The 57,238-nt window shown below is 72.2% G+C and carries 46 protein-coding genes (2 of these 46 only partly in view); 29 read left to right on the top strand and 17 right to left on the bottom strand.

Features of this window, described 5'->3' with window-relative positions:
- Window positions 1–175, top strand: the 3' end of a protein-coding gene (locus WME76_RS05915) for an SgcJ/EcaC family oxidoreductase (RefSeq protein ID WP_437959216.1). 326 nt of this gene lie to the left of the window's left edge; 175 of the gene's 501 nt are visible here — the last part of the coding sequence; the start codon falls outside the window, past its left edge; the stop codon is at window positions 173–175.
- A 7-nt stretch (window positions 176–182) separates the two neighbouring features.
- Here WME76_RS05915 and WME76_RS05910 read toward each other — a convergent pair whose 3' ends face one another.
- Window positions 183–1,265 carry a phosphotransferase gene (locus WME76_RS05910; RefSeq protein ID WP_437959215.1) on the bottom strand — a complete coding sequence of 361 codons (1,083 nt, stop codon included), beginning with the start codon at window positions 1,263–1,265 and terminating at the stop codon, window positions 183–185.
- Window positions 1,266–1,314: 49 nt separating this feature from the next.
- On the opposite strand from WME76_RS05910, the gene WME76_RS05905 reads away from it, so the two are divergent.
- Window positions 1,315–2,514 carry an acyl-CoA dehydrogenase family protein gene (locus WME76_RS05905; RefSeq protein ID WP_437959214.1) on the top strand — a complete coding sequence of 400 codons (1,200 nt, stop codon included), beginning with the start codon at window positions 1,315–1,317 and terminating at the stop codon, window positions 2,512–2,514.
- Window positions 2,515–2,607: 93 nt separating this feature from the next.
- On the opposite strand, the gene WME76_RS05900 is transcribed toward WME76_RS05905, so the two are convergent.
- Window positions 2,608–4,656, bottom strand: a complete 2,049-nt coding sequence (locus WME76_RS05900) for a hypothetical protein (RefSeq protein ID WP_437959213.1) — start codon at window positions 4,654–4,656, stop codon at window positions 2,608–2,610.
- A gap of 357 nt (window positions 4,657–5,013) precedes the next feature.
- Between WME76_RS05900 and WME76_RS05895 the strand changes: the two genes are divergently transcribed.
- Complete coding sequence (locus WME76_RS05895) at window positions 5,014–5,445, top strand: hypothetical protein (protein WP_437959212.1); 432 nt, start codon at window positions 5,014–5,016, stop codon at window positions 5,443–5,445.
- Here the strand turns inward: WME76_RS05895 and WME76_RS05890 are convergent.
- Entirely contained in the window at window positions 5,426–7,210 is a 1,785-nt protein-coding gene (locus tag WME76_RS05890) for an ABC transporter ATP-binding protein (protein ID WP_437959211.1), read from the bottom strand. The genes WME76_RS05895 and WME76_RS05890 overlap by 20 nt on opposite strands.
- Before the next feature lie 49 nt (window positions 7,211–7,259).
- A complete protein-coding gene (locus WME76_RS05885) occupies window positions 7,260–9,362 on the bottom strand; it encodes a hypothetical protein (protein ID WP_437959210.1) in 2,103 nt (700 codons plus the stop codon).
- Window positions 9,363–9,497: 135 nt separating this feature from the next.
- On the opposite strand from WME76_RS05885, the gene WME76_RS05880 reads away from it, so the two are divergent.
- Window positions 9,498–10,394: a sulfite exporter TauE/SafE family protein gene (locus tag WME76_RS05880; RefSeq protein ID WP_437959209.1), complete on the top strand. Its 897-nt coding sequence runs from the start codon at window positions 9,498–9,500 to the stop codon at window positions 10,392–10,394.
- Here WME76_RS05880 and aqpZ read toward each other — a convergent pair.
- The 4 genes from aqpZ to WME76_RS05860 all read right to left on the bottom strand — a co-directional run bounded on the left by aqpZ (window position 10,331) and on the right by WME76_RS05860 (window position 14,859).
- Window positions 10,331–11,062 carry an aquaporin Z gene (gene aqpZ / locus WME76_RS05875; RefSeq protein WP_437959208.1) on the bottom strand — a complete coding sequence of 244 codons (732 nt, stop codon included), beginning with the start codon at window positions 11,060–11,062 and terminating at the stop codon, window positions 10,331–10,333. The genes WME76_RS05880 and aqpZ overlap by 64 nt on opposite strands.
- A gap of 197 nt (window positions 11,063–11,259) precedes the next feature.
- Window positions 11,260–11,655, bottom strand: a complete 396-nt coding sequence (locus WME76_RS05870) for a DUF4156 domain-containing protein (protein ID WP_437959207.1) — start codon at window positions 11,653–11,655, stop codon at window positions 11,260–11,262.
- A gap of 321 nt (window positions 11,656–11,976) precedes the next feature.
- Window positions 11,977–13,917, bottom strand: a complete 1,941-nt coding sequence (locus WME76_RS05865) for a GNAT family N-acetyltransferase (protein ID WP_437959206.1) — start codon at window positions 13,915–13,917, stop codon at window positions 11,977–11,979.
- Window positions 13,918–14,055: 138 nt separating this feature from the next.
- On the bottom strand, window positions 14,056–14,859 hold the full coding sequence (locus tag WME76_RS05860) for a class I SAM-dependent methyltransferase (protein WP_437959205.1): 804 nt from the start codon (window positions 14,857–14,859) through the stop codon (window positions 14,056–14,058).
- A 286-nt stretch (window positions 14,860–15,145) separates the two neighbouring features.
- On the opposite strand from WME76_RS05860, the gene WME76_RS05855 reads away from it, so the two are divergent.
- On the top strand, window positions 15,146–15,691 hold the full coding sequence (locus tag WME76_RS05855; protein ID WP_437959204.1) for a DinB family protein: 546 nt from the start codon (window positions 15,146–15,148) through the stop codon (window positions 15,689–15,691).
- A 49-nt stretch (window positions 15,692–15,740) separates the two neighbouring features.
- On the opposite strand, the gene WME76_RS05850 is transcribed toward WME76_RS05855, so the two are convergent.
- Entirely contained in the window at window positions 15,741–16,595 is an 855-nt protein-coding gene (locus WME76_RS05850) for a hypothetical protein (protein WP_437959203.1), read from the bottom strand.
- Window positions 16,596–16,919: 324 nt separating this feature from the next.
- On the opposite strand from WME76_RS05850, the gene WME76_RS05845 reads away from it, so the two are divergent.
- From WME76_RS05845 to WME76_RS05830, 4 genes are all read left to right on the top strand, one after another.
- Window positions 16,920–17,945: an L-type lectin-domain containing protein gene (locus tag WME76_RS05845; RefSeq protein ID WP_437959202.1), complete on the top strand. Its 1,026-nt coding sequence runs from the start codon at window positions 16,920–16,922 to the stop codon at window positions 17,943–17,945.
- Window positions 17,946–18,000: 55 nt separating this feature from the next.
- Window positions 18,001–18,516, top strand: coding sequence for a hypothetical protein (locus WME76_RS05840; RefSeq protein ID WP_437959201.1), 516 nt, complete (start codon window positions 18,001–18,003; stop codon window positions 18,514–18,516).
- 713 nt (window positions 18,517–19,229) lie between these two features.
- Window positions 19,230–20,645, top strand: a complete 1,416-nt coding sequence (locus tag WME76_RS05835; protein WP_437959200.1) for a serine hydrolase domain-containing protein — start codon at window positions 19,230–19,232, stop codon at window positions 20,643–20,645.
- A 227-nt stretch (window positions 20,646–20,872) separates the two neighbouring features.
- Entirely contained in the window at window positions 20,873–22,279 is a 1,407-nt protein-coding gene (locus tag WME76_RS05830) for a serine hydrolase domain-containing protein (protein ID WP_437959199.1), read from the top strand.
- A gap of 39 nt (window positions 22,280–22,318) precedes the next feature.
- Here WME76_RS05830 and WME76_RS05825 read toward each other — a convergent pair whose 3' ends face one another.
- Complete coding sequence (locus tag WME76_RS05825) at window positions 22,319–22,894, bottom strand: YceI family protein (protein ID WP_437959198.1); 576 nt, start codon at window positions 22,892–22,894, stop codon at window positions 22,319–22,321.
- 151 nt (window positions 22,895–23,045) lie between these two features.
- Here WME76_RS05825 and WME76_RS05820 point away from each other — a divergent pair, with 151 nt between their 5' ends.
- Window positions 23,046–23,945 (top strand): LysR family transcriptional regulator, encoded by a 900-nt coding sequence (locus WME76_RS05820; RefSeq protein ID WP_437959197.1) that lies wholly within the window; start codon window positions 23,046–23,048, stop codon window positions 23,943–23,945.
- A gap of 72 nt (window positions 23,946–24,017) precedes the next feature.
- On the opposite strand, the gene WME76_RS05815 is transcribed toward WME76_RS05820, so the two are convergent.
- Window positions 24,018–25,133, bottom strand: a complete 1,116-nt coding sequence (locus WME76_RS05815; protein ID WP_437959196.1) for a hypothetical protein — start codon at window positions 25,131–25,133, stop codon at window positions 24,018–24,020.
- Between the two features lie 533 nt (window positions 25,134–25,666).
- Complete coding sequence (locus WME76_RS05810; RefSeq protein ID WP_437959195.1) at window positions 25,667–26,662, bottom strand: hypothetical protein; 996 nt, start codon at window positions 26,660–26,662, stop codon at window positions 25,667–25,669.
- A 512-nt stretch (window positions 26,663–27,174) separates the two neighbouring features.
- Here WME76_RS05810 and WME76_RS05805 point away from each other — a divergent pair.
- On the top strand, window positions 27,175–28,014 hold the full coding sequence (locus WME76_RS05805) for a lipocalin/fatty-acid binding family protein (RefSeq protein WP_437959194.1): 840 nt from the start codon (window positions 27,175–27,177) through the stop codon (window positions 28,012–28,014).
- 79 nt (window positions 28,015–28,093) lie between these two features.
- On the opposite strand, the gene WME76_RS05800 is transcribed toward WME76_RS05805, so the two are convergent.
- The gene (locus WME76_RS05800; protein ID WP_437959193.1) at window positions 28,094–29,038 is read right to left on the bottom strand and encodes a LysR family transcriptional regulator; all 945 of its coding nucleotides are present in this window, start codon (window positions 29,036–29,038) and stop codon (window positions 28,094–28,096) included.
- Between the two features lie 150 nt (window positions 29,039–29,188).
- Between WME76_RS05800 and WME76_RS05795 the strand changes: the two genes are divergently transcribed.
- The 5 genes from WME76_RS05795 (at window position 29,189) to WME76_RS05775 (ending at window position 36,956) form a co-directional block, all read left to right on the top strand.
- A complete protein-coding gene (locus WME76_RS05795; RefSeq protein ID WP_437959192.1) occupies window positions 29,189–29,779 on the top strand; it encodes an RNA 2'-phosphotransferase in 591 nt (196 codons plus the stop codon).
- Window positions 29,780–30,013: 234 nt separating this feature from the next.
- The gene (locus WME76_RS05790; protein ID WP_437959191.1) at window positions 30,014–30,883 is read left to right on the top strand and encodes an FHA domain-containing protein; all 870 of its coding nucleotides are present in this window, start codon (window positions 30,014–30,016) and stop codon (window positions 30,881–30,883) included.
- A gap of 402 nt (window positions 30,884–31,285) precedes the next feature.
- Window positions 31,286–34,039, top strand: a complete 2,754-nt coding sequence (locus WME76_RS05785; protein WP_437962079.1) for an nSTAND1 domain-containing NTPase — start codon at window positions 31,286–31,288, stop codon at window positions 34,037–34,039.
- Between the two features lie 297 nt (window positions 34,040–34,336).
- Window positions 34,337–34,900, top strand: coding sequence for a hypothetical protein (locus WME76_RS05780; RefSeq protein ID WP_437959190.1), 564 nt, complete (start codon window positions 34,337–34,339; stop codon window positions 34,898–34,900).
- A 484-nt stretch (window positions 34,901–35,384) separates the two neighbouring features.
- Entirely contained in the window at window positions 35,385–36,956 is a 1,572-nt protein-coding gene (locus WME76_RS05775; protein WP_437959189.1) for a response regulator, read from the top strand.
- A 46-nt stretch (window positions 36,957–37,002) separates the two neighbouring features.
- Here the strand turns inward: WME76_RS05775 and WME76_RS05770 are convergent, their stop codons facing one another.
- A complete protein-coding gene (locus tag WME76_RS05770; RefSeq protein WP_437959188.1) occupies window positions 37,003–38,808 on the bottom strand; it encodes a hypothetical protein in 1,806 nt (601 codons plus the stop codon).
- Between the two features lie 313 nt (window positions 38,809–39,121).
- Between WME76_RS05770 and WME76_RS05765 the strand changes: the two genes are divergently transcribed.
- From WME76_RS05765 to WME76_RS05745, 5 genes are all read left to right on the top strand, one after another.
- Entirely contained in the window at window positions 39,122–39,445 is a 324-nt protein-coding gene (locus tag WME76_RS05765; RefSeq protein ID WP_437959187.1) for a GxxExxY protein, read from the top strand.
- A gap of 654 nt (window positions 39,446–40,099) precedes the next feature.
- Complete coding sequence (locus WME76_RS05760; protein ID WP_437959186.1) at window positions 40,100–42,577, top strand: hypothetical protein; 2,478 nt, start codon at window positions 40,100–40,102, stop codon at window positions 42,575–42,577.
- Window positions 42,574–43,122 (top strand): hypothetical protein, encoded by a 549-nt coding sequence (locus WME76_RS05755; protein WP_437959185.1) that lies wholly within the window; start codon window positions 42,574–42,576, stop codon window positions 43,120–43,122. Before WME76_RS05760 ends, WME76_RS05755 begins: the two co-directional genes overlap by 4 nt.
- On the top strand, window positions 43,119–44,039 hold the full coding sequence (locus WME76_RS05750; protein WP_437959184.1) for an HTTM domain-containing protein: 921 nt from the start codon (window positions 43,119–43,121) through the stop codon (window positions 44,037–44,039). Before WME76_RS05755 ends, WME76_RS05750 begins: the two co-directional genes overlap by 4 nt.
- 191 nt (window positions 44,040–44,230) lie before the next feature.
- Entirely contained in the window at window positions 44,231–45,751 is a 1,521-nt protein-coding gene (locus WME76_RS05745) for a phospholipase D-like domain-containing protein (RefSeq protein WP_437959183.1), read from the top strand.
- A gap of 165 nt (window positions 45,752–45,916) precedes the next feature.
- On the opposite strand, the gene WME76_RS05740 is transcribed toward WME76_RS05745, so the two are convergent.
- Window positions 45,917–46,039 carry a hypothetical protein gene (locus WME76_RS05740; RefSeq protein ID WP_437959182.1) on the bottom strand — a complete coding sequence of 41 codons (123 nt, stop codon included), beginning with the start codon at window positions 46,037–46,039 and terminating at the stop codon, window positions 45,917–45,919.
- A gap of 435 nt (window positions 46,040–46,474) precedes the next feature.
- Between WME76_RS05740 and WME76_RS05735 the strand changes: the two genes are divergently transcribed.
- Together WME76_RS05735 and WME76_RS05730 are read left to right on the top strand one after the other, a co-directional pair.
- The gene (locus WME76_RS05735) at window positions 46,475–46,813 is read left to right on the top strand and encodes a hypothetical protein (protein ID WP_437959181.1); all 339 of its coding nucleotides are present in this window, start codon (window positions 46,475–46,477) and stop codon (window positions 46,811–46,813) included.
- 126 nt (window positions 46,814–46,939) lie between these two features.
- Window positions 46,940–47,353 (top strand): hypothetical protein, encoded by a 414-nt coding sequence (locus WME76_RS05730; protein ID WP_437959180.1) that lies wholly within the window; start codon window positions 46,940–46,942, stop codon window positions 47,351–47,353.
- Between the two features lie 89 nt (window positions 47,354–47,442).
- Here WME76_RS05730 and fbaA read toward each other — a convergent pair whose 3' ends face one another.
- The gene (gene fbaA, locus WME76_RS05725; protein WP_437289851.1) at window positions 47,443–48,516 is read right to left on the bottom strand and encodes a class II fructose-bisphosphate aldolase; all 1,074 of its coding nucleotides are present in this window, start codon (window positions 48,514–48,516) and stop codon (window positions 47,443–47,445) included.
- 435 nt (window positions 48,517–48,951) lie between these two features.
- On the opposite strand from fbaA, the gene WME76_RS05720 reads away from it, so the two are divergent.
- Both WME76_RS05720 and WME76_RS05715 read left to right on the top strand, forming a co-directional pair.
- Complete coding sequence (locus tag WME76_RS05720; RefSeq protein ID WP_437959179.1) at window positions 48,952–52,362, top strand: glycoside hydrolase family 97 catalytic domain-containing protein; 3,411 nt, start codon at window positions 48,952–48,954, stop codon at window positions 52,360–52,362.
- A gap of 96 nt (window positions 52,363–52,458) precedes the next feature.
- Complete coding sequence (locus WME76_RS05715; RefSeq protein ID WP_437959178.1) at window positions 52,459–52,869, top strand: nuclease A inhibitor family protein; 411 nt, start codon at window positions 52,459–52,461, stop codon at window positions 52,867–52,869.
- A 19-nt stretch (window positions 52,870–52,888) separates the two neighbouring features.
- On the opposite strand, the gene WME76_RS05710 is transcribed toward WME76_RS05715, so the two are convergent.
- Window positions 52,889–53,899 carry a DNA/RNA non-specific endonuclease gene (locus WME76_RS05710; RefSeq protein WP_437959177.1) on the bottom strand — a complete coding sequence of 337 codons (1,011 nt, stop codon included), beginning with the start codon at window positions 53,897–53,899 and terminating at the stop codon, window positions 52,889–52,891.
- A 260-nt stretch (window positions 53,900–54,159) separates the two neighbouring features.
- Between WME76_RS05710 and WME76_RS05705 the strand changes: the two genes are divergently transcribed.
- From WME76_RS05705 to WME76_RS05690, 4 genes are all read left to right on the top strand, one after another.
- The gene (locus tag WME76_RS05705) at window positions 54,160–54,510 is read left to right on the top strand and encodes a hypothetical protein (RefSeq protein ID WP_437959176.1); all 351 of its coding nucleotides are present in this window, start codon (window positions 54,160–54,162) and stop codon (window positions 54,508–54,510) included.
- Between the two features lie 767 nt (window positions 54,511–55,277).
- Window positions 55,278–56,282: an alpha/beta hydrolase gene (locus WME76_RS05700; protein ID WP_437959175.1), complete on the top strand. Its 1,005-nt coding sequence runs from the start codon at window positions 55,278–55,280 to the stop codon at window positions 56,280–56,282.
- A gap of 250 nt (window positions 56,283–56,532) precedes the next feature.
- Window positions 56,533–56,829: a DUF2288 family protein gene (locus WME76_RS05695; protein ID WP_437959174.1), complete on the top strand. Its 297-nt coding sequence runs from the start codon at window positions 56,533–56,535 to the stop codon at window positions 56,827–56,829.
- Window positions 56,830–56,937: 108 nt separating this feature from the next.
- Window positions 56,938–57,238, top strand: the 5' portion of a protein-coding gene (locus WME76_RS05690) for a WGR domain-containing protein (RefSeq protein WP_437959173.1). 599 nt of this gene lie beyond the right edge of the window; only the first 301 of its 900 coding nucleotides appear in the window; the start codon lies at window positions 56,938–56,940; its stop codon lies off the right edge, out of view.

Here is a 57,238-nt window from a genome sequence, read left to right as displayed (position 1 = left end):
AACGCTGGTGGTGGTGCGGGGCGACGACGGGCGCTGGCGCGTGGCGTCGTTCCAGAACACCCGGGTGCAGCCCCTGCCCCCGGCCGACAGCCTGGCCATGCGCCTCTTCGCGGCCGTGACGCGCCTTCGCCTCGCCTGGTGGCGAAGGCGCCACCCCGAGGCCCTCCCGGCGTGACGAGGCGCTAGCGCGGCGAGATCCCCGCGATCCCGCAGGCGAGCTCGGAGAGCACCGTCACCGCCGCGCCGTAGCCGCCCGCGTCGTCCGAGCTCGCGTTGCCCTGCAGGCTGCGCCTGTAGACGCCCTGAGCGATCGCGGCGAGGCGGAAGATGCCGAACGCCATGAAGTACGGCCACGCCTCGATGTCGTCGCGGCCGGTGAGCTCGCAGTAAGAGGCGACCATCTCGTCCTCGGTCGGGATCCCGAGCGGCGCGACGTCGACCCCGGCGAGGCCGCCGCGGCCGGGGAGGTTGATGCGGTAGCCCATGCAGGCGTACGCGAGATCGCTCAACGGATGTCCGAGCGTCGAGAGCTCCCAGTCGAGCGTGGCGACCGCCGCGGGCCGAGGGCCGGACGAGAAGACGAGGTTGTCGATCCGGTAGTCGCCGTGGACGAGCGTCGTCTCGTCCCGCGCCGGGACGTTCGCGGACAGCCAGCGCATGAGCGCCTCCATCGCCGGCACCTCGCCCGTGCGCGAGGCCTCGTACTGCTTCGACCAGCGCTCGACCTGCCGCGCGACGAAGCCGCCGATCTTGCCGTAGTCCGCGAGCCCCACCGCGGCGTGATCGACGCGATGGAGCGCCGCGAGGACACGGACGTACTCTGCATAGGCCGCGCGGCGATCCTCGGGCGTCCCGAGCTCGGGCAGGGTCGGATCCCAGAAGATCCGCCCGGCGGCATACCGCATGATGAAGAACGGCGTGCCGATCACCGCGCCGTCCTCGCAGAGGGCGAGCGCATCCGGAACGGGCACCTCCGTGGCGCGGAGGGCGCGCAGGATCCGGTACTCGCGCTCGACGGCGTGCGCGGACGGAAGGAGCTGGCCGGGCGGCTTCTTTCGCAGGACGAGCTCGAGATCTCCGCCCGCCCCGCCCTCGACGCCCAGCCAGTACGTCGGGTTCGACTGACCGCCCTTGAACTGGGCGACCGTCACCGTGGCTCCAGCGCAGCCCTCGACGTGCTCGGCGAGCCAGCGACCGAGGGCCGCCTCGTCGATCCGGTGCGCCTCGCGGGGCGCGCGTGCGTTCGTCGGCGGGGACAGGGCCATCGCGCGTCCGACGCTATCACGCGCCCCTCCGGCCTCCTATACTGCGGCCGTGACGATCTCCTTCGATCTGCCTCCCGATCTGGCCGAGCTCCGCGGCCGCGTGCGCGCGTTCGTCGACGCGCACGTGATCCCGAGCGAGGCGTCGATCCTCGAGGAGGATCGCGGGCGACGGAAGGACACGCTGACGGCGCTCCGCGAGCGCGCGCGGGCCGAGGGGCTGTTCGTCCCGCACCTGCCCGTGGAGCACGGCGGGCTGGGGCTCGGGATCATGGGCATGTGCGCGCTCTTCCGCGAGATGGGCCGCTCCCCGGTCGGCGCGGCCTGCTTCAACTGCGACGCGCCGGATCAGGGCAACATGGATCTGCTGCTCAAGGCGGGCTCGCCCGCGATCCGCGCGAGGTACCTCGCGCCGCTCGCCCGGGCCGAGATCACGAGCGGCTTCTCGATGACCGAGCCCGCCCCCGGCGCCGGCGCCGATCCGTCGAACCTGCGCACGAAGGCGGCCCGGGTCGACGGCGGGTGGGTGATCGACGGCCACAAGTGGTACACGACCGGCGGCGGCGACGCGGCGTTCCTCATCGTGATGGCGCGGACGTCCGACGATCCGCGCACCGGCGCGACGATGTTCGTCGTCGATCGCCACGCCGAGGGCGTCGAGCACGTGCGCGATGTCCCCGTGATGAGCCCGCCGATGCTCGCGCACCGCGAGGCCGAGCTCCGCTTCCACGCGGTGCGCGTCGGCGACGACGCGGTGCTCGGCGGCGTCGGCGAGGGCTTCCTCCTCGCGCAGCGGCGCCTCGTGCCGGCGCGCCTCACGCACTGCATGCGCTGGCTCGGCTGGGCCGACCGCGCGCTCGCGATGTGCCGCGACTACGTCCTCACGCGGGAGAGCTTCGGCAAGCCGCTCGCGCACCACCAGATGATCCAGAAGAAGATCGCCGACGCGGCGTCCAGCATCCACGCCGGCAACCTGATGACGCTGCACTGCGCGGCGATGCTCGAGCAAGGCAAGGAGAAGGAGGCGCGCCCCTACTCCTCGATGGCGAAGAACCACGTCGCGCGGCTCCTCTGCCAGGTGCTCGACGACGCGATCCAGATGCACGGCGCGCTCGGGTACAGCGAGGATATGCCGTTCTCGCTCTGGTACCGCTTCGCCCGGGCCGCGCGCATCGCCGACGGCCCGGACGAGGTCCACGACGTCGTCGTCGCGCGCGACTTCCTGCGCGGCGCGCTGACGACGCTGATCTGAGGGGGCGCCCGCCGGCGCCGCGAGCGCGCGGCCCCGGCGACGCGGCGGGCGGCACGCAAGCCCGCTCGCCCGCTCACCGCCCGGGCGCGCCCCTCACGGCCGCACCGCGAGGTACACCGTGCTCCAGAGCTGCACCGCGTTCGACTCGTCGTGGTGCGACCTCGCGGCGCCGAACGGCACCAGCTTGTAGCGCCCGCCCTCGACGGCCCAGCTCCAGAGCTCCTGCGTGCTCGCCTCGCGCGACGCCTGGATCACCTCCCGGAGCGCGCGCCGCGCCTGCTCCAGCGCCGCCCGCGCGCGGGTCGACGACAGATCGCCGCGCGCGAGCTGCCGGTCGATGCCGGCGGCGAGCATCGCCTGCTGCCACGACCAGGTGACCGTGCCGTGGTAATGGCCGGCCGTGAACAGCCGCTGGATCGCCGGGTCCGGCGCGAACGCGGGGTTCGCCACCAGGACGCCCACCGGCGTCCGCAGGCCGGCCGGGAACGGGCGGATCAGGCGGCCGGCGATCTCCTCGAGGGCGCCCGGCGGCGGATCCGTGAAGAGCAGGACGAAGCTGTCGTCGGAGTGCATGACCGGGATGGGCCTGCCCTCCCCGTCGAGCGCGAGCGCCGGAAACGAGAGCGTCCCCGCGAGCGACGCGAGCGCCGGCGCCGGGTCGACGCCCACCGACGCCGCATAGGCGGAGACGCGCCGCCGCGCCTCGCCCTCCGGCAGCTCCACCCGGAAGAACACGCCGGCGTCCTTCCACGCGCGCGCGAGCCGCTCTGCCCGACGGGCGCCCTCCTCGTCCGCGCCGAGCAGCGGGCTCGCGAGCAGCCGCGCCGACGCGCGCAGGGCGGCGGGCACGAGCGCGACGTTCACGTCGTACGGGATGCGGCCGAACGCGAGCCCCTCCTCGCTGTCGCGCCACTCGCCCACCGACTCGCCCGGCTTGAGCGCGATCAGCGCCCTCGGATCCCCCGTCTCGGCGAACGGGGCGGCGAGGCGGAGCACGAGCGACACGTTCCGCGCGAGCGCCTCGGCGTACGTCTCGCCGCGCGGCGTGCGGCGCGCGAGGAAGGCCGCGGCGCGCTCGCGGCCGGGCGCGCCGAGGAGGTACTCGGCGGCGACCGGCGCGAGGAGGAAATCGTCGTCGATCATCTTGTAATCGTGGATGGGCTCGCGCAGCGCCCCGCCGCTGCCCTGGGCCGCGTGCCCGCCGCCGTCCGCGGCCAGGCGAAGGAGCGCCGCGTACTCGCCGATCGCCTCCTCGTGCGCGACCTCCCCCGCCGGGCTCAGGCGATCGAGGACCGAGCCAATCCCCGCCTCGACGACGTCCGGCTCCAGGACGGGCAGGAGCATCCGGACCGCGAGCAGCGTGTCCCGGCCGAAGTACGTGAGGAATCGCCACGACCCGGCGAGCAGCTTCTCGCGGTACGTGAGAAAGGCGAGCGCCTGCCGGTGGCGCGGCTCGTCGGCGGCGCGCTCGTTCACGATCGCGTCGAGGGGCACCGGCGTGAGCGGCGCCTCGTCCGAGAGCGCCGTCACCCGGACGCGCAGGCCCCGCGGCCCCGCCGCGAGCTCGATCTGCCCGTCGGCCCCGAGCGTGACCGTCGTGCCGTCCTCGGCCTCGACGAGCAGCTCGAGGTGGTGCTCGCCGTCCACCGTCGTGCGCCGCGCGGCGATCGACCCGCCGCCCGGAGCGGCGCCGGCCTCGACGTCGCTGCGCAGCCAGGCCGGAAGCTCGGCGTCGCGGCCCACGTCGCGGAGCGTGCGGACGCTCCCGAGCACCAGCCGGCGCGCGCGCAGCGCCGGCGCCGCGCTCACGAGGAGCGCCGAGACCCCGCGCATCCCGTCGGGCCGCTCCACGCCCGAGAGGCCCCCCTCGACCGCGAGATCGACAGGCGCCGGCGGCGCGTCGAACCACACCGCGATCCCCATGTTCCCCGCCGGAAAAGCGACGATCAGCCGCGGCAACGCCCCCGAGGTCACCAGGAGATGAGCGGCGATATGGCCACGACGGAAGAAGTGGTTGCGAATGTCGCCTTCATGCAGCTCGAAGGCCAGGAGCTCATGAGCCCGCGGCGCGGGCGGCGCCTTGTCGCGCGGCGCGCTGGAGGCGCAGGAGGCGGCCAGGATCGTTGACAAGGTGGCTCCCATGATGAATCGCGCGGTCCTCGTGGGCCTCGCGGGCACCGCGAGACCGTAGCCAGCCGGGACGCGCCTGCCAAGGACTAAGGATCTTCCTGCGGCAGCTAGCTTACCCCACCGACGCGAAGGCCGTTTATCGCGCGCTTTCACTGGAAGTTGGCAGATTCAGCAGCACGCCCCGGCGGGCAGCGACCAAAGGGCCCTCGCGCGGGGGGACTCCTGAGAGCTGGAGAAACGGGCGCGCGCACAAAGAAAGGGTTCACGCTTTTGTTGCCCTGTGATAACCGATCCGAGACGTCGGTTGTTGATAGTGAGTTCGTAGCAGGCGAGTTGCCTGCCAACAACGGTGGAAGAAGGGGGTTCGAGATGGACGAGAGCATCTCCGGCCAGGGCATGGCCGGCAGCAACGGTTCCGCTCGCGAGCAGATCAGCAACCCGCGAGAAGGCCTGATCTACACCTGGGTAGACGGAAGCCTCGGGGTCGTCGAGGAGGTGGTGCGCGCGAGCTTCGGCTTCCTCGAGGACGTGCGCACCGAGACGCAGGAGCGGCTCGGCGCCACGCTCGACCTGATCGAGGGCATCGACCGCAGCATGTTCCGGGTCGCCCGCAAGGCGCTGACCCGCATGGACGGTATCGGCGCGCGCGCCCTCACGACCAGCGAGCACGGCTGGATTGCGCTGCTCGGTACGCTCCGCCGCACGTCGCAGGGCGCGGCGGGGCTCGCCTCGGAGACGGCTGTCTCCATCGTGGGCGAGCGCAGGTCGACGCAGCAGCTCATCATCCAGCAATCGTCCTGAGCTCCGCGCTCACGAACTGCCGCTCGACCAGCCGGCGATAGAGACCGTCCTGGGCGATGAGCGCCGCGTGCGCCCCGCTCTGCACGATCGTACCCCCGTCCATCACGAGCACGCGGTCGGCGCCCATCACCGTCGAGAGCCGGTGGGCGATGATCAACGTCGTCCTCCCCTTCATCAGCGCGTCGAGCGCCCCCTTCACGAGGTGCTCGCTCTCGGCGTCGAGCGCGCTCGTCGCCTCGTCGAGCACGAGGATCCTGGGGTCCTTGAGCATCGCGCGGGCGATCGCCACGCGCTGCTTCTGTCCGCCGGAGAGCTGCACCCCGCGCTCGCCGACGAGCGTCTGATACCCCGCCGGGAACCTCAGGATGAAATCGTGCGCGTTGGCCGCGCGCGCGGCGGCCTCGACCTCCTCGTCCGTCGCGTTCTCCCGTCCATAACGGATGTTATCGGCCACGCTCGTGGCGAAGAGGAGGGGCTCTTGCGCGACGATGCCAATCTGCCGGCGGAGCCATGTCGGCGCCAGCTCACGGAGGTCGCGACCGTCGAGGAGAATGCGCCCGTCGTCGGGGTCGTAGAGCCGCAGGAGCAGCGAGGCGATCGTCGATTTGCCCGCCCCGGACGGGCCGACCAGGGCAATGACCTCTCCGGGGCGCACGGAGAGGTCGATGCCCTTGAGCACGGGCACGTCCCGGCGGGTCGGGTAGCTGAACCGCACGCGCTGGAGATCGAGGCTCCCCTGGACGGCGTGGGGCTGGACGCCGCCGGCGTCGACCATGGCGGGCTCGCGGTCGAGGAGGTCGAAGATGCGCTCGGCGGCGCCGGCGGCCTTCATGAAGTCGGCCCAGAGGTCGCTGAGGCCGCCGAGCGCGAAGGCGACGACGATCGTGTAGACGAGGAACGAGGTGAGCCCGCCGAGGGTCATGCGGCCGGCGACGACGAGGTGGCCGCCGTACCAGAGCACGAGGGCGGCGGCGCTGTAGCCCGCGAAGGTCACGATGCCCATGAAGCTCGCCGACGCGCGGATGCGCCTCCGGGCGAGCTCGAACGACGCGGAGACGCGGCCGGCGTAGCGCTCGACCTCGCGCTTCTCGCCGGCGAAGGCGCGGACGGTGCGGACGCCGGAGAGCGCCTCCTCGGCGACCTCGCTGGCGCGGGCGAGCGCGTCCTGCACGCTGCGGGAGAGCCGGCGGACCCTGCGGCCGTAGGCGACCGAGCCGATCGCCACGACGGGCACCACGGCGAGCATGAGCAGGGTGAGCCGCGGCGACGTGTAGAAGAGGAACGCGACGCCGCCGATCACGGACGCGGCGTAGCGCAGGGCCATCGAGACGTTGACGCTGACGGCGCTCTGCAGGACGGTCGTGTCCGACGCGAGGCGGTTCGTCAGCTCGCCGGTCCTGTGGTCGTCGAAGAACGCGACCTCCTGCCGGAGCAGGTGCTCGAAGAGCTGCGCCCGCAGCCGGGCCACGACGCGCTCGCCGGCGGTCGAGAAGAGGACGTACCGGAGCGCGACGGCCACGGCCTGGACCACGATGAGCAGCGCCAGCCAGAGCGCCGCGCCGTCGATCGCGTCGACGCTGCTGCCGGGGCCGAGGGCGTCGTCGATGATCTTCCGGATCGCCTGGGGGACGAGGAGGCTGATGCCGCTGCCGATGGCCAGGAACAGGGTGCCGAGCGCGAGCTTGCCGACCTCCGGGCGGGCGAGGCTGAGGAGGCGTCGGAGGTGCGCTCGGCCGGGGCGCCGGCCGTCGGGTGAGCTCTGCATGGCGGGCGCGAGCGTAGCAGGCGCCCGGGAGGCGGGTCGGTGGCCCGGCTCAGCGCCCCTCCGCCCCGCGCCCCCGCCTCCGCCGACGGTAGAGCGCGAGCGCGAGGGCGGCCGCCGCGGCGCCGAGCGCGGCCACGGCGAGGAGCAGCCCCGTCCGGCGCCACCGGCCCAGCGGCCCGGGCTCGGCGGGCCCGGGGCCGTCCGCCGGGCGACCGTCGCGCCCGTCGGACGAGCCCTGCGCGCCCGCGAGCGGGACGAGCGCGCGCCGCGCCACCGCCGCCTCGGCGAGCACGCGGCGCACGCCGGCGGGGTCGAGCGACGCGCCCGCGGGGATCAGGGCGCGCAGCGCGGCCCGGCCCCGGAAGAACGGGGCGCCCTCGCTGCTCCACGCGGCGGGCGACGTGTCGCGCGCCTCGTCGAGCGCGGCCGGGATCACCTCCTTCACGATCGCGTCCGCGGCGTCGGGCGACGCCGACCTCGCCAGCGCGATGTAACCGGCGTCCTGGATGCCGCGGCGCAGGCTCTTCAGGCGCATCGAGGGGAGCACGCCGGCGAAGCCGAGGGAGCGGGAGGCGAACTTCCCGCGCTGCGTCCCGGGATAGAGCAGCATGCCGTCGCCCAGGCAGGCGTCGCCGTCCTGGTTGTGGAAGTTCTCGGCGACCGTGAACGGGTCGACCGGCCCTTTGCCGCCGCGGTTGCCGTCGTGCCAGAACGCCGTCTCCCAGAGGAACCAGCGGCCCACCTCGTGCGAGGCCGCGATCCAGCCGTCGGCCATGAGCCCCGTGAGCGGCGCGTCGATCATGAAGGTGCCGGCCCGCGGCAGCGCGCCGTTGTACACCCAGAGCCGCTTGCCGGCCTCGCGCGCGGCCCGCGCCCACACGGAGTCGAAGCGGTTGGCCGGCGTGAGCACGAGGTCGACGTCCTGCTTCACGGGGTCGACCTCGCCGCACGAGTGCCCCACGAGGATGCGCGACGACAGGCGCGAGCCGCGGACCAGCCGGCGCCACCCGGGCCCGCGGGGGCTCTCGCACTGCTCGTCGACCGCGTACAGCATCACGTCGTCCACCGCCGGCGGGAGGAGCTCGGCGACGGCCTCGACGCGGCGGAGGGTCTCCTCCCTGGGATCGCCGAAGCCGCCGTACGCGCCGAGCGCCACCGCGGCGGGCGGGACGCCCTGGCCCGGCCCGCGGTAGCCGCGCGCCTCCGTGTAGAGCGAGCCGTCGATCGCGGTGCGCAGCCGCTCCACCTCGGCGGGGCTCCGGACCGACGCGAAGCCGTCGACGTGGTGCTCGTGGAGGAGCTGCCAGAGCTGCTGCTCGACCGCGGGGCCGTCGCCGACCCGCTCGGCGACCTTGTCGGCCTCGTAGAACGCGATGAAGTCGACGGCGCTGTACGGCAGCGTCGCCGGCGCGACGTCGAGCCGCAGATCGAGCGACGCGAGCGCGCCGTGCGAGGCCGAGCCGACGACCACCTTGCCCTCGAGCGCGCCGGGGGCGGCGCCCTCCGGGACGTGGAGGTCGATCCAGACGGCCCGGGCCTCGCGGGCGCCCACCTCGAGCGGATAGGGCGCCCACGGCGGCGCGAGCTCGACCGGGATGAGCGCGTCGGGGAGGAGGCCGAGGTGCCCGTCGTCGGGCGGCCGCGCCGCCGGGCTCCACCCGAGCGACTCCATGGGCCTGCGATCGTTGCGCGAGCGCAGCTTGATCTCGACGTGGTGCTCGACGAAGCGGTCGATCCGGATCGCCTGCGCGGGCGGCTCTCCGGGCGCCTGCGGCTGCTGCGCCGGCGCCGCGGGCTCCTTCGCGGGCTCCTTCGCGGGCGTGCCTGCGCCGGCCGCGGGGCCGAGGCTCACGACCTCGACCGTGACGCCGCGCACGGGCTCCGCGCCGGCCTCGACGATCACCTGGAACGCGACGACCTCCCCGCGCAGCGCGCCGAGCCGGATCGGCTCGCCGGGCCGGAAGAGCGCGTTCCCCTCGCCGCGCGAGAGCGGCAGGCCGACGTCCTCCCTGCGCACGCGGGTGCCGTCGTCGGCCACCCAGACGTGCGCGCGATCCGGCTGGCCCTCGCCGGCGGCCGCCCCCGGGGGGACCGCGACGAGCGACAGCGCCGAGAGCAGCGCGGCGGGGAGGAGCGGGAGAGATCGCGGCATGGCGCTCGGCTTTCCAGGGAGAAGCGACCGCCGAGATCGGCGGCACGGCCATCGTAGGAGCGCGGCGCCTCCGCCCTCAAGCGCGGCGTGGCCCGCGGTTGACAGCGCCCCCGCGCTCGGGCCATGTCGCGCGCCGTGGATCTGACGAGCGCAGCGCTCCTCGCCGGCGGCGCCGCCGTGGCCGGCGTCATCAACGCGGTGGCCGGGGGCGGGACGCTGGTGTCCTTCCCCGCGGCGATCGCGGCCGGGCTGGCCCCGCTCCCGGCGAACGCGACGAACGCCGTGGCGCTCACGCCCGCGTCGCTCGCGTCGGCGTGGGCGTACCGCCGCGAGCTCTCCCGGGACTACCGCGTGCTCCGCGTGCTGCTGTTGCCGTCGCTGCTCGGCGGCATGGTCGGCTCGGCGCTCCTGCTCGTGACGCCGCAGCGCGTGTTCGACGCCGCGGTGCCCGGGCTCGTGCTCCTGGCGACGCTGCTCCTGTTCTGGCAGAACCTGCGCCCGGCGAGGCCCTCGACGCAGGCCGACGCGGGCGTGACGGCCGACGCGGGCGTGATGGAAGAGTTCGCCCTGCCCTCGCGGCCGTGGCTCGTGTTCCTGCTCCAGTTCCTCGTGAGCGTCTACGGCGGCTATTTCGGCGCGGGCATCGGCATCATGATGCTGGCGCTCCTGTCCTCGTTCGCGGGCAACGTGGACATCCACCGGATGAACGCGATCAAGACGGTGCTCGCCAGCCTGATCAACGGCGTCGCCGCGATCGCCTTCGTGTTCGCCGGCGCCGTCGACGGGGTCGCCACGGCGATCATGATGGCGGCGGCGGTGGTCGGCTCGTTCGTCGGCGCCGTGGTCGCCCGGCGCATCGCGCCGAAGAAGGTGCGCTGGTTCGTGGTCGTGCTCGGGCTCGTGCTCACGGCCAAGCTCGCGTGGGACCGGCTCGGCCCGGAGGCCGAGCCCTCACGCGCGGCCCGCCCTCAGACGGTGGAGCGCGGCACGGCGACGGCGCGGGTCGGCCTCGCGCCCACGAGGATCGGGTAGAGCACCCCCGCGAGCGCGCCGCCGAGGAGCGGGGCGAGCCAGAACAGCCAGAGCTGCGCCAGCGCCCACCCGCCGACGAACAGGGCGGGGCCGGTCGAGCGCGCCGGGTTCACCGAGACGTTCGTGACCGGGATCCCGATGAGGTGAACGAGCGTGAGCGCGAGCCCGATGGCGATCGGCGCGAACCCGATCGGGGCGCGGAGATCTGTCGCGCCGAGGACGACCATCACGAAGCCGAACGTCAGGACGATCTCGGCCACGAGGCTCGCGAAGAGCGAGTAGCCGCCGGGCGAGCGCGCGCCGTAGCCGTTCGAGGCAAAGCCGTCGGTCACCGTGAAACCGGCGGCGCCGCTGGCGATGGTGTAGATGATCCCCGCGGCGACGATGGCGCCGCCGACCTGGGCGAGGAGGTACGGCAGGACGTCTCTCGCGGGGAAGCGCCCGCCGGCGAGCAGGCCGATCGTGACGGCGGGGTTGAAGTGAGCGCCCGAGATGTGGCCCACCGCGTACGCCATCGTCAGCATGGCGAGCCCGAACGCGAGCGCCACGCCCAGGAAGCCGATCCCCAGCCCGGGATAAGCGGCCGCCAGCACGGCGCTGCCGCAGCCGCCGAGCACGAGCCAGAACGTCCCGAGAAACTCCGCGGCCGTACGCTTGGACAACGACATCTCCATGTTCACTCCCCCTGTGCCGGCTCCCTCCGCGCGGCGCGAAGCGCGGCAGCGGCCGCGCCCAGCGGCGGAGTCCCCGCCCGGCGGGCTGCCGCCGGACGACGCTCCACCTGCGCTTCGTCGACGTTGGATGAGCCGCGGCGCGCCGCGTTGCGGGACATCGCCGCGCGCCGCTCGACGGGGGTGGGGTCGCCTCAGAGCAGGCCGACGAGCTGGGGAGGGCAGCTGTACGTGTTGCCCATGTGGGTGACGTCGGTCTGCTCGCCGGAGATGCTGTCTCGATCGCCCGAGATGGTGTTCCCGGCGTTCGTGTTCTCCAGCACCACATAGTTGCCGCCCAGATCGTGGGCCTTGTTCTTCATGTCGTTCACCGCCCCCTCCTGCAGGTTGGCGTTGCTGGTGAACTTGCCGGACAACGAGCCGCCCTGCTCACCGATCACCGTCCCGAGGAACCGGCACCCCTGGGGGGCAGGCTGCTTGGTGACGATGACCTTCTCCGCACCGGGGTTGAGCTCCACGGCGGCGCAGGCGGGCAGGATCGACGAGGACAGGAGGAGCAGGGCAAACGCGCGGCAGATCGGGGTTTTCATGTCAAGTACCTTCTGCCTGTTGCTACGGACGCGCGGCAGCGCTTCTTCCTCGCCGCGCCGGGGGTGCGGCAGGATCTCGACATCGCGATTTGCCGGCGGGGCGACCCGGGCGGGTGCGTTGCCGTTTACGCGGGCCCTGTGCCTTCATGATGAAGAGGAGAAGACGAACCACAGAGGCACAGAGGGCACAGAGGGGAGAGGGAGAGAGGGACGAGAGAGAGAGCCTCACCTCCCTCTCTCTTTCTCTCCCTCTGTGCCCTCTGTGCCTCTGTGGTTCGTCCCTCTCCCTCTCGCGGCGTCAGGAGACAGTCGAGAGGGACCTCACCAAGGGTCGAGCCTCCGCAGCCGGTACGCCCGCCCGTCCCACAGCGCGAACGGCTGCTCACCGCTCACCAGCACGTCGAACCCGTGGCGCGCCGCGAGCCGCGCGACGTCGGCCGCGTCGCGCGCGGCGTCGCCGCGGTACGAGTAGTTCAGGACGACGAGCTCCCCGCCCGGGCGCAGCACCCGGCGCGCCTCCGCGAGGTGACGATCCACGACCGCGTCGCCCGCCGCGACGAGGTACGGGAACGAGTCGACCGCGTACACGAGGTCGAAGCGGGCATTCGGCGCGTCGCCGAGATCGACGCCCGACGAGACCGCGAGCACGACGTTCGAGAGCCCCGCGCACCGGCGCCGCGCGGCCTCGATCATGCGCGGCGCGACGTCGAGCCCCCAGGCCTCGCGCACCCGCGGCGCGAGCGCCGCCTCGAAGCGGCCGATCCCGCAGCCGATCTGCAGGATCGCGCGGTCCTCCCCGAGCAAGCCCCACCGCTCGAGGAGCTCGACCACCTCCCGCGTCGCCCGCTCGAGGATCTCCGGATCGCCGAGCGAGTACGCCGCGACGCTCGCCTCCTCCGAGCGCGCGCAGAGGTCGTCGAACAGCCGCGCGGTACGCGCCGGGGCGGCCGCCCCGGCGCCACCGCCCACCTCCCGGTGCGCGCCGAGGATCTCCACCACGGTCGCGCACGCGGCGCGCCGCGCCTCCAGGCAGCGGCGCAGCGCCTCGAGGCGCGCCGCCGGCTCGCCCGTCCCCGCGCTCCCCTCACCCCCCTGCCCCGCCGCCGGCCATGCGGCCTCGATCGCGCGCTCCGCCGCCGCGAGATCCCCCGCGGCGCCGAGCAGCCGCACGAGGCCGACCTCCGGCGACACCTCTCCGGACATCACGGCCCTCACCGCGCCATCGAGCTCGCCCTGCTCGACCTCCTGCCCGTCCTCGCGCGCCCCCTGGTGCCGCAGCCGCCGGCGGTACGTCCAGCGGTCGACGGCGCCCCACTCGTACTTGTACGCCTCGCGACCGCGGAGGAAGTCCACCGTCCGCGCGCCCTCGCGCGCCGCGCCCTCGATCGCGCTGGCGAACATCGCGAGCCCGGGGCTCAGGACGGCGAAATCCGGATGGAATCCGCTGAGATACCACGCGAGCCGGTCTCGCTCGGCGAACCCGTAGAACGACGCGATGATCCGCCCGTCGAGCCGCAGCCCGTACAGCCGCAGCGCGCCCCGCGCGCACATGCCCCTGGCGACCGCGCGGTGAAACGGCCGGAGCGACTCGTCGAGCACCCCGCCCTCGCCGCGCGACGTCCAGCGCGCCCGGTGGGTCGCGAACAGCGCGTCGAGCAGCTCGTCCACGCTCGCCGCGTCGGCCATGTCGACGCGCACGGCCCCGGCCTTCGCGAGCCGCTTCCGCGCCCGGGCGACGCGCGCGCGGATCCCCGGAAAGAGCACCTCGTCCGGCCCGGCGCCCTCCGGGATGGTCGCCATCGGACACGCCTCGTGCTTCTCGACCTCATCCGACCAGCCGGGTGGCGCCTCGACCCCGAGCAAGGGCGACGAGGCGCGCAGATCCCCGAGCTCCACGACATCCCACGCATCGGCCCGCTCGCGCAGGCAGGTGAACACCGCCTCTGCGACCATCCGCTCGTACCCGGGCGCGGCCAGCACATCGAGGTAATCGGTGATCCCCGCGCCGAGCAGCGCGACGAGGCGCTCCCCGCGGTAGTGGTGGATCGCGAGCGGCGCCAGGCCGACGAGCTCCTGCCCCGACCAGAAGGCCAGGGTGAGCACCTCCTCGGGCCCGAGCTCGCGGCACCACGGGATCAGCCACTCCGGCCGCTGGAACGTCGACGCCGCCGGACAGCGCTGCCACAGCGTGTTCCATGGCTCCCGCAGCGCCTCGAGGTCCCCGCGGCGGTACAGCACCTGGATTTCGACCTGTTCGCTCACCTGCCCTCCGAGCGGCCGGCGGCGAACCTAGCACGGCCGCCCTCAGGCGTGCCCGAGCGCCGGGCTCGGCGGAGCATCGCCGAGGACCCGCCGCCCGGGGTGCCCCTCGGAGTGAGCCGCGTCGATCCGCGCGGCCGGTCAGCCGTCCGCGCGCGCCACGGCGAAGATCAGGTGACGTTGCAGCCGGATCCCCTCCGGCGTGCGGCGGCGCTCGAGCTCGGCCTCGAGCGCTGCCCTGACCCGCTCGGCGTCGGCAGGGGCGAAGTTGGACAGGAAGTTGCCGAACGAGCTGGCCAGGTTGAACGCCATCACGTCGTCCGTGTCCGTGAAGTGATCCGTGAAGGTGCGGATCTGGAGCTTCGACTGCGGAAAGCCGGCCTGCGCGAGGAGGCTCGTCAGCTCGTCGGAGGTCACCTTGTGGGGCGTGCTGCCGGACGCCTCCGCGGTGCGGTTCAGGCCGAGAGAGGACAGCACGTCCTCGAGCACCCGCTCGACGTCGTGCGGGCGCTCCTTGGCGGCCGAGCTGATGCCGAGTCGCCCTCCCCGCTCGAGCACGCGGCGCGCCTCGCGGAGCGGGCCGAGCTTCTCCGGCAGCCAGTGGAGCACGCTGTTCAGGAAGACGACATCGAAGCTCCCGTCGGCGAACTGCGAGAGATCCTCGGCCCGGCCCACGGTGGCGCGGAAGCTCGACCCGCGCTTGCTGTTCGCCAGCGCGACGCGGAGCGGCAGCGGATCGACGCCGACCACCTCGCCCGAGGGGCCGACCAGCTCGGCCACATGGGCCCCGAGCCGGCCGGTCCCGCACCCGACGTCGAGGACGCGCTCACCCGGGGATACCTGGAGATCTTCGATCAGCAGCTTTCCATGGTTGAACTGCCGATCGCTGACGCGATCGTACGTCTCCGCCAGAGCGGCTGAATCGAGCGCAAGGCTGACCATCATGGCTCCTTCCATGAGAGGAGGTGGAGCTCGGCCAGGACGTCTCCGCAAGGGAGATCTCCCCTCGAGCACCACGCGTCTGCTATCGAGGACAATAGTCCGCCATAGCGGCAGGAGCAAGCGCGATCTCGGCCGCTGCGCGCGATCGCGGCGGTACGTCTGCGTCGCCCGGAGCGCGCGGCGGCGCGCGAGCGCAGGCTCGCCGCGGCCGCGTCGGCGGCCCGCCGCGATCGACCCGCACGCACGCGCGTGGTAGGGTGCGCGCCGCCCTTCAAGCGAGGATCGACTCATGAGCTGGATCGAGCAATACCGCGCAATGGCTCGCTACAATCGGTGGATGAACGACAAGATCTTCGATGCCGTCGGCAAGCTCGACGACGCCGAGCGCAAGCGCGATCGCGGGGCCTTTTTCAAGTCGATCCACGGCACGCTGAATCACATCCTGCTCGCCGACCGGACGTGGATGGGGCGCTTCACCGGCGACGCGGCGCGCTTCACCTCGCGGGACGCGGGCGGCAAGGCCGTCGGGATCACCTCGCTCGCGCAGGAGCTCTACGCGGACTTCGCCGATCTCGCCCGCGAGCGCGCCGCGACCGACGCAGACATCCTCGCGTGGATACACCAGATCGACGAGCGCGCGCTCTCGAGCGACCTGACCTTCAACATGCGGAACGGGGCGGCCGTCACGTATCCGCTCTGGGGGCTCGTGGGCCATTTCTTCAACCACCAGACCCACCACCGCGGCCAGGTGACCACGCTGCTCACGCAGGTGGGGATCGACCCCGGCGTGACGGACCTGTTCGCGATGCTGCGGGACGAGGCCAGCGCGTCGTGAAGCGCGCGGGCGCGCGGCGCGACGTGCGCTCGCGTGCTCGCGCGCCCGCTCACTCCGCGGCGAAGCAGTAGACGCGGCCGTTGCCGCCCGCCGGGGCCGTGTCGGCGCAGCTGCCATTGGCGTGCACCGAGTTCCACGGTCGGTACATCTCGGCCGTGCTTTGCATGGGGCCCATCCCGTCGGAATGGCCGACCCAGGCGGTCAGGCTCGCGGACTCGGAGGTCCAATCCTCGCAGGTCTGGCCGACCCTGAGGGTGCCGTCCCGGTTGGTGCCAGTGAGGATATCGTGCTGGTTCGGTGTGGGGGAGTCCGGCCACTGGCCCGGCACCATCTCGCCCTTCTCGTCGAGGAACGCTGTGTGATCGCCGAACCTTGTGTGCAGCTCCTCGAGGTTCGCCGCCACCAGCTCGAGCTTCGCGTTGTACCAGGGGCCCGCGCCGATCCGGTCTCTGGCGTGCACCGGCTGGTCATCGGGGCCCTTCTCGACGCTGAGGTAGGCGCGCCATGTCCGCGCGCCGGCGCCGACCGCGGCGGCCAGCTCCTGGCACCTGCGATCCGCTCCCGCGAGCCCGCCGAGGTTCGCGGTCGTGCTCCCGGTGCTCGACACGAAGAAGCTGAGCGACGGCGTCGCGCTGCTGTCGCCGCCGCCGCCTCCGGTGCCGCCGCCCGCGCCCCCCGCGCCGCCGTTGCCGTCGCTGCCCCCCGTGCCGCCGCCGCCGCTGCTGCTGCTGCTGCCGCCCCCGCTGCTGCTGCTGCTGGCGCTGGTGGTGCTGACGGAGCTGCTGCTGGTCGCGCCGCTGCTGCCGCCGGTGTCATCGTCGCCGCAGCCGGCGGCGGCGAGCGACAGGCCGAGGCCGACGAAGATGCCGACGTCGCGAAGATTCGCTGAACGTGATCGTTTCATGAATGACTCCCACATGGTTCCGTGACGGGCGCGCAGGATAGCCCGGTTGAGCCGTCTCGACCGCGAGAGTTTGTTCTCGTGGGCGCCTTCCGCCGCGACGCCGGTGATCGCGTCCGGCGGGCTCGACCCTCGACCGGCGCCGGACGCCTGGAGACGCGCTTCTCTGGATCGGGTACACTGAGGCCCGGAAAGGACTGGCGCGCGAGGGTGTTCCGCTTCATCGGCGCGATCGTGGGTCGCGCGCAGCATCGAGAGCCAATGCGAGCATCACAGCCGATCTCCTCTGCTTCACGCGCGGCGGCAGACACAGGCCCGCGGACGCGCGTGAAGGCGCTCCTCCTTCTCCCGGCGCTCGCCGCCGGCGCCTCGATGTGCGGAGGCCGGAGCGACATCCTCGAGGAGGCCGGCGCCGAGGAGGTGGCCGTCGACTGCGTGCCTGCGCCGGAGGTCTGCGACGGCCGCGACAACGACTGCGACCGTATCGCCGACGAAGGGTGCGCGTGCGTGGAGGGGCAGGAACGGAGCTGCTACTCGGGCCCCCCGGGCACCGAGGACGTCGGCGCGTGCCAGGCCGGCGTGCAGGTCTGCTCCCGGGAGGCCTGGGGTCCGTGCACCGGCGACAGGACGCCGGCGCCCGAGGCGTGCGACCTCGTCGACAACGACTGCAATGGGCAGATCGACGAGGGCACGTGCCCGGCGGGGACCGCGTGCGCGGCGAGCCTCACCGCGGACATGACCTCGCCGCCGGAGGGATGGTCCCTCAACGGGACTGCCCTCTGGGATCCGGACGCGCTGACGGCCGTGCTCACCGAGGCCACGACCCAGCAGGCCGGCACCGTCGTCTACCGGAATCCCCTCGCCGCCGACGCCTTCATCGCCACGTTCGAGTTCCGCCTCGGCCGCGGCGACGGCGTGGGCTTCATGCTCCAGACGTCGGGACAGACAGCCGTCGGCGAGCCCGGCGGCGGCCTCGGCCTGGCCGGGCTCGACGGCTACGGCGTCGAGTTCGATACCTACAACAACTTCGATTGCGCAGATCCGAGCGACAACCACGTGGGCGTGGACGATCTCGCCCGGCCGTGCGAGGAGGGCGTCCTCAGCTCGCTGGGCCAGGCGGAGAGCAGCGTCGCGCTCGGCGACGGCGCGTTCCATACGGCGCAGATCGAGTTCGACGCGGGCGAGGTGCGCGTGAGCGTCGACGGCGAGCTCCAGATCCAGCGGTTCGCCATCAGCGGCTTCCCCGTCGGGTCGACGTTCTTCTATGGATTCGGCGCCGCCACGGGGGCGGCGGTCGCGCGCCAGGAGATCCGGAATGTGAGGATCACCTTCCCCGCCCCCCGCTGCCTCTGAGCGCTCGTCGATCTCCTTCCCCGCCGCCCCCTCCCGATCGCTCGAAGAGGAAACGATGTCCACGCAGCACCCCCTGGCGGCGTTCTCGATCTACCTGTCCGGCCGACACCAGGTCCTGCTGTCGATCGCGCACGAGATCCACGAGAAGCTCGACGCGTGCGCCTCCAGCGAAGGCGGCTTCTCCCACGAGGCAAGGACGCGCGCCTCGGATCTGATGTGGCTGTGGACGCTGGGAGCCTACGAGGTGGTCAGGACCATGTGCCAGGCCCAGAGGTGCTTCTCGGAGCGCTCCTACAGGGAGATATCGAGCCTGAAGGTCGATCTGGAGAGGGTCAGGGTGCCAAACACCAAGCTGGAACGGATCAAGTACAACCGGCGGGAGAGGAGCATCCCGGTGGCCTCGGATCGAGGCCCTGACGTGTGGGACGACGCCAGCAAGGACCTCCTGGTCGGAGATCCGGCGGACGCCGTCTCGGGCCGCATGCTGCTCAGGAGCTACGAGAGCGTCATGGCTTCCCTGACCCCGGACGACGTGACGATGAGCCACGAGGAATCGTTCGAGAGGAAGTAGATATCCCCCGGAAGAGCTCGCCATCGCGGACCGGCGAGGCGCAGCGAGCACGCGACGCGCGGCGCCGCACGGCAGGCGGCGCCCTGGCGTGGAGCCGACCCACCACTTCCGTCCACGCAGCAAATATTCCACCGAGCTGCATCGAGACAGCCCCCTCACACCACGACGCCGTGCGGACGACCGAGGAGCTCGAGGGGGCGTCCGCAAAATAATTCGAAGGATCGCTCCGGTGGTCGCATCAAGTCCGTGAGCGGCTCGGATCCGGGCGGCGAGCGGTCACTTGTGTGCTCCGGGTGGAGGTGCGCCTCCCTCGTGTCCGATGGCGACACGCGGGATATCGCCTTTGCCCTGCCGTCACATCACGCGCTGGTGGCGCCTGATCGTGAACAGGAGGCGGAGCGCGCTGTCGATGACGCCCTGCCCGCGCGCGTCGTCGCGTGCTCAGCGGGCGGCGAGGGTGTCGCCTGTGCAAAGCAGCGCTCGCCCAGCGCCGTTACGATGCGTAACAACCGGCGCGAGCAGCGGTGTTGGCATGCCCCACAGCGGCGCTCCGAAGAGAATTTCATCTCGGGGCATGAACGATCCTCACGAGTCCGGGAACAGAGGTCCGAAATCAAGCAGCGTTCTCCGGTCCACGTGACGGCGCCTGGCGGCGCGATTCGCCGGCTCGCGGGCGTGATCGGAGGCCCCCTGCACACCACCAGGAGCTGTTCATGAAAACTCTGCACCATGGCTTCACCTCTCCGAGGACACGGCTCGCCGGCGCGGCAGCGACGAGCTCGCGAAGCGCCCTGTCGATGGTCCTTGTCTCGATGCTGCTCGGGTCATCGGCCCTGCTCGCGGGCTGCCCCGACGACGCCGAGGCGCCGGCGAACACGGCCACCAGCAGCGGCGTCGGCGGCGGCGATGACGCGAGCGTCGGCGGCGGCGATGACGCGAGCGGCGGCGGCGGCGATGACGCGAGCGGCGTGGGCGGCGGCGATGACGCGAGCGGCGGTGGCGACGCGAGCGATCCGGCGGCAGGGTGCACCGGCTCCACGGAGCGCGCCAACACCGATCCCGACGACCCCGTGCAGCAGGGCGCGGACCACCTGGTGGGCGACCTCAAGTTCCCCGCGGTCCTCGCCGCCGTCCAGGATGTCGACGGGGAGACGCGCCATTACGTTGCCGGCGTCGCCGACCTGGAGACCCAGGCGAAGGTGCCTGTCGACGGGCAGGTGCGCATCGGGAGCAACACCAAGCCGTTCACCGCCGTGGTGGTCCTCCAGCTCGTCGGCGAGGGCAAGGTCGACCTCGACGCGCCCATCGAGACGTACCTGCCGAACCTGGTCCGCGGCGACGGAATCGACGGCAACGACATCACGGTGCGTCAGCTCCTCCAGCACACGAGCGGGCTGCCCGACTTCGTGGGCGTGCTCCTGGGCGACGGGCTCGCCAGGGTCCAGCACACCTATTTCGACCCCCGCACGTTGCTCGATCTGGCGCTGACGCAGGCGGAGGACTTCCCCCCCGGCGACCGGTGGGCCTACAGCAACACCAATTACATCGTCGCCGGCCTGATCGTCGAGAAGGTCACCGGCCGCCCGCTGGCCGAGGAGATCACCGAACGCGTCATCCAGCGCATCGGGCTGCGCCGCACCTACGTCCCCCGCGTCGGCGATCAGAGCATCCGGGAGTGCCATCCCAGGGGCTATCACGCGGACGGCTTCGGAGATCCGCTGTACGACGTCACCGAGCTCGACCCGTCCATCGCCGGCGCCTCCGGCGACATGATCTCCACCCCGGGCGACCTCAACCGCTTCTTCTCCGCCCTGCTCGGCGGCGAGCTCCTCGGGCCGGCGCAGCTCGAGGAGATGCGCGCGACCGTCGACGCTTCGAGCATGTGGCCCGGCTACGAGTACGGGCTCGGTCTGAGCAGCACCCCGCTGAGCTGCGGAGGCGTCGTCTGGGGCCACGGCGGCGACATCTTCGGCTACGAGACCGCCGGCGGCGTCACCGAGGACGGCCGCGCCGTCACCGTCGCCGTCACGGCGCTGCCCTCCGCCGTGCCCGGCGTCCAGACCAGGGAGCAGGCCTATGAGGCCTACGCCGGCGTCCTCGCCCTCGTCGATACCGCCCTGTGCCCGTGAAGCCCCGGGCGCGTCCTCGCGGGCGGCGATCGCGACAGCGGTGCTCGCGTGGTTCGCAACAGCGGTTCGAAGAGAAGATCATCTGAAGGGTTGAACGATCCTCACGAGTCCGGGAACAGAGTCACGAACCAGCGGCGCTCTCCAGACCGCGCGACGATGCCTGGCGCCGCGAGTCGCCGGCGCGAAGCGGTGAGCCGAGGGCGCGCGCGCACCATCAGGAGCCGATCATGACCTCTCTGCACCACCGTTTCACCTCTCCGAGAACACGAATCGCCCGCGCGGCCGCCACGGGCTTGCGCAACGTCGTCTCGACGATCCTCTTCTCGGCGCTGCTCGGATCCTCGGCCCTGCTCACAGGCTGCCCGGACGACGACGAGGCGCCGGCGAACACCGACGCCGGCAGCGGCGGCGGCGTCGAGAGCGGCGACGGAGGCGGCGGAGGCGGCGGCGACGACGACGGCAGCGGCGGCAAGGACGAGGGCGGCGGCGGCGGCGAGGGCGGCAGCGGCGGCGGGGTCGGTGGCAGTCCGCCGGGAGAGTGCGCCGGTTCCACGGAGGAGGCCAACACCGATCCGGACGACCCCATCCAGCAGGCCGCCGACCGTCTGGTGCGCGACGACAGGTTCCCCGCCGTCCTTGCCGCCGTCCAGGAGGTCGACGGCCAGACGCGCCACTACACCGCCGGTTTCGGCGACGTCGAGACCAAGGCGGAGGTGCCGGTCGATGGGCTCGTGCGCATCGGGAGCAACAGCAAGGCGTACACCGCGGTTGTCGTCCTGCAGCTCGTCGGCGAGGGCAAGGTCGATCTCGACGCGCCCATCGAGACGTACCTGCCGAACCTGGTCCGCGGCGAGGGCATCGACGGCAACGACATCACGGTGCGGCAGCTCCTGCAGCACACCAGCGGGCTCGTCGATTACGACGGCTTGATCCTGCAGGAGGGCTTCCTCCCGGTCCGGCACAGGCACTTCAGCCCCCGCGATCTGCTCGACCTCGCGCTGGCCGAGGGGACGGAGTTCCCCCCCGGGGATCGGTGGGACTACAGCAACACCAACTACACGCTCGCCGGCATGCTCATCGAGAAGGTCACCGGACGCCCCCTGAACGAGGAGATCACGCGCCGGATCATCGACCGCCTCGAGCTGCGCAACACCTACCTCCCCGACGTCGGCGAGGAGGGCATCCGGGGGTGCCACCCCAGGGGCTATCACGCGGACGGGCCGGATCAGCCGCTGTACGACGCCACCGAGCTCGACCCGTCCTGGGGATGGGCCGCCGGTGAGATCATCGCGACCCCGAGCGATCTCAACCGCTTCTTCACCGCGCTGTTCGGCGGCGAGCTCCTCGAGCCGGCGCAGCTCGAGGCGATGCGCACCACCGTCGAGGCCCCCGGCATGTGGCCCGGCGCCCGGTACGGGCTCGGCCTGTTCACCACCCCGCTGAGCTGCGGCGGCCTCGTCTGGGGGCACGGCGGCGACATCTTCGGCTACCACACCCGCGGCGGCGTCTCCGACGACGGCCGCGCCGTCACCGTCGCCATCACGGTCCTGCCGGGCGCCGTCCACGGCGAGGAGACCGCCGAGAAGGCCTACATGGACGTCCTCGAGCTCGTCGACACCGCCCTGTGCGAGTGAGCCCCGGGGGGCGCTGGCGCGCCGACCGTCGCCGCGCGCTCACCCCTGCTTGATGAGCTGGATATCGAGGGTGATCGCGATCTCGTCACCCACGAGGACGCCTCCTGTCTCGAGGACGGCGTTGAAGCTCATCCCGAAATCGCTGCGGCGGATCTTCGTCGTGGCGGTCGCGCCGAGCCGGCGGTTGCCGTGAGGGTCCGTGTGCTCGCCCGACAGCTCGCTGACCGCGAGCGTCACCTCCCGCGAGACGCCGCGGATCGTCAGGTCGCCGACGATGTCGAGCCCGTCGCCGCGGCGGCGGACGCCCGTGGCGACGAAGGTGATCGTCGGGTGCCGCGCGACGTCGAGGAAGTCGGCGCTCCGGAGGTGCGCGTCGCGGCTCTCCTCGCGCGTGTGGATGGACGCCGCGTCGATCGTGGCGGAGAGCGTCGACGCCTCGGGGCGCCGCGGATCGTAGGTGACCTCGCCGGCGACGCCCCCGAGCTCGCCGCGCACGTTCGAGATCATCATGTGACGTACGGAGAACGAGACGCTCGAGTGCGTCGCGTCGATCGTCCACCGGGCGGCCTGGGAGGGGATCGCGCTCGGGGAGGTGGTGCTGGTCGTGGTGTTCATGGCGGATCGTCCTTTCTCGACGAAGGTTGGAGACCGCCGCGCCTCGGGCTTCCCGGGCGCGCCGGCCGTGTGTCACACGGAGACCATGCATCGTTGCTCGCGGACGCACTAGACAGCCATCCGCGAACGGGTTGTTCTCCTGGGACGAACAATGGACCTCAACCGGATCGCCGTCTTCGTGCGCGTCGTCGACGAGCAGGGCTTCACCGCGGCGGCGCGGGTCCTGGGGCTGCCGAAGTCCTCGGTCAGCCGATCGGTCGCGCTCCTCGAGGAGGCGCTCGGGGCGCGCCTGCTGCACCGCTCGACGCGCAGCGTGCGGCTCACGGAGGCGGGCGCGGCGTTCTACGAGCGGGCGTCGCGCGGCGTCGCGAGCCTCGAGGAGGCCGCGGCGATGGTGGCCGATCTGGAGGCCGTGGTGCGCGGCACCGTCCGCATCACGGCGCCCGTCGACGTCGGGATCGCGATGCTCGAGCCGGCGGTCGCGCGGTTCGTGCGGCGCCACCCCGCCGTCCGCGTCGACGTCGCGCTCACGGGCCGCGTCGTGGATCTCGTGGAGGAGGGCTTCGATCTGGCGCTGCGGGCCGGGCCGCTCCGCGACGGCTCCCTGATCGCGCGGAGGATCGGGCAGGTGGAGGACGCGCTGTACGCCTCGCCCCGCTACCTCGAGCGCGCCGGGGTCCCCGCGCGCCTCGGAGACCTCGCGGCGCACCGGTGCGTCCTCTTTCGCGAGCGGCCCGACCGCGCCGCGTGGACGCTGCGAGGGCCCGCGGGGGACGAGACGGTGGAGGTCCAGGGCCCGCTCGCGGTCGACGAGCTGAGCTTCGCGCGGCGCGCGGTGCTGGCGGGCGTCGGCGTCGGCCTCCTCCCGAGCGTCATGTGCGCGCGCGAGGTCGCGCGCGGTCGCCTCGTGCGCGTGTTGCCGTCGCACGTGGCCTCGGGGGCGCCGCTGCACCTCGTCTATCCCTCCGCGCGCTACCTGCCCCACCGCGTCGCGGCGTTTCGCGACTTCGTCGTCGCGGCGCTCACGCGGCGGCTCCAGCGATCGCCGTGACCGCGGGCGCGCCGCCGCGCGGGCGCGGCACGGGCGCGCCGCCGCATGTCGCCCCGGCGCGGAGGCCAGGGGTCAGCGCGCGGCGCGCCGCCGGGTGTCCTGCCGCGCCTGGCTCGCCGCCCTGGCCTCGACGAGCGGATTGCGCGCCTCCGCGGCGCGCAGCCGCTCGAAGCGCTCGATCCGCGCGCGGTCGCCGCTCTGCCGCAGCGTCCTCGCCAGCACCACGCTCTTGGCGAGCCGGATGAACCTCAGGCGGTGCGCCGAGGTCACGTCCTCGACGTCCCGCCTGCCCGATCCGGGCCCGAACTCGAGGTCGTACGCCGCGCGCAGCCGGTGCTCGCCGCGCAGGCCCAGCGCGTCCGAGAGCCCCTCGAGGGCGGCCCGCTCGGCCGGGGTCGCCCAGGAGAGGATCCTGGCGTAGGGCGTCGCCATGGTCTCGTGATCCGGCTTGTTCACGAACCGCCGCAGGAACACATCGGACGTCGCGACCGGCACGTCGCTCGTCGCCTGGTGGAGGAGGGCGTACGCGTACGCCTCGTTCATGCCCACGAACCGGTTCTGATCATAATCGGCGCCGTCCACGCGCTTGCCGAGGCGATCGACGCCCGAGAGGGCGGCGAAGAAGAAGCTGCTGAAGTCGGTGTAGTCGGCCTCGTTGATCTCGGGCGTGCAGCCCGACGCGGGGCGGTCCCTTGTCGCCGCGAAGAACCCCACGACGTCGCGATCCACGAGCTCGCCGTCGGGCCTGCCGCCCTCGAAGAGGAGGTTCGCGAACGATCCGGAGAAGCACTGGGCCATCACGAGGACGACGGGCGTCTCGTCGGGCAGGTCGTCCATGCGCGCGGCGAGATCGCGCACGGACAGCCCGCCGCCGCCCCAGAGGTCGAACACGTTGTTGTCGAGGTCGCGCCGCGGATCCGGGCTCCCGTGGCCGGCGAAGTACAGCAGCAGCGGGTCGCCCGGGCGCGCGGCGGCGAATCTTCGCCAGACCGCATCGAGGCCGGCGCGGGTGGTCGCCCCGTCGATGCGCGGCAGCTTCGGCGCGCGGTAGCGCATGCGGAATCCGTCGAGGAACTGCACGCTCCGCGTGCCCCGGCGCCCGTCGGCGAAGAGGACCCGCCGCTCCACCGCGGCCGGGAGCAGCGACTGGAAGTACCGGATGTGTCCTTCGATGGCCACCTGGTTCATCGGCGGCCGCGGTCCGCCCCCGACGACGAGCGCGCGCCAGGACGCGGGCTCGGGCAAGGCCGCGGGAGGCGGGGTGGGCGCTGGCTGAGGCGAGCGCGCGGAAGGGACCGCGGGCGCTGGCTGAGACGAGCGCGCGGAAGGGACCGCGGGCGCTGGCTGAGACGAGCGCGCGGAGGAGACCGCGGGCGCTGCGCGAGACGAGCGCGCGGGGGAGACCGCGGGCGCTGACGCGAGCGCCTCCGAGGCGGCGGGCGCGGACCGGGGGGAGCGCGCGGCCGCCGCTGTGGTGGTCGCCGTGGCGGCGGCGAGCACGGCAACTCGGAGGAGCAGAGGGTACGCCACGGTCTCGTCTCGGCCTCGGCAGCGGGATCGCTGCGCTCGATTCTAGGTAGCACCCGCCCGGCGATCGCGCAGCGAATGGCCGCCCTGGCGCGCTGCGCCGCCGCCATCCGCTGCGCCCGGCCGCGCCGCGCCGCGAGAGGGGGCCGCGCTGCCCCTCGGTTCATCGGCTCTCTCCAGCGCTCGCGGCGCGCCTACTTGGCGAGCTTCATCACGAGGCCGCTCCGATCCGTCCAGTAGATGCTGGCGCCGTCGACGGCCAGATCGTTCGGCGCGACGCCCGAGATCACCACCGCCGACGCACCGCCGCCGACTGGCACTCTCCTGATCTCGCCTGCGCTCACGTTGACCCAGTACACATGCGTCTCGTCGACCGCGATGTAGTACGGCGACGGCTGATCCGTCGCGAGCGCCACGGGGGTGCCCCCCTCTTTCGGCACCTTGTTCACGGAGCCCACGCTCGGGCCCTCGCCGGGGGTGGTCCAGTACACGTGGGTCGCGTCGAGCGCGACCTCGTGGGACTCGAAGTATCCGGTGGCGAGCGCCACGGACGCGCCCCCCGCGATCGGCGCCTTCCGGATGGAGCTCGCGTCCGCGTTGGTCCAGTAGACGTGCGTCTCGTCGACCCGGACGCGGCGGGCGCCGCTGCCCGGGGCGAGCTCTTCCGCGGCCCCTCCGTGGATCGGAAGCTTCATCACCGCGTAGTTGTCGCCCACGTAGATGCTTGTCGCGTCCAGCGCGAGGCCCACCGGATCTTCCAGCCCTGCGGTGGAGAGCAGCGTCGGCGTCCCACCGCCCAGGGGCGCGCTGTAGACCCCGGTGGGCACGTCGTGCTCGACGCCTGTAGAAGGGGAGCAGGTCCAGTAAACGCCCGTCGCGCTCACCGCGATCCCGGGCGTCGGGCAGCTCTCGGCGACGATGACCGGCGCCCCTCCCGCGATGGGCGCTCTCATGATCTCGCCCGTGTCCTCGTGCGTCCAGTAGACGTGGGTCGCGTCCACCGCGAGGGCGAGCGGATTGCCGGCCGCCTCGGCCAGCACGACCGGCTCGCACGCGGCGTCGCTGCGCGCGCCATCGCAGTCCGTCGCCCCGTCGACGCAGACGCCGCTCGCGATCTCGCTGCTCCCGGCGCCGCCGCTCGCCGTCGCGCCTGGGGCGCTGAGCTCCAGCACGCACCCGAGCGCGAGCACCGAAGCGCTCGAGGCGAGCGCCGCGCGCGCGACGGCGACCGCAGCGGTTCCCCGCCCGCGGCGCAGCGAACGAGCGTGCCCCCGTGAGGGGGTGGCCTGTAGTGTGTCTGGTTGCATGGTCATTGCGCTCTGCGCATCGCGCAGCCTCCCGCAAGCGAGGGGGCAACGAGAGGGCCAGCGGTCGCCCTCGACGAGGATCTGGCTCAGGCCGGCAGCATTTCGCCGCAGACGAGGCAGATTGCCTCAGCGCGCCTGTCCTCGACCACAGCAGAGCTCCCTTCTCTCCACCTCGGTCATGACCCCACTGTCGGGGCTCACGCGCAGGTAGCGCGCAGATCGCGCGCAGCCGCGGTGACCGCCGACGGAACAGCCTCACCCGGCGCTGTAGTCGCTGTCCGTGAAACACCCCTCATCGCTGAGCTCGACCATCTTCTGCCCGCATCGTCGCAGGCCCTCTGGCACGCGGGTTGCCGCTCCCCGCGCAATCGACGCACGAGCACAGGAGAGTGACCATGTCGGCCAGTTCATCGAAGACGACCATCGATCATGACGAGATCCGCCAGTGGGCCGAGTCGCGCGGAGGCCGCCCGGCGACGGTGAAGAGCACCGAGAAGAACGGGGAGCCCGGGATCCTGCGCGTTGATTTCCCGGGGTACAGCGGGGAAGGCAGCCTCGAGGAGATCTCGTGGGACGACTTCTTCGCCAAGTTCGAGGAGTCGAACCTCGCCTTCGTGTACCAGGAGAAGACGGCGGACGGGCAGCCGAGCAACTTCTCCAAGCTGGTGAGCCGCCCCGACGACATGGTCCAGAAGGCCAGGCCCAGATCGGACGCGGCGAAGGGCAACAAGGCCAGGTCGAGCAGCGCGAAGGGCGCGACGTCGAAAGGCGGTGAGGGCGAGCTGGACGTCGAGATCGAGGTCCAGATCGACCTCGACGACGAGGAGTCCGGCGAATCTGGCGGAGGCGCGCGGAAGAAGTCCAGCGGGAAGCAGGCCAGCGCGAAGGGCGCCGGCGACGACCACTCGTCCCACATGACGATCGATCACGACGAGATCCGCGAATGGGTGGAGGCGCGCGGCGGCCACCCGGCGACGGTGAAGCGCACCGAGAAGGGCGGAGAGCCCGGCGTGCTCCGGATCGACTTCCCGGGGTTCAGCGGGGAGGATACCCTCGAGGAGATCTCGTGGGACGACTTCTTCGCCAAGTTCGAGGAGTCGAACCTCGCCTTCGTGTACCAGCAGGCCAAGGCGAGCGGCGAGCCGAGCTACTTCTCCAAGCTGGTGAGCCGCCCCGACGACATGGGCGGCAGCAAGGCGAAGCAGGGCAAGTCGAAGTCCAGGAAGGCGGCCTGAGCCGCTGAAGCCCCGAGCAGGGGCCCGGCGGCGATGGTCGGAGTCGACCACGAAGAAGGCGGGAGGCGGGAGCGAAGATCTAAGGATCTTCCCGCTTCCCGTCTTCGTTCCTTGTGAGCTCTCCTGTGGACGATCGAGACCGCGACCGGCTCCGCTGCCAGGCCGCGCCGTGCGCGAGCAGCGTGTCGCGGAGCTCCGCGGGCGCTCCCTGGAGCGCGCCCCCGCGGCGGCGGACGATATAGAAGACTTTTCGCGGCAGCTCGGGCATCGGGCGCGCGACGAGGCCGCGCGGGAGGCGGCAGCAGGCGTTGACCACCGCGACGCCGACGCCGAGCCGGACGAAGTGGAGCATCAGCTCCCAGCCGTTCGCCTCGACGGCCGGCTCCCAGCGGACGCCCGCCGAGAGCAGCGCCTGCGCGAGCAGCGCCCGGTGGGGCCGAGAGGGGCCGGGGACCACGAGCCGCGCGCCCTCGAGGTCGCGCAGCCTGATCCGGCGCTTGCGGGCGAGCGGGTGCGCGTCGGGGACCACCAGGACCTGCTCGACCTCGGTGAGGCGGTCGGCGGCGAGCCCGTCCGGTGTGCCCTCGAGCGGCGCGACGCCGAGGTGCGCCTCGCCCGTCGCAACCGCGTCGAGCGTGGCCTCGCGGTCGCGCGTGAGCAGCCGGAGCGGGGCGGCGGCGCGCGCGGTGAAGGCGCGGATCCCCTCGCCGAGCAGGTAGAGGTACGAGCCCTCGCCGGCGCAGAGCACCACGGGCTCGCGGCTCTCGCCGTTGCGGAGCACGCCGAGGAACGACCGCGTCCGCTCGCCCACCTCGCGCCCGAAGGCGGCCACGCGCTTGCCGTCGGCCGTGAGCTCGATCCGCTGCCCGCGCCGCTGGTAGAGCGTGACGCCGAGCGCCTCGCCGAGCTTGCCGATCTGGCCGTGGAGCGCCGGCTGCGAGATGTGGAGCGCCCGCGCCGCGCGCGTGAAGTTGAGGTGCTCGGTGAAGACCACGAAGGCGCCGAGCCAGTCGAGGTTGAGCATGGCGGGAGGCAGGCTATCGCGAAACGCGATAGCCTATCCAGAAATACCGCTTCCGGATGATAGCGCCGTGTCTATGCTCTCCGTGCGGTGGCTCCGGGCTTACGGGGTCCCAGCGAGAAGGAATGGAGCTTGACGATGGGCCGCGATCGCATGACCGAAACGAGCAAGAAGCTCTCCTGGCTGCTCCGCCACGGGGCGCCCTCGATGGGCATCGCCATGGACGACGCCGGCTGGGTGGCCGTGGACGACGTGCTCAGGGCGCTCGGGCTGCCGCGCTCGCGGCTGGACGAGGCGGTGGAGAACAACACGAAGAACCGCCTCGAGATCCGGGGCGACAGGATGCGCGCGTCTCAGGGACACTCGCGCGAGGGGATGCCGGTGACGCTCGCCGGCCTCGAGGCGTCGTGGGAGGAGGTCCTCGGCGACGCGCCGATCTGGCACGGCACGAGCGTCGACGCGGTCCGGGGCATCGCGCGCGAGGGGATCCGGCCGGCGGCGCGCACGCACGTGCATTGCACCGACGCGCTCGACAGCGCGGTCGGCAAGCGGGCGAAGGTCGACGTGATGCTCGAGATCAGCCCGGCGCGGCTGAGGGCGCGGGGGATCGGCGTGTTCCGCAGCCAGAACGGGGTGATCCTCGCGCGGGAGGTGCCGGTCGGGTGCATCGTGGGGCTCGTGCCGATCGTCGCGCGGGCGCGGGGAGAGGCGGCGGCGCTGCGGGCGCTCCTCCTCGGGGCATAGCGGCGGAGCTAGAGAGGAGGCGGCGAGCGCAGGAAGCCTCGCGGCAGGCAGGATCCAGGCGACCAACCTACGTCCATAGCGGAACAATCCAGAGATCGCTTGGCGGGAGCGCGGTGGCTGCCGGAGGCACCGTGGTGACCCCTCCTCCTGAGACCGAACGGCATCTCGGAGTGACTCACGTGGGCGAGCAGCCACGTTGTGTTCGGCCGCGCCAAACCATGCTACATTTCGGCCATGTACCGCATTGGCATCTTGTATGCGCCCGCCGACGAGCCATACATGCTACAGCTCCACAAGCATCTTACGCCGCTGATCCGGGATGGCGTCGACGTGTGGCACGCGGGACAGATCGCCGCCGGCAGCGACCGCAGCGCAGCGCTCAGAGCGGCGATACACCATGCCGATATACTGCTTGTGCTGGTCAGCGCAGACTACATCTCCACGAACGAATGCTACAGCAACGAGATCTATGGCGCGCTGGCGAGCCACACAAAGATCCTCGTCGCCGTCGTCCGCTCCTGCGACTGGCGACACGCCCCGTTCGGGCATCTCCCTCACGCCCTGCACAAGGAGTCTGACAACCCCATCTCCGCCTGGACGAACCCGGACGACGCATGGGCCAAGCTGGCGGCCATCATCCGCAGTACGCTCGAAGAGGACACCACGGACCTCACCCCGACGTTCATCGACAAGTACGACAACAGGTCCGAGCGATGTCGACCTCACGAACGTGCAGCTCTCGAGATAGCGAACCACCACAGACCGAGAGCCATCCAGCTAAGAGAGTTCAACACCATCGGCCGCTCGAGCAGGAGCAACATCACGCTGATTCACCCGAGCGTGTCAAGGCTTCATTGCATCATATTCCTGCACGAGGGCGGCTTCTTTGTACACGATCTACGCTCGCGACACGGGACGACCATCAACGGGCGTAAAGTGAAGCTCGCAGATGGCTTGCGGCATGGCGATGAGCTGCGGATCGGGAACGTGGAGGCGCGCTTCCTGATCTTCAACGACCAGTCGGCATTGTCTGCCGCAGTCGAACCGACCAACGAGTCCTCGATCGAGGTCGTCTGGGACGACGCAACGCAACCATCGGGTTGAATCCCCCAGCGCGCTGACGACGAGTCAGCCACCAGGAGATCGATACAGAGGCATCGGCCCCGATGCCAACGCTCGCTCGCATCCGGCAGGCGCCCGCGGCGTCGGGAGAGCCCTGAAAGCAGGGTCCTGAGCGCCATCCCGGGACTCCTGACTACGTCGCATACCTGCTCGCGGTCGATGATCTGGCCGGGAAGGATCGTCAATCCTCGGTCGTCTTGCACAGAAGGAGGGGAGATGTCCGCCACATCAATGACCGGGGAGCCGCTCCGTCGATTCCCTGCGCAGTCGATCACGTTCGCGGGACGCCCAGCGATGAGCAGCGACTGGCGCAACGACGCAGCCTACGCGAACACGGCGCCTGCCGCCGCGGCGCCCTCGGGCGCCACGCGGCCCCACGGGGTGATGGTCAAGGCCGGCGGCGTGGCCACGGGCGCTCGCGAGGAGACGAGTCGCTCGACGACCGCGACGGCCGCCCCGCCGTCGCTCGTGCAGCCGCAGGCAAGGCCGGCGCCGTCGGCCGGCACCCGCATCGGCCACTACGAGCTCCTGCGCGAGCTCGGCCAGGGCGGAATGGGCGTTGTGTTCCTCGCCCGCGATACGCGGCTCGCCCGCCTCGTCGCGATCAAGCTCCTCACCCGGCTGAGCAGCCTCGGGGTGCATCGCTTCCTGGTCGAGGCGCAGACCACCGCGCGCTGCAAGCACGAACACATCGTGACGATTTACGAGGTCAACGAGCACGACGGATACCCGTACATGGTGCTCGAGTACATCGAGGGTCAGAGCCTCCGCAGCTGGATGGAGCAGCGCAGGCCCGTGGGCGCCGGCGGGGAGGTGTCGACGGCGCCGCTCCCGCCCAGCCTGGCGGTCGACATGATCGTCCCCGTCGTGCGCGCGCTCGCGAGAGCGCACGCGTCCGGCATCGTCCATCGCGATCTCAAGCCCGAGAACATCATGCTGGAGGCGGCCGGCGCGATCAAAGTGGTCGATTTCGGCATCGCCAAGCTGCGCGACGACGAGGCGAGGCTCGCGGCCGAGGGCTCCGGCGCGGGTGACACGCGCCTCACCCGCGACGGAGGGATGGTCGGCACGCTGCCGTACATGTCCCCGGAGCAGTGGCGAGGGAGGGAGATCGACCCGTCCAGCGACATCTGGGCGGTGGGCATCATGCTGCACGAGCTCGTGCTCGGCGCGCACCCGCTCGCGCCGTGCAGCAGGATGGACCTCCTCGGCGTGCCGGCCCTCGACGAGCCCATGCCCGAGGTCGGCGCGCGCCACCCCGAGCTCGGCGCGCTCGGCGCGATCATCGATCGCTGCCTGCGGAAGAGCAAAGCCGAGCGCTACGCCTCCGCCGAGGAGCTGCTGGCCGAGCTCTTGCCCCTCCTGCCCGGGCGCCGGGAGATCCACCTCGGCGCCGACGAGTGCCCGTTCGCCGGCCTCTCCTCCTTCCAGGAGACCGACGCCGACCGCTTCTTCGGCCGCGCGCAGGATCTGGCGGGCGTTGTCGCGCGCCTCCGCAACCAGCCGCTGCTCGCGATCGCGGGCTCGTCGGGCGTGGGGAAGTCATCGCTCGTGCGGGCCGGGGTGATCCCGGCGCTCAAGCGCTCCGGCGAGGGCTGGGAGGCGCTCGTCGTGCGGCCCGGGCGCGAGCCGATGGCGGCGCTCGCGGACCTGCTGAGCCACCCCACCGTGACCGTGAGCATGGACCTCCAGGCGCTCGTCCCGCACGGCGGTCCGTCGACGCGAGCGGACTGGATCGCGCGGCTTCGCGTCGAGCCCGGCCTGCTCGGCGCCGCGCTCCGCGGGTGGTCGGGCCGGGCGCAGCGGCGCCTGCTCGTGGTCATCGATCAGTTCGAGGAGCTGTTCACGCTCGGCGCCCCGGCCGGCGAGCGCGCGGCGTTCCTCGCGTGCCTCGAGGGCATCGCCGACGACGCGTCGTCGCCGCTCCGGGTCGTGGTGTCGGTGCGGTCGGATTTCATCGAGCGGCTGGCCGGGCACGAGCGCTTCATGGCGGCGATGATCCGCGGCCTCGTGTTCCTCCAGCCGATGGGGCGCGAGGGGCTGCGGGAGGCGCTGGTGAGGCCGATCGAGGCGGCTCGGCACGAGATCGAGGCTCCGACGATGGTCGAAGGCATGCTCGACGCGCTGGAGAGGACGCACGGCGCGCTGCCGCTGCTCCAGTTCACGGCGGCCAGGCTGTGGGAGATGCGCGATCGCGAGCGGCGGATGCTCACCCGGGCGAGCTACGAGGCGCTCGGCGGCGTGGCCGGCGCGCTGGCCAGCCACGCCGACACGCTCCTGGCCGGGATGAGCGGGCGCCAGGCGAAGCTGGCGCGGGCGGTCCTGGAGCGCCTGGTGACGCCGGAGCGGACGTGCGCCGTGGCCAGCCTGGGCGAGCTCCGTGAGCTCCCCGGGGGTCCAGGCGAGATCGAGCGCGTGGTGGGCCTCCTCGCCGACGGTCGGCTCCTGGCCATCGAGCCGGGGAGCGACCGCGCGGGCAGCACGGTGGAGATCATGCACGAGTCGCTGATCGAGCGGTGGCCGACGCTCAAGCGCTGGCTCGACGAGAGCGAGGAGGACGCGGTGTTCCTGGACCGGCTGCGCGCGGCGGCGAGGCTGTGGGACGCCAGCGAGCGCACCGCGGACATGCTCTGGCGCGGCAAGGTGGCCGAGGAGGCGCGCGGCTTTCGCAAGCGCTACCGGGGGGAGCTGCCGGAGCGGGAGCGGCTCTTCCTGGAGGAGGTGCTCCGGCTGGCCGACCACAAGCAGCGCCGGCGGCGGCGGTTCTTCACCGGGGTCATCGCGGCGCTGGCGCTGGTGGTGGTCTCGGGGACGGGGTACGCCCAGGTGACGGGGGAGTACTGGGAGATCGCGCAGCAGCTCTACGATCAGCTGCGGGCGCAGGCCTCGCTGGAGAGCGCGCTCGCGAGCGCAGAGGCGGCGAAGGACGCGGCGGAGAAGGCGTGGAAGGACATCGAGGAGCAGCGCATCCGGGCCGAGCGGATGCGTGACGACGCGGTGAAGGCCCAGCAGCGCGCCGAGGCCGAGGTCGAGGGCGCCCGCGTGCGGGCGGCCAGGGCGAGGAAGGCGCTGGAGGAGGCGCAGAAGAACAAGCCCAGACCGGCAGAATCGACCGGTGAGATCCTGCCATCTCGGTAGAATGACCCTGCTCGTCATCGAGAGCGGACCGAGCACCGGCGCGCGTTGGGATAGAATTGTATTCCTACGTGTTCGTCGGGTATCGATCCGTCACACGGTTCAACAGGTACCAGGCATCCTGAGAACAGCGACAGGCGTGCAGGCCTCGAGTTGACGCACGCGCGCGGCGCCACCGAGCGGCGCACCGCGATCGAGCGGCCTCCCCGCCCGCCAGCCCACGCCACGCCCGCCCGGCCAGCGCCACGTCCGCCCCCCGCGCCGCCTCGCCCGCGCGCTCCCTGTGGTACCCTCCCCCGCATGGGTACCGCGAACGCCCCCTCCCTCCGACGGCGCTCTGCCCTGCGCTGCGCGCCCTGCGCGGCCCTCCTGCTGGCTGCCTGCGGCCCTGCGCCCGGCCTCGGCGAGCCGCGCGCCCCGGAGTCGCCGGCCGCCGCCGAGACGGTCTACATCGTCCTCCACGATCCGCCCCCGGCGGCCCCCGTCGCGACCGACGGCTGGGTGCCTGACGAGCCGCGCGGCGACAGCCCGTTCGAGCGGACGCGGACCTGGATCGGCGATTACGACTGTCCGCAGGGCACGACCCAGATGACGTTCCGGATCCTCCGGGTCAAGGACGACAGGATCAAGGCCATCTTCGACTTCCATCATGCCGAGTCCGGCGTCTCCGGCAAATACCTCATGCTCGGCCGCTACGACGCCGAGACGCGGACCGCCTCGTTCTCTCCCGGCGCCTGGATCGAGCGTCCTCCCAACTACGTCATGGTGAGCATGAAGGGCGACCTCGCGCTCGACGGCTCGCTCTTCGCCGGCCGCATCGAGCACCCCGAATGCGGCGCGTTCCGGCTCCGGCCGGCAGGGTAACGCCCTTCATCGGAGAACCCGGCTGACGCCCCGCGGTGCCGCCGCCCCCCGCGCCCGGCAGGGCGCCGCGCGCGGGGCGCAGATCCCTGCCCGATCCGTCACATCACGTCACGGCGTGCTCGCCGGATCGAGGTTTCCTCGTTGCTCGGCATCGCTCCTCACGCACCTTACATTTGCACCAGATCACCCACATGTGGTCTCACGAGTGATCGGGTGCCCGGTCGTGCGGAGCGGTCTACCGGCCCCGTTGTGACGTTCCGGTCGTACGGCGTCGCGGCGCGCGCGGGGTTCATGGTATGCTGCCCAACATGGAGGAGACTCGCCGTCGGACCTTCACCGCGCCGCTGACCAGCGGCGCACGGTGATCCGCGATGTGCAGAGGCTCCCTGAGACGCCATGACGACCTCGGCTGTGGTGGAGGTGCGTGCACGCGCGTCCTGGAGGATGGATGATGGATGCCAGTGAAGCCGGAACGATACTGATCGTGGATGACAACCCGAGGAACCTCGGGCTCCTGTCCGACACCCTGACGGGCTCGGGCTTCGAGGTCGCGGTGGCGGTGGACGGCGTGCGTGCGATCCGGCTCGCGAAGGAAGGGACTCCCGATCTCATCCTGCTCGACGTGAAGATGGAAGGGATCGATGGATTCGAGACCTGCCGCCGGCTGAAGGGCGATCCTGCCACGAGCGCGATCCCGGTCATCTTCATGACGGCGAGCACCGACCTGTCCTCGGACCGGGTGAAGGGCCTGAACCTGGGCGCCGTCGACTACCTCGCCAAGCCGTTCCTGGACGAGGAGCTGCTCGCGCGCGTCCGGGTGCACACGAAGCTGAGGAAGCTCACGAAGAGCCTCGCGGCGCAGGTGGAGGAGCGCCTCGCGGCGGAGTCGGCGCTGCAGCAGCTCACGCACGACCTGGAGCGCCGCGTCGCGGAGCGCACGGCCCAGCTCGAGCGCGCGCTCGCGGGGCTCACGCAGGCGCAGGCCCAGATGGCGACGGTCATCCGCGCCGCCCAGGCGGTCTCGAGCGAGGTCGTCCTCGACGGCGTGCTCGACCGGCTGCTGCGGATCACGCTCGAGCACGCCAGCGCGCAGCGGTGCGTCCTCGTCCTCTCGCGCGACTCCGGGCTGGTCGTCGAGGCGTCGATCACGCGGGATCCGGACGCCGTCCGGCTGGGGCTCGCGACGCCGGTCCGCCCGGACGCCGACCTCGCTGTGTCGGTCGTGGAGGAGGTCGCGAGGACGCGGGAGTCCGTCTTCCTCGGGGACACGAGCCGCGAGGCGCGCCTCGCGGGCGCGCGCTACCTCGAGGGGAAGGCGCCGCGGTCGATCCTCGGCCTCGCCATGATGTGCCAGGGCGAGCTCATCGGGGTGCTCTACATCGAGGGCGACGCGACGCCGGAGCCGCTGCTCCCGGCGCAGCTCGAGACGCTCGGGCTCCTCGCCTCCCAGGCGGCGATCGCCGTGAAGAACGCCCTGCTCTACGCGCAGCAGGCGGAGATGGCGTCCGCGCTGCGCAGGTCGAACGAGCGCCTGGAGACCGAGGTCGCGCGCCAGACCGAGGAGCTCCGCCGGACGAACGAGCGCCTGGAGACGGAGCTCGCGGAGCGGGCGCGGGCCGAGGAGGCGCGCGCGGCGCTCCAGGCGGAGATCATCCAGGCGCAGGACGCCCGGCTGGCGGAGCTCTCCACGCCGCTCATCCCGATCACCGATCACATCATGGTGATGCCGCTCATCGGCACGATCGACTCCACCCGGGCGCAGCAGGCGCTCGAGGCGGCGCTGCACGGCGTCCAGGCGAACCGCGCGCAGGTGGTCATCCTCGACGTCACCGGCGTGACGGTGCTCGACTCCGAGGTCGCGAGCACGCTGATGAGCACGGCGGCGGCGCTGCGCCTGCTCGGGGCGAGGACGGTGATCACCGGCATCCGCGCCGAGCTGGCGCAGACGCTCATCGATCTGGGCGTCGATCTCGGCGCCGTCGTGACGAAGGGGACGCTCAAGAGCGGCATCGGCTACGCGCTGAAGCAGGCCGGCGACGGCGCGCCGCGCCTCTGATCCTGCGCGGGTCGCCTCGGCGCGCGTCAACGCGCTTCAACGCGCTTCAACGCCCGGCCGACCGCTGCGCGACCGCGGGGGGACCGGGGAGCTGCGCCCGGTACCCGAGGTAGCGTCCGAACGCGCGCATCGCCTGGTTCCAGTGCTTGGGCTGCTTCACCCACATCGCCTCCACGCCGGCGTCGGCGAGCGCGTCGCCCACGGCGATCCACCGCGGATCGCGCGTCAGCGCGTAGGCGGCGCCGAACACGGGCACGATCAGCAGGTTGAGGTCGGCGGTGCCGCTGTCGTCGTACGCGTCGGTCTCGCAGCCCCAGAGGTAGCGGAAGGCGCGCCGGTCCGAGGTGATCGCGCGCTCTTCCAGCCAGCCCGCCGCGCGCGCCACGACGTTGCGGACGCGCGGATCGCCGGTGAGTGCGTGGTACTCCATGAGCGCGTCGACGAGCAGCGCGGACATGAACGGCGAGCCGCCGCGGGGCCCGCGCTCGCACTCCGACGGATCGGCGCGGTGGAGGTCGTGCTCGAACGCGCCGGACGCGCCCTGCTGCTGCCACGCCACGGTGCGATCCGCGAGCCCGCGCAGCGCCGCGAGCACGTCCGGCCTGGGCTCGAGCGCGTAGGTGCTCGCCAGGGTCATCATGGCCCAGGCCATGTTGCGCTCGGTCGCGCGCAGCGCGTCCTCCTTCCCGCCCGTGAGCGTGGCGAGGTTCAGCCGGAGCGCCTCGCCCATCGCGAGGACCGCCTCCTTCGCCGCCGGGTCGCCGGTGAGCAGGTAGTCGTCGAGCATCCCCTGGCCGAGCATGCGCCGGAGGGTGTGCCAGGACAGGGGTCTCGCCGGGCTCCAGTCCTCCTTCTCGCACACGTGGATCGCGAGCCGGCGGTCGGGCGAGAACCTCAGCTCGTTCTGCCGGTACCAGGCGGCCTCGGCGCGCGCGCGCCGGTAGCGCGCGGCGTCCCCGTTCCGGAGGAAGCGCTGGTAGAGCGCGTGCGGGCCGTCGTAGTACGTGCGGTGCGCGCCCGAGCAGCTCACGCCGTACGAGTCGTACGCGGGCGTCATGCGGGCGAGCCCGCGCTCGATGCCGGTCTCGAACGCGGGGAACCGGCGGTCGTCCATGGCGGGCAGCTGCGGCCCGCACACCTGGCTCGCCGCGTACCACGACGGCGGCAGCACGGCGGCGATCGGGCCGTCGGGGTTGGGGAGGAGCGCCTCGTCGAGCGTGGCGCCGGGGGCGACCGGCGCGCCCTGCGCGACCGGCGTGCCCTGGGCGACCGGCGCGTCGGCGCGCTGCCCCGGCAGGTCGGCGGGTTGCCCTGGCGGATCGGCGCGCTGCCCCGGCGGGCCTGGTGAGGCCGGGGCGCCGTACTCCAGCGTGTAGATCGCGCGCTCGCCCGGCGAGAGCGCGGCGCGGAAGGCGACGAGCGCGCTGCGGATCGAGCGGCCCTGGGGCCACACCGCGAGCGGCTTCGCGCGGAGCGGGACCGCCGCGCCGCGCCCGTCGCGCAGGCGGATGAGCCGCGCGTCGCGCAGCTCGCCCGGCGCGAACGGCACGGCCGTCGACACGACGACCTCTGCCGGCGCGGCGCTCCCCCCCGGCGGGCGCTTCTCGGGCGCGGGCGCGCTGCCGCCGCCGTCGGCGACGAGCAGCAGCGGCACCGAGCCCGCGCGCGGCGGCGCCGGCCGCGCGGCGGCGTGCGCCTCCAGGACGGCGCGGACGCTCGGCTCCGCCCGGCGCGCGACGGCCATCCGGGCAGGCAGCCGGCCGCAGCTCGCCCAGAAGAGCGGCGCTGCGAGGAGCAGCGCCACGAGCGGGCGGCGGGCGCCGGCCCTCGTCCTTGCTCGCTGCACATCCATGCCGGATGTGATGCCCAGCGCCGCCGCGCATCGCGGCCGAGCCCGCCAGCCGGAACAGGGCCGCGATGACCCGCGGCCGTCCAGCTGCGGAGCGCCGCCTGGTCGCGCCCGCCAGCTCCCCGCGCCCGCCGCGGCCCTCGCTCGGCTGGATTGCCCCGTCAGCTCCTGTTGACACGCGGCCACGCTGCCCGGAATCCGGATTCGGCGCCAACTGACCGAGACGTTATCCGTACACAGAGCGCATATTCTGCGGAGCAGCCAGAATTCAAAGCAAACGCGCAAAACAACGGAGGGGGAACGAACGAGTCATGAGGTGGCTGGGATCGTTGTCGACGCGGCGATCGAGGTGCAGCGCAGCCTTGGAGGTCCGGGGCTGCTCGACACCGTCTACGAAGAGGCGCTTGCCTTCGAACGTGAGTCGCGAGGGCTGGACGTCGTGCGCCAGAAGACGGTGCCGCTCGTGTACAAGGCAAGCGTCTTGCGTCGGACTTGCGCCTCGATCTGCTCGTGGACAAGTCATCGTCGAGTGCAAGGCCACGGTCGCATACAACAGAGTATTCGAAGCGCAGGCCCTCGCCCACCTGCGGCTCTCGAATCTCTAGCTCGCGATCGTCATCAACGTTGGCGAGGTGAGTGAGGCAGGGTATCCATCGCGTGGTCAACGAATCGCAGGAGTGACTTCACCCCTCTCCCTTGCCTTTTTGCGCCTTTGCGCCTTTGCGCCTTTGCGTTAAATTCCGGCTTCCCGCTGCGAATGGACGGGCTTCGTCACCGCTTCAGCGACCAGGGTGCTGAAGTAGACGGCCCAACCAGCGGATGCACCCGACGCTGCGTCCAGCCGCGTAGCGGGACTGGACGGCTGGGCACTCCCGGGCTGATTCGCACGTCGTTGTGCCCTTGCTCGAACCATGCACCCACAGATTCTACGGAGGAGCCGTTGATGGCGCCCGCGGAAAGAACGTGGTCCAAACCGCCTCCGCGCTGCCCGAACCGCGTCCGCGCTGCCCCGAACCGCTCCAGCGCTGCCCCGAACCGCGTCCGCGCTGCCCCGAACCGCTCCAGCGCTGCCCCGAACCGCTCCAGCGCTGCCCCGAACCGCTCCAGCGCTGCCCCGAGCCGCTCCAGCGCTGCCCGAACCGCCTCCGCGCTGCCCGAACCGCCTCCGCGCTGCCCGAACCGCTCCGTGGTGCCCCCAGGCGCCACGGACCCCCCGGTACCCCCCGGCGTGGAGCCCCGATCGCCTCGAACCCCGGGGGTCCTCGACCGTCATCGTGATAAGCGTCGCCGCACCATGCAGGCGCCCGACACCGACCCCCCCGCGCCCCCAGCTCCGCTCCACGCCAGCGCCCCGCAGGCCGCGGACCCCCCCGCGCCCGCCGCCCGCGCCGCCGCCTCTCCGGCCGCGCCGCCCCGCCGCTGGGCCGTCGGCCTCCTCGGCGCCCTCCACGCGCCCCTCTTCGCCTGGGCCGCGCTCTCCCTCCCGTTCCGGCCGTGGACGCTCTTCGCCGTCGTCACCGCCGCGCTCGCGCTGCTCCACGCCGCGACCGCCGTCCTCTCGCTCCTCCCCCACCCGCTCGCGCCGCGCGCGTTCCGGCTCACGTCGCTCGTCTCGCTCGGCTACCTCGCGCTCCTGAGCTACGGGCTCCTCTCCTCGGCCGTCTACGTCGCCTCGCTGAACCGCGGCCTCGGCGCCGGCATCGCGGCCGCGCTGCTCGCCGTCTGGGGGGTCGTCGCGCTCCTCACCCTGCCCTTCGCGTGCTGGGGCGTCGCCTCGACCGGCGGCCTCGCGCCCCTCGGGCGGCGCTCGTCCCCGCGCGCCGCCCTCGCCGCGCTCTCCGCGCTGGTCGTGCTCGCCGCGCTCGCGCTGCTCTTCCGCCACCGCACCGCCAAGGCCGACGTCCTGCCCGTGCCGGGCGGCGCGCCATCCGGCACCGGGGCCGCGCTGCGCGAGGCGCTCTCGTCCTTCGAGGAGCTCCCCGCGGCGCCGGCCAAGGCGCCGCCGCTCATGACCACGGCGCCGGCCGCGTGCGCCGCGCCCCCGGCGCCCGGCCGCCCCACCCTCGTCGTCACGCACCTCGCCCGCGCGAAGGAGCGCGGTCGCGCCGGCGTCGCCACCCGCTGCCTCCAGCCCCCGCCCGGCGAGGACGCCGCGGCCGCGCTGCGCGGCGCGCTCGCCGACGCGCTGCGCGGCCCCCTCAAGATCGACGTCGTCTCGGCCGTCCAGCCGCTCGGCTCTCCCGGGCCGGGCCTCGTCGGGCTGTCGCTGCGCCCCGGGCTCGACGGCCTCTGCCTCGACGAGCGCTGCCTCATGCCCTGGCAGCTCATCGCGATCGACGCGTTCAACACGAACGCGCCGATCGCCGGCGTCCCCGACTTCCGCTTCGGCGTGGACCTCGCGGTCCTGCGCCGCGCCCTCGGCGAGCCCGCGCCGCCCGGCGGCCCTGCCGGCGCGGACGACAGCGCGCCGAGGAGCGGCCTCCTCCGCATCGAGACGCTGAGCTACACGGTCGACCGCGCGGGCGCGCTCCACCTCCTGTCCCGGATCGGCGAGCCCGGGGTGGAGCTCACCGACGCGACCCTCCAGCAGGCGGCGGCCGCGGCCCAGCGCTACATCCTCGGCGCGCAGCGGAAGGACGGCATGTTCCGCTACATCGTCGACCCGTTCACCGGGCGCGCCTCGTTCGACGGCTTCTCGATCGCGCGGCAGGCCGGCACCACGCTCGCGCTCTGCGAGCTCGGCGCCGGCGCCGAGGGCGCCGCGGCGCCGCCGGAGCTCACGACGACGGTGCAGCGCTCGCTCGCGCTGCTCGCGAAGCTCGAGCGCCGGTCCGGCGAGGGCGGCCCTGTCGGCGCGCTCTTCTACCCGCCGGACACCCGCGGGACGATCGCGAACCTCAACCCCACGGCGCTGAGCCTGGTCGCGTTCCTCTCGTGCCGCGACGTCGTCCACGACCCGCGCGACACGTCCGAGGCGCGCGCGGCGCACGACGCGCTCATCGGCCGGCTCGCCCGCATGGTGCTCGCGACGCAGCGGGACGACGGCGGCTTCGCGCCGCAGCTCGATCTCGCGCGCGTCGCGCCCGTCCTCGGCCCGACGCAGCTCTACGAGGGCGGCCAGTCGGTGCTCGCGCTGGCGCTGCTCGAGGACCTCGCCGCCCGCGACCCGCGGCCCGAGCTCCCGCCCGCCGCCGAGGTGCGCGCCGCCGTCGACCGGGCGATGGACTACTACGCGAACCGTTACTGGGACCATTTCGCCAGTGATTTCGTGTATATGGAAGAGAACTGGCACTGCCTCGCGGCGCGCGCGGCGCTCGGCCGTCACCGCCGCGACGACTACGAGCGGTTCTGCCTCGACTACGTGGCGTTCAAGTCGCGGCTCGTGCTCGACGAGGACAGCGAGGTCGCGCCCGACCTCGTGGGCGGCTACGGGTTCGGCAACGTCCTCCCCCCGCACAACACCGCGACGGCGGGGTTCGGCGAGGCGCTGGCGGCGGCGATGGCGGTCAAGGCGGCGCGCGGCGAGGATCTCGCGCGCGACCGGGCGCTGATGGAGCGGGTGCTCGGGTTCCTGGTGCGGCAGCAGTGGTCGCCCGCGACCTGCTTCGCCTGCAGCCGCGACGAGATCATCGAGGGCGGCTTCAGCGAGAGCATGGCGTCGCCGCGGATCCGCATCGACTACGTGCAGCACGCGTGGGCCGCGCTCGGCCACGGCGGCAGGATGCTGGGGCTCTTGCCCGGGCGGAGCGCCCCGGTGGCGGGGCCGCTGTGAGCGCCGGCGAGGGCGGCAGGACGGGCCCCGGCGCGGTCGCCGGCGGCGGCGCGGGCCCGAGCGGCGGCGCGGGCCCCAGCGCGGGCGCTCGCTGGGTCGACCGCAGGGCGTACGCGTACGCCGTGACCGCGGGGCTCTTGCTCCTCATGCTCGCCCCGCTGTTTCGCCGGCCGCCCGTGGACAGCTTCCCGCTGTCGACCTACCCGATGTTCTCGTGGGGCCGCCACGACGCCCGCACCACGGTCGAGCGCGCCGTCGGCGTGGACTCCCGCGGCGGGCGGCGGCCGATCCCGCCGCGCCTCGTGGGCAGCGAGGAGGTCCTGCAGGCCAGGGCCACGCTGGCGCAGAGCATCCGTCAGGGCGCCCGCGCGGCGCGCGCGCTCTGCCGCGGCATCGCGGCGCGCGTCGCCGAGCAGGCCGGCCACGCCGACATCGTCTCCGTGGAGATCCGGACCGACACCTTCGACGCGATCGCGTTCTTCGACGGGCAGGAGACCCCGCTCGACTCGAAGCTCCACGCGACCTGCAAGGTGGGCGCGCGATGAGGCGCCTCCTCGATCGCCTCGACCGCGCCTTCTTCGCCGAGGCGCCTGCCGAGCGGCTCGCGATCGTGCGGCTCCTGGTCGGCGGCTTCGCGCTCGTGTACCTGTGCGTCCGCGCGGTGCACCTCCAGCGGGTGGGCCACCTGCCGCCGGAGGGCTTCAGGCCGATCGGCGTCGTCTCGGTGCTCTCCGCGCCGCTCCCGCTCTGGGCGGTGCGCGGCCTGATCGGCGCCGCGATCGCGGCCGGCGCCGCCTTCGTGGCCGGCTTCAAGTTCCGCGTCGCCGGTCCGCTCTTCGGCGCGCTGCTGCTCTGGGTGCTGAGCTACCGCAACTCGTGGGGCATGGTGTTCCACACCGAGAACCTGCTCGTGCTCCACGTCATCGCGCTCGGCCTCGCGGCGGCGGCCGACGCGTACTCGCTCGACGCGCGCGCGGCCGCCGGCGCGCCGTCGGCCTCATCGGCGCCCGCGCCCCACGGCCGCTATGGCTGGCCGCTCCGGCTGCTCTGCGCGATCACGGTGACCTCCTATTTCATCGCCGGGGTCACCAAGCTCCGGAACAGCGGCCTCGACTGGGCGTTGAGCGACATCCTCCGCAACTACATCGCCTACGACAACGTGCGAAAGATCGCGCTCGGCGACACGCACTCTCCGCTCGGCGGCGCGCTGGTCCGCTACGGGTTCCTGTTCCCGCCGCTCGCGCTCGCGAGCCTCGCCATGGAGCTCGGCGCGCCGCTCGCCCTGTTCAGCCGGCGCATCGCCGTCGTCTTCTGCGGCGCCGCCTGGCTCTTCCACCTCGGCGTGCTCCTCACGATGGCGATCCTGTTCCCCTACCCGCTGCTCGGCATCGCCTTCGCCGGGTTCTTCGAGCTGGAGAGGATGCGCGACCTGAGGCGCCCGCGCCGCGCGGGGCCGACCTGAGCGTCGCGCCCAGGAGACATCGATTCCGTCTTCGATCTGAATCCCAGCGTCACATCGCTGCAAACCATACCGAACTACCGGGCGGACGCCTTCGCGAGCCGTCTGTTCGCGGGGAACCCGCGCGCGGGGCTGTTCCCGGAGCGGCGGCTCGTCTCGTTCGCATCCGCGCGGGGATCCGGGTATGGAGGAGCATGCCGCGCATCCTCTCCCCGGGTCGGAACGTCTGGTGCGAGCGGCCGGTGCGAAACGCCGGGCTGCTCATCGACGGCTCCGATTACTACCGTGCCTTCTACGATGCGGCGCGACGGGCGCGTCGTTACATCCTGCTCTCGGGCTGGCAGTTCGACAGCGACGCCTGCCTGCTCCGCGGGGAGGACGCGGAGGGCGCGCCCGCGCCGGTCACGCTGCTCAAGTTCCTGGACAGCCTCTGCGCGCGCACGCCCGAGCTCCAGATCTACATCCTCGCATGGGACTTCCACGTGGTCTTCGCGATCGAGCGCGAGTGGCTCCAGAAGATCGTCTTCGAGTGGACGACGAGCGAGCGGCTGCGCTTCCGCTTCGACAGCAACCATGTCGACAAGGGCTGTCATCACCAGAAGTTCGCCGTCATCGACGGCGAGCTCTCGTTCCTCGGGGGGCTCGACCTCTGCAACGATCGCTGGGACACGCGGCGCCACCTGGAGAAGAACCCGCTCCGCCTCAGCCGCGGCGAGCCGCACAAGCCCTTTCACGACGTACAGGCCTACCTCCACGGCCGCGAGGTGAGCGAGAGCCTCGCGGACCTCTTCACGGCGCGCTGGAGCGCCGCCTGCGGTGAGCCGATCGAGCTCCCCGCGGCCGAGGGCGCGACGTTCGGCGACGACCACGCGCCGGAGAGCGCGGTCCCGCTCGCCTCCGGGCGGGTGGCGCTGAGCCGGACGGACCCGCGCGGCGCCCCCACCGGAACGGAGGGCTGCCGCGAGATATGCGACCTCTACCTCGACGCGATCGCCCGCGCCGAGCGGTCGATCTACATCGAGACCCAGTACTTCAGCTCGCGCGAGGTGAGCGAGGCCCTGATCCAGCGCCTGCGCCGGGCCGGCGGCTCCCCGCTGCAGGTCGTCGTCGTGCTCAACATGCGCGCCGAGACGATGAAAGAAGAGGTCGCGGTCGGGCTCGCGCAGGCCAAGGTCATCGACGACCTCCGCAAGGCGGCGGAGGGGACCGGCCACGCGCTCGGCATCTATTACACGGTACCGGCCCACGAGGGCGAGGGCGAGCCCCCGCGCGCCACCTACATCCACTCCAAGGTGATGATCGTCGACGACCGCTTCTTCACCGTGGGCTCGGCCAACCTCACGAACCGGAGCTGCGCTGTGGACACCGAGCTCAACGCGTCCTTCGAGACGGACGATCCAGGCGACGCGCTCGGCCGCTCGATCTGCGCGGCGAGGCTCGGCCTGATGGCCGAGCACCTCGGGGTCGACGATCTCTCCTGCGGAGCGGATCTGGTAGCCGAGCTCGACGACCGCGCGATCCGGCGCGACGGGCGGCTCCGGATCCACCCGTCTCCGGACGAGACGCAGCGCGCGGCCCTGGCGGTCGTCGATCCGCAGGCGTTGCCGTTCGATCCGGACGCCATCGAGGACGAGGAGGACGACCGCACGATCTTCGCCCACGGCCTCGGCGCCCTGTGGCGGCGGCTCGTGAGCCACCGCGACGACAGGAGATAGCCCGCGGCGACGATCGTCCGGTCCGCTCGGTCGCCCGGCGTCGCGGACGAGCCAGAGGGTCGCGGTGGGGTATGCCTCCGCCAGCGTCTTGGCGAAGTGGTCGCCGGGCCCCACGCCTCCGTTGCAGATGTGGAGGGGCGGAGACGCCGTGTACCAGGCGCGTCGCTACGCGTCTTCGCCCGGCGTCTCGGCGAACGGCTCGCACACGACATAGACCTTCTTCCCGGTCGGGTGGATCGCGAGCGTCCCGAAGCGCTTGCAGGCGAAGCACGCGTGGGTGTCGGTCATCTCATCTTCCTTCCGCGGACAGCGCACCTGCCGCGGCCCGACGCCATCGCCCTCGACCTCCAGCCACGCCAACCGCTCCGGTGCATCCAGACGACTACACATCGCGTCCTCCTCCCCCGGCCCTCGGCCGATGCGAGGTGCGACTGCAATCACCAAGCCAGACGAGAGCCAACCGCGGCAGAGCCCGGGCAAGCCGTCCGGGCCGCAAACGGCATGGATCTTCCACCCATGGCATGCGCCTCCACCCGTTCTTCTCTCACGGCGTGTCCGCGCCAGGCCCGGGCGCCAGCGGCTGGTCGAGCTCCAGCCGCGCATGCTCTGCGCCGGAGACGCACGCGCTGCACCTGCGATGGCCGTGTCTCCCGCGCGCCTGCCCCTCTCTCGGCGCTCCCGATGGCGCGCCCTTTGCCGCGGTCCTCGGAAGGGGGGTTTACCATGGCAGACTGGCTCATCATGCTGCTGGCGGCCGGCGGGGGCGCCCTCGCGCTGGTCGTCTCCACGAGACGTCTGCTCGCCCGGCGGCATCACCGCGTCTCGGAGGTCACCCTGGTGTGTCCGCGGACCGGTTCCCCGGTGCGGTGCCTGCTGGTCACCGACGGGCGCTCGGAGGAGCACGTCGAGGTCGCACGGTGCTCGCGGCTCCCCGGCGGGCGGCCCACGTGCGACCAGGATTGCGTGAAGCTCCTGAACCTCGGCATCAGGCTCGCGCCCTTCGAGCCGGGACGCCCCGGCGAGCGCCCCACCGAGCCGCCGGGCGGCCCTCCTGCGCCCTGACGGCGCCCCGTCGCGCGGCACGCGCAGCGCATGCGCCGCCGCGCAACCCCTGCGTCAGGCGGCGCGCCCGTCGGCCGTGGGCGCCGGGATCCGCCGCCGGCACAAGCCGTGCTCTCGGGCCGGATCATGGCTTTGCAAACCCAGAAGACGACGCTCCGCTCCTCCGGCAATCTGCCGATCGCGCTTGTCCTGCTGGTGGGCGGCGCCCTGCTGTGGCTGCGCGCCGCGCAGCGCACCCCGAGCGCGCTCGCGCTGCTCCCCGGCGTCGACGGCTGCCTGACCGCCGGGATCGTCGGCGTGCTGCTCGCGCTGCTGCACGGCATTCCCTACCGGACAGCGCTGCTGACGGTCGCGTTCCCGATCGCCCTCGTGCAGCTCCTCGCCAGCGAGCTCGCGGGGTTCTCGTTTCTGCCCGTGCTCGGCATCGAGCTCACCGCCTTCGGGCTCTTCGGACTGCCGCTCTCCCGGCTCCCCCGTCGCCGCCGCGCGGCGACGGCGGCGGCCCGCTCGCTTCACGCCGCGCACTCGTCGCCTTCGTGAGCCAGCGCCGCGAGCGGCAAGGCAGCTCGCGCGCGGGAGCGGGTCGCGCCGGCGCCGCCCGGAGGGGCGGGCCGGCGCTCTCGCCGTGATCAGAAGTCGAACTTGTCGAACGAGTTCAGGTCCTTGCACGCCTCGACGAGGCGCGCTGCCACGCCCTTCTCGCCGAGGTGGAGCCAGCCGCGCGGGTCGATGTACTTCTTGTTGGGCTTGTCCTCGCCCTCGGGGTTGCCGAGCTGCGACTTCAGGTAGGCGCCCTTGTCGTCCATGTACTTCTTGATGGGCTGCGTGAAGGCCCACTGCGTGTCCGTGTCGATGTTCATCTTGATGACGCCGTAGGACACCGCCTCGCGGATCTCCTCGCGCGTCGAGCCGGAGCCGCCGTGGAACACGAAGTCGACCGGCTTCGCGCCCGTCTTGCGCTCCTTCTGGATCGCGTCCTGCGAGTTCTTGAGGATGGGCGGGCGGAGCTGCACGTTGCCCGGCTTGTAGACGCCGTGCGTGTTGCCGAACGAGGCGGCGACCGTGAAGTTGCCGATCGGCTTCAGCGCGTCGTAGGCCGCGAGGACCTCGGCCGGCTGGGTGTACAGCTTGGAATTGTCGATGCCGCTGTTGTCGACGCCGTCCTCCTCGCCACCCGTGACGCCGAGCTCGATCTCGAGCGTCATCTTGAGGGCCGCCATCTGCCGCAGGTACTTCTGGCAGATCTCGAGGTTCTCGTGGAGCGGCTCCTCGGAGAGATCGAGCATGTGCGAGGAGAACAGGGGCTCTCCGTTCTTCTCGAAGAACTTCTTGCCGTACTCCAGCATGCCGTCGACCCACGGCAGCAGCTTCTTCGCGGCGTGGTCCGTGTGCAGGATGACCGGCACGCCGTAGGCCTCGGCCAGGTTCCGCACGTAGTGCGCGCCCGCGATCGCGCCCGCGACGGCGGCCTTCTCGCCCTTGTTGTCCAGGAACTTGCCGGCGAAGAAGTGGGCGCCGCCGTTCGAGAACTGGATGATGATGGGGCTCTTGGCCTCCCTGGCCGCCTGGAGGGCGGCGGTCGTGCTGTGCGAGCCGATCACGTTCACGGCCGGCAGCGCGCACTCGACGCTCTTCATGTACTCGAACAGTTCCTGAAGAGCGGAACCAGTGATCACGCCGGGCTTGAGCTTCATCTTGGACATGGCAGTTTGAATCCTTGTTCCTTGCTCGGGTTTCCGCCGAGCATGCAACGCGGCAACGGAAAGCGGAAGGGTGGATCGGCCACCAGGGGCAGGCGCGTCCGGTACCATCGCCAAAGCCCCGGGAGCAAGCGGATTCTCCCGTTCGCAAGCAGGCAGATTGAAGCGTCGCGTCACCGCCGATCATGCGCTCCGGGAAGAGGCAGCTCCGAAACGTCCCTGAGATGTCAAGCGCAACCTGTGCGGCGGGGTCCTGGCAGCACAAAACCATTGTAGATTCAACAAGTTAACATCGCCCAAGCGGGCGGCACACGATTGACGCCGCCCGGGAGGTACGCCATGTCGCACGGACGCCCCATGACCATCGAATGCTCAACGATCGCGAAAAGGGTTCGCACTCGGGTCGCCTGGCTCGGCCTGGTCGCGTCGCTCTTCCCGTTGACAGCCGGCTGTGGTGACGACGAGCACAGTCCTCCCGCTGGCACCGGGGGCGGTCAGAACGCCGGAGGCGGCGGCCTCGGCGGCGCAGGCGGCCTCGGCGGCGAAGGTGGTTTGGGTGGCGACGGCGCAGGCGGCGGTGGTGGCCTCGGCGGCGGCGCAGGTGGCCTCGGCGGCGGCGGTGGGGAGCCAGGCGCGGAGCAGCGTGTCACGTCTCCGGGCGGCGAGATCGTCGTGACGTTCGACGTGCAGGACGGCGTGCCCTCCTATTCGGTCGAGCGCGCGGGCAGGGCCATCCTTGCCGACTCCGCGCTCGGCCTCGACCTCGGCGACCTCGGGCCGCTCGGCCGCGGCGTGCGCGTCGCCGGCGCCGATCGTCGGACCGAGGATTCGACATGGAACCCGGTGTGGGGCGCCGCCTCCGAGATTCGCGAGCATTACAACGAGCTCACGGTCCACCTCGAATCGGACGCCCCGGCGAGGCGCCTCGACGTCGTCTTCCGCGTCTTCGACGACGGGCTGGGCCTCCGCTACGTCATCCCGGAGCAGGACGGCCTCGGCGAGCTCACGATCACCTCCGAGGACACCGAGTTTCGCTTCGCCTCGGACGGCACCACCTGGTGGACGCGCGCCGATTTCGAGGGCGACGAGTCGCTGTACAACCGGGGCGCCCTCAGCACGGTCGCCAACGCCAATACGCCCATGACGGTCCAGCTGGCGGAGGACCTCTATGTGGCGCTGCACGAGGCCGATCTCGACGATTACGCCGCCATGACCCTGGAGGCGCTGCCGGGCGTCCCCCACGCGTTCCGGAGCGCGCTCGTTCCGGCGCGGAGCGGCCTGGAGAGCACCGCCGTCAAGGCGCGGGTCGCGCTGCCCTTCGAGACGCCGTGGCGCACGCTGACCATCGGCACCGGCGCCGGGCGCCTCCTCGAGTCGCACCTGATCCTCAACCTCAACGATCCGTGCGCCATCTGCGACGGCGATCTGTCGTGGCTGCGGCCGGGCAAGTACATGGGCGTCTGGTGGGAGATCCACAAGGGACTGTCGACGTGGGAGCCCGGCGAGCACGTCGGCGCCACCACCGAGAACACGCAACGCACCATGGACTTCGCGGGCGAGCACGGGATCCCGTTCGTGCTCGCCGAGGGCTGGAACCAGGGCTGGGACGGCGCGTGGACCGACATGGATTACACCGCGTCCAACGACCGCTTCGATCTCGAGGAGGTCGTCGCGTACGGGGCGGAGCGCGGTGTCGGCTTCGTCGCCCACATCGAGACAGGCGCCAACGTCGATGGCTTCGAGGCCCAGCTCGACGAGGCGTTCACGCTGTACGAATCGCTCGGCATCCACGCCATCAAGACGGGGTATGTCGGGAACATCCCGGGCTATCACCATTACAGCCAGCGCATGGTGAACCATTACGCCGAGGTGGCGAGGCGGGCCGCGGAGCACCAGATCATGGTCGACGCGCACGAGCCCATCAAGCCCACGGGCGAGGAGCGCACGTATCCCAACTTCATGAGCCGCGAGGGGCTGCGCGGCATGGAGTACGAGGCCTGGAGCGACGGCAACCCCGCCTCGCACACGCTGACGCTGCCGTTCACCCGGATGCTCGGGGGCCCGGTCGACTACAACCCCGGGATCTTCGAGGTCCTCTGGGCGCCGGAGAAGATCCCCGAGAGCCCCTTTGCCGGGAACCCGCCCGCCCGGGTGCACACGACGCGCGCGCACCAGCTCGCGCTCTACGTCATCCTGCTGAGCGGGCTCCAGATGGTGACCGACATCCCCGAGCACTACGAGGGGCGCCCCGAGTTCGCGTTCATCGAGCAGGTGCCGGTGACCTGGGACGAGACCCGCGTGCTGAACGCCTCGATCGGCGAGCACATGACGATCGCGCGCCGGAGCGACAGCGCGTGGTACCTCGGGAGCGGCACGGACGGCACCGCCCGGGCGCTCCGGATCCCGCTCGATTTCCTCGGCGAGGGGTCGTTCGTCGCCGAGACGTACACGGACGACGCCGAGGCCGACTACGACACGCGCCCCGAGCTGGTCGCCCGCAGCCGGTTCCTGGTCACGTCCGCCGACACGCTGATCGCGGCCATGGAGTCGAGCGGCGGCCAGGCCGTCCGCATCCGCCCGGCGACGCCGGACGACACGGCGAGCGTCGAGGACTACCGGCCGCCGAGCTACACGGTCGAGAGCGTCACGGTGCCGGCGCAGGTCGCGCAGGGCGACTTCGTCCTGGTGACGGCCGAGGTGACCAACACCGGGAACCTCGTCGGCGGCGAGACGATCGGCATCACGGTGGAGGGCACCCCGGTCGACGCGCGCCTCGTGCGGATCAACGCCGACGCGACGGTCACGGTGGCCTTCGAGATCCAGATCTCCCAGCTCGGCGAGGTCAGCGTGGCCGTCGGCGACGCGGCGCCGGTGCTCGTGACGGTCGTCCCGCCGGTCGACGCGCCGGCCGACCTTCGCGCCACGGGCACGAGCGCCGACACCATCGAGCTCGCCTGGGAGCCCGTGCCCGAGGCGGTCGCCTACCGCGTGTACCGGCACCTCCCGGGCGGGCTGTACGGCGACGCGGCGCACGCGGAGGTGGACGGCGCCCTCACGACGTTCTCGGACACCGGCCTCACCGCCAACCAGACCTATTCCTACATCGTCCGGGCCGTCTACGCGGACGGCACCGAGTCGCCGGCGTCGAACGAGATCGTCCAGGCGGCGACCCCCCGGACGGTGGCCGTGACGTTCCGCGTCTCGGCGCCGCTCGAGACGCCGGCCATGTCCGCGATCTACGTGCCCGGCAGCATCGACGCGCTCGGCCCGTGGAACCCGGGCCTCGTCGCGATGACGCACACGGGCGGCGGGCTCTGGCAGACCACGGTCGACATCCCGGAGGGGACGGAGCTCCAGTACAAGTACGCCCGCGGCACCTGGGAGCGCGTGGAGTGGTGGGGCAGCATCACCGGCACGAACAACCGGGCCGTCTCGATCCCGATCGGCAGCAGCGGGCAGGTCGTCGACGACACCTCCACGGCGTGGGACGACGGCTCGATCCCCGACACGCAGAAGGGGATCCGGACCTGGCGCGATCCGCTGGTGGCCGGCACCGCCCCGGCGGATGGGACCATCGTGGCCGGGTCGCCCGCGATCGAGATCAGCTTCTCGCGCGACGTCGATCCGCCGGACGCGGGCGGCTACGACGCCGCGGTGCAGGTGGCGCGCGACGGCGAGCCGGTCGCCGGCGCCGTGGACGAGATCGCGCCGGGCAGCCTGATCTTCACGCCGGCGGAGCCGCTCGCGCCGGGCGCCTACGAGGTGATGGTCTCCCAGGTGAAGAGCGCCCTCGGCGCGGACAGCGTGCCCATGCAGGCGCCGTACACCTTCGGCTTCACGGTGGAATGACCCGCGCCGCGGTGGAACCATCGTCCAGCTTCACGACAAAACAACCACCTCACAGCAGGCACGGGCTCGCCCGTGCAGCCCGCCCGGAGATCCCGCATGCAGGCCCAACCCGCGTCGCCTGAAGAGCTCCTCGCCTCCCTGCAGGAGGCCGCGCAGGGCCTGCTGTTCCCCAGCGAGTCCGATCACCCTCTCCACCCGACCCGGTGGGACGTCGATGCGTCCTCGCCGGCCGCGCTGCTCGCGGCCGAGGAGCTCGCCGCGGACACGGCGGTCGAGGTCACGACCGTGGGCGACTTCTTCGCGCCCGTGCTCGCTCCGCCCGAGGAGTCGGGCGAGGCGGCGCAGACCGAGGCGGCGCGGTACCGGCGCCTCGTGGACCTGCTGGAGCGCGAGCTGACCGACCTCCGTGTCTACCGCGTGGGGCGCGTCGCGATCGACGTCTACGCTCTCGGCCGGCACCCGTCGGGCGCGTGGATCGGCGTGAAGACGAAGGTCGTCGAGACGTGAGCGACGGAGGGCGCGCCGCTCAGCGGCCGCCGGTGGGCCCGTCGTCGGTGCGCGCCTCGAGCGCTCGCTGCACCGCCTCGGGGACGGCCGTCAGGACGTCGTAGCCCGCGCGCCGCTCGATCTCATCGACCGTCGTCCGGTACTGCCCCCAGCCCTCCTCCAGGATCCCTGTCGCGTTCGGCATCACCGCCGCGATGATCCGCGTCGACGGCCCGATGTCCTCCGGCCCCTGCCCCGGCTCGAGGACCACGGCGATCTTGAAGAAGGCGTCCGGCACGGCGACGCCCTTGCCGATCGTCGGCGAGGGCCCGCGCTCATCGAAGAGGCCGCCGGAGATCACGAACAGCACGCGCCGCTCCTTCTGCGCGAGCTCCTGGCACGCGTCCTCGAGCCGGAGCCACGGACCGGCGTTGAGGTCGTGCCGCTGCGGCAGGATGTTGGTGAGGAGGAACGTCGCCTTGTTGTCGTCGGGGGTCCGCGTGCGCTCCTCGGAGCGGACCATGTGGCCGCGATCGAAGCCCGAGCCGGTGTAGTCGTCGTGCTGCACGCGGTACCATCCGTCCGGCAGCGCGCTGTCCGCGAGGAACTTCCCCCGATGCCGGGGTGCGTCGCCGAACGAGGCCGCGTCGAGCCGCCAGCTCACCCAGTTCGCCACGTTCTTCGACCGGTTGTAGGAGAGGGCGTACTGGGGCTTGATCATCAGGTGATCGTCGGACGCCCCCGCCTCGGTCCGCGCGGCCCGGGCTCCTGTGCGGGCCGGCACGCCGAGCTCGAGGTGGACGCTCAGCGCGGGCGGCCGCGCGGTGGGCGCCCCCTTCGGGGGGGCGCTCTTCGCCGGCGGGGGGCTGCTGGACGACCGGCCGGGCGAGGGCGACGGCCTGGAGGGGCGATCCTCGCCGTGGTCCAGGCCGAGCTCCTTGAGCCCGCGCTCGAGGCCGCACTTGACCCCCGCTGCGCTGAGCCCGGTCACGGCGAGCGCGATGAGCGCCTGGGCACCCCAGGACCTGCGTTTTCGCTTCTTCGAGGCCACGTCAGCGCGTCCAGCCCTCTACCTACGGCAGCGATGGCACGATCGTCCAGCGCGACGTCGCCAGGGCGGAGGGAGCCGGCGCGCCTGTTCCACGGCGAGGGCAACATCCGCCTGTTCGACGCGGGCGCCCTGGTCGAGGCGCCCTGGGCCGACGGCCGCGGCACGGCGCTCGTCGGCGGGCGGAGCTGCGCGCGACCGGCGGCCCCCACGGGCTGGAGATCTACGCGCATCGCAGCCTGTCCAGGCGGCTGGGCGGGTTCGTGTCCTACACCCTCTCGCGCGCGGTCCGCCATGTCGGCCGGGAGAGCTTCGACTCCGCCTTCGATCGCCGCCACGTGCTCGACATGGCCGCCGCGGTCGACCTGGGCCGGGGCTGGAAGCTCGGGGGAAGGGCGGTGTTCTACAGCGGCATTCCCATGACGGTCGATGACGACCTCTGGGGGGACGACGACCCGAACCGGCCGCGGCCCGGCAACGACGACAAGGATCGCCCTGACACGGAGGAAGACATCCGCCGCCGCGAGCAGCTACGCGAGCAGGTCGCCCGGTACGTACGCGGGCTGAACCTGCCGGCGTGCTTCCGGCTGGACGTGCGCCTCGAGAAGCGCTGAGTTTACTGGGGCGGCCGGTGGATCTCCCTCACGATCGAGGCGCTCGACGCGACCGCCGGGAAAGAGACGCTGCAATACGAATGCTCGATCGTGAGCGGCTGTGAGCCGGAGGAGCTCGGGCCGATCGTGATCCCCAGCATCGGCGGCGAAGCGAGCTTCCGAGCGGCATCGCCCTTGCTCCTTGCTCGGCGCCTGGTGCGCGCCGGGAAGCCGAGGCGACGCGCCCGCGCCGCGCCGCGGCTCGCCGGGACCGCCCGCCGGGACGCGACCAACGCCGGGGCCACGAGTACAGCTCGACCGTGAAAATCGCACGTTGATACACGAGCGCATGTCCGGGCTGCGGTGACGGCTGCTTGCGATGATGGATCGCAAGGCGTCGTGAAGCGCAGCGAGATTTTGACACCATCACAGCAATGCAACGAGCGCGGCTGTCCGGGGATCCACGCGGGCGGCTGCGGCATCCGGCGTTCCATCTACGCAAACCATTGCGGCACAACGCAACGATTCGCGGAGCGTCCACGCTGCGCGACGGTCTGCGCGGGTCCGATCGTTCACACGGATGGCGCGCTGGAGGCCAAGAGCATTCCCGGGTGCCGTGATTCGGCCGCGCGCCGCGAACGTGCGCTGTTTCAAATGATGTCTATACTTACTGGTCCGATGCTTGCGAACACTGTGAAGCGGTGCTGGGGCGAAGAGGCCACGCGCATCGCACCTCGAGAGCCGTTGCCTCACCTCCAATCACCTACCGCAACCATGAGGGTCAAGTGATGAATCTGTATTCTCGCACACTCAGCACGGTTCTCTTCTCGGCGACGCTCGCGGCCACCGCGCTCCCCGCGAGCCAGGCCGAGGCGTCCTCGTCGAAGCACCAGCCCACGAAGGTCGAGCGCCTCGTCTTCCCGGTGACCCTCTCCGATGGCAACACGTACGACGTCGTCGGCTACCTCTACTATCGCGGCAGCTACAAGCACCGCCCGCTCCAGGTGCTTGTCCACGGCCTCACCTACACGCACGAGTACTGGGACATCCCGTCGTTCGGCGGACGCAAATACTCCTATGCCGAGTACATGGCCAAGGAGGGGTATGCCGTCCTCGCGCTCGACGTGCTCGGCGCCGGAGAGAGCAGCCGGCCGGACGGCGACTTCCTCGACCTCGCCGAGACCGCCGAGAGCGTGCATCAGGTCATCACGGAGATGCGTACCAGCGGAGGGGTCTTCAAGACGCCTTTCCGGAAGATCGCCCTCGTCGGCCACTCGAACGGCGCCATCATCAGCACGTACGTTCAGAGCACCTACAATGACGCGGATGTCCTCGTCAACACCGGCTTCGCCTTCACGCCTCACCCGATCCCGGTGCCCCCCGAGGCGATCTCCGCGCTGCTGCAGACCCCCTATATCGCGATCCCGACGGAGATCCGCACCGACGTCTTCTACGACGCCGCGAACGCGGATCCTGCGGTGATCGACTTCGACAACGCCACGATCGCCGACACGTACACGCGGGGTCAGTTCCTGAGCCTGCTCGCGGTCTCCGGGAACCCCTCGCTGTCCGGGATCGAGGGCGTGACGAGCCCGGTGCTCATCCAGTTCGGAGAGACGGACGAGCTGCAGCCGGCGGCGTATGTGGACTCCGACGCGGCCCTCTACACCAGCGCCGAGAGCGTCACGACCGCGATCGTCCCCGACACCGGCCACATCCTGAACGGCCACTTCGGCGCGCCGGCCGGCTGGGAGCAGATCGACTGCTGGATTCACCACAACATGGGCTGGTAGAGCCCCGCGCCGCTCACCCGGCCAGCCCTGCGCCGCGCGCCTCGGCGCGCGGCACCTCGACCTCCTCGATAAGAAGAATCAAGATCGGCTCGGCCCGCGCGAGGCGAGCGGCCACCTGCCCCGCGCCGCGCGGGCGACGCGGGCTGCCGTCGCGCCGCCTGGACCGCCGAGGCAGGCGGCCGCTGCCCTCGCCGGACCGAGCGGCGCGTCGCCACCTTGGCGGCCGCCGCCCGGGGTCTATGCTGCGCCCATGCGCGAACGGCTCGCCAACACGCTCGGGGAGGTCTTCTGGACCGACCTCCGCGCCCACGCAGCGCGCGATGCGGTCATCCTCGTCGACGCCGATCTCGATCTCCTGGACGTGGGCGAGGCCGTGGCCTCGAACGACGCGGCCGCGGTCCAGGCCTGGATCGCGAGCGGCAAGCTGACCAAGCCCACGGCCGAGGACCTCGCGCGCTGGCCCCTCCAGATCGAGCTGCGCTTCCTGTCGCTCGTGGTCGCCCCCTACGTGCTGGTGCGCCGGCCGCCCGCGCCGCCGCTCTCCTGAGGCTGTCCGACCATCTCGGCCCCCGCACGAGCGCGCGCCCCGCTCGTTCGGGCGCGCACGCAGCAGCGCGGGGGCGCGCCGCTGCCGCGTCGTGATATCGTCGCCAGCATGCGCCGGTTCGAGTTCGTGCAGGGAACGAGCGCCAAGTTCTGGATGGCCGACGTGGACGACAGGACGTTCATCGTCGTCTACGGCCGGCTCGGCACCGCCGGCCAGCGCAAGGAGAAGGCGTTCCCCACGGCGGACGCGGCGTCGCGCGAGCTCGAGAAGAAGGTCGCCGAGAAGCTCAGGGAGGGCTACCAGGAAGTGGCCGCCGCCTCTGGCGGCGCGCCCGCCGGCAACGCGCCCGCGGCCAGCGCCGAGCAGGCCGCGCCCCCGCCGCCGAAGCTCGATCTGCCGCCGCGCGTGC

The sequence above is a fragment of the Sorangium sp. So ce119 genome (assembly GCF_051524405.1).
GTDB lineage: Bacteria > Myxococcota_A > Polyangia > Polyangiales > Polyangiaceae > Sorangium > Sorangium cellulosum_G.
The sequence above is the reverse complement of the archived record's forward strand: the minus strand, read 5'-3'. Positions and strand labels throughout refer to the sequence as shown.

What these genes read in the sequence shown, in the direction of transcription:
- WME76_RS05795 (WP_437959192.1), top strand. Translation starts at nt 29,189, where the DNA reads ATGACCGAAACGAGCAAGAAGCTCTCCTGGCTGCTCCGCCACGGGGCG.
- WME76_RS05695 (WP_437959174.1), top strand. Translation starts at nt 56,533, where the DNA reads ATGCGCGAACGGCTCGCCAACACGCTCGGGGAGGTCTTCTGGACCGAC.
- WME76_RS05850 (WP_437959203.1), bottom strand. Translation starts at nt 16,595, where the DNA reads ATGAAACGATCACGTTCAGCGAATCTTCGCGACGTCGGCATCTTCGTC.
- WME76_RS05900 (WP_437959213.1), bottom strand. Translation starts at nt 4,656, where the DNA reads ATGGGAGCCACCTTGTCAACGATCCTGGCCGCCTCCTGCGCCTCCAGC.
- WME76_RS05750 (WP_437959184.1), top strand. Translation starts at nt 43,119, where the DNA reads ATGAGGCGCCTCCTCGATCGCCTCGACCGCGCCTTCTTCGCCGAGGCG.
- WME76_RS05790 (WP_437959191.1), top strand. Translation starts at nt 30,014, where the DNA reads ATGTACCGCATTGGCATCTTGTATGCGCCCGCCGACGAGCCATACATG.
- WME76_RS05855 (WP_437959204.1), top strand. Translation starts at nt 15,146, where the DNA reads ATGAGCTGGATCGAGCAATACCGCGCAATGGCTCGCTACAATCGGTGG.
- WME76_RS05745 (WP_437959183.1), top strand. Translation starts at nt 44,231, where the DNA reads ATGCCGCGCATCCTCTCCCCGGGTCGGAACGTCTGGTGCGAGCGGCCG.
- WME76_RS05910 (WP_437959215.1), bottom strand. Translation starts at nt 1,265, where the DNA reads ATGGCCCTGTCCCCGCCGACGAACGCACGCGCGCCCCGCGAGGCGCAC.
- WME76_RS05895 (WP_437959212.1), top strand. Translation starts at nt 5,014, where the DNA reads ATGGACGAGAGCATCTCCGGCCAGGGCATGGCCGGCAGCAACGGTTCC.
- WME76_RS05860 (WP_437959205.1), bottom strand. Translation starts at nt 14,859, where the DNA reads ATGATGGTCAGCCTTGCGCTCGATTCAGCCGCTCTGGCGGAGACGTAC.
- WME76_RS05740 (WP_437959182.1), bottom strand. Translation starts at nt 46,039, where the DNA reads ATGACCGACACCCACGCGTGCTTCGCCTGCAAGCGCTTCGGGACGCTC.
- WME76_RS05805 (WP_437959194.1), top strand. Translation starts at nt 27,175, where the DNA reads ATGTCGGCCAGTTCATCGAAGACGACCATCGATCATGACGAGATCCGC.
- WME76_RS05760 (WP_437959186.1), top strand. Translation starts at nt 40,100, where the DNA reads ATGCAGGCGCCCGACACCGACCCCCCCGCGCCCCCAGCTCCGCTCCAC.
- WME76_RS05890 (WP_437959211.1), bottom strand. Translation starts at nt 7,210, where the DNA reads ATGCAGAGCTCACCCGACGGCCGGCGCCCCGGCCGAGCGCACCTCCGA.
- WME76_RS05715 (WP_437959178.1), top strand. Translation starts at nt 52,459, where the DNA reads ATGCAGGCCCAACCCGCGTCGCCTGAAGAGCTCCTCGCCTCCCTGCAG.
- WME76_RS05830 (WP_437959199.1), top strand. Translation starts at nt 20,873, where the DNA reads ATGACCTCTCTGCACCACCGTTTCACCTCTCCGAGAACACGAATCGCC.
- WME76_RS05870 (WP_437959207.1), bottom strand. Translation starts at nt 11,655, where the DNA reads ATGAAAACCCCGATCTGCCGCGCGTTTGCCCTGCTCCTCCTGTCCTCG.
- WME76_RS05735 (WP_437959181.1), top strand. Translation starts at nt 46,475, where the DNA reads ATGGCAGACTGGCTCATCATGCTGCTGGCGGCCGGCGGGGGCGCCCTC.
- WME76_RS05825 (WP_437959198.1), bottom strand. Translation starts at nt 22,894, where the DNA reads ATGAACACCACGACCAGCACCACCTCCCCGAGCGCGATCCCCTCCCAG.
- WME76_RS05730 (WP_437959180.1), top strand. Translation starts at nt 46,940, where the DNA reads ATGGCTTTGCAAACCCAGAAGACGACGCTCCGCTCCTCCGGCAATCTG.
- fbaA (WP_437289851.1), bottom strand. Translation starts at nt 48,516, where the DNA reads ATGTCCAAGATGAAGCTCAAGCCCGGCGTGATCACTGGTTCCGCTCTT.
- WME76_RS05885 (WP_437959210.1), bottom strand. Translation starts at nt 9,362, where the DNA reads ATGCCGCGATCTCTCCCGCTCCTCCCCGCCGCGCTGCTCTCGGCGCTG.
- WME76_RS05840 (WP_437959201.1), top strand. Translation starts at nt 18,001, where the DNA reads ATGTCCACGCAGCACCCCCTGGCGGCGTTCTCGATCTACCTGTCCGGC.
- WME76_RS05770 (WP_437959188.1), bottom strand. Translation starts at nt 38,808, where the DNA reads ATGGATGTGCAGCGAGCAAGGACGAGGGCCGGCGCCCGCCGCCCGCTC.
- WME76_RS05835 (WP_437959200.1), top strand. Translation starts at nt 19,230, where the DNA reads ATGAAAACTCTGCACCATGGCTTCACCTCTCCGAGGACACGGCTCGCC.
- WME76_RS05785 (WP_437962079.1), top strand. Translation starts at nt 31,286, where the DNA reads ATGGTCAAGGCCGGCGGCGTGGCCACGGGCGCTCGCGAGGAGACGAGT.
- WME76_RS05820 (WP_437959197.1), top strand. Translation starts at nt 23,046, where the DNA reads ATGGACCTCAACCGGATCGCCGTCTTCGTGCGCGTCGTCGACGAGCAG.
- WME76_RS05815 (WP_437959196.1), bottom strand. Translation starts at nt 25,133, where the DNA reads ATGAACCAGGTGGCCATCGAAGGACACATCCGGTACTTCCAGTCGCTG.
- WME76_RS05780 (WP_437959190.1), top strand. Translation starts at nt 34,337, where the DNA reads ATGGGTACCGCGAACGCCCCCTCCCTCCGACGGCGCTCTGCCCTGCGC.
- WME76_RS05800 (WP_437959193.1), bottom strand. Translation starts at nt 29,038, where the DNA reads ATGCTCAACCTCGACTGGCTCGGCGCCTTCGTGGTCTTCACCGAGCAC.
- aqpZ (WP_437959208.1), bottom strand. Translation starts at nt 11,062, where the DNA reads ATGTCGTTGTCCAAGCGTACGGCCGCGGAGTTTCTCGGGACGTTCTGG.
- WME76_RS05700 (WP_437959175.1), top strand. Translation starts at nt 55,278, where the DNA reads ATGAATCTGTATTCTCGCACACTCAGCACGGTTCTCTTCTCGGCGACG.